Origin of the sequence: Leisingera daeponensis, assembly GCF_019801465.1 — a bacterium.
In the GTDB taxonomy this organism is placed as follows: Bacteria; Pseudomonadota; Alphaproteobacteria; order Rhodobacterales; family Rhodobacteraceae; genus Leisingera; species Leisingera daeponensis_A.
Map to the genome: position 1 here is coordinate 161912 of NZ_JAHVJA010000002.1, position 56282 is coordinate 218193.

Here is a 56282-nt window from a genome sequence, read left to right on the forward strand (position 1 = left end):
GCTGGCGGATCGAGCCGCCGGTGTCGGTGCCGGTGGCCGCAAGGCAGAGATCGGCTGCCACAGCGGAAGCCGAGCCGCCGGAGGAGCCGCCCGGGGTCAGCTGGGCCTCGTCATTGCCGCGGCGCCAGGGGCTGACGGCATTGCCGTAGACGGAGGTTTCGTTGGAGGAGCCCATGGCGAACTCATCCATGTTCAGCTTGCCCAGCATGACGGAACCGGCATCGGCCAGCTTCTGGCTGACGGTGGATTCATACTCCGGCTTGAAGCCTTCGAGGATCTTCGAGGCCGCCTGCGACGGCACGCCTTTGGTGCAGAACAGGTCCTTGATGCCGATCGGCAGGCCGCACATCGAAGGCGCATCCCCCGCCTTGATGCGGTCGTCCGCGGCCTTGGCGCGTTCCATCGCAATGTCGGGCGTCTTGTGCACGAAGGCGTTCAGCGCATCAGCGGCGTCGATCGCCTTGAGGCAGGCCTCGGTCAGCTCGACGGAAGTGGTGTCACCCTTGCGCAGCGCGTCGCGGGCCTCTGCCAGGCCCAGTTTGTTCAGATCGCTCATGTCTCTTACTCCACGACTTTGGGCACTGCAAAGAAACCTTCGCGGGCGTCCGGCGCGTTGGCCAGCACCTTGTCCTGCTGGTTGCCGTCAGTGACTTCATCCACGCGGCGCTTCAGGCGCTGCGGGGTGACGGAGGTCATCGGCTCGACGCCCTCGACATCCACCTCGTTCAGCTGCTCGATGAAGCCCAGGATATTGTTGAACTCGTCTGCCAGCGCCGGCAGCGCGTCGTCCTCGACCTTGATCCGGGCCAGTTTGGCCACCTTGGCGGCGGTGCTTTGGTCAATCGACATGGAAACCCTCATCTGGTGTTGGGTAGGCATTTACCGCCGTGCCGCCTGCGCTGCAAGCCTGCAACGGGCGGGCGGCCTGCAATCGGGCCGGCAGGCATTTTTTCCGGCACCTCCGCATTCCTTTTCGCCCGCAGCCTGTTAGGCTGCCGCCTAGAACAACAGCAAGGCCAACGGGAGGAAAAACCGATGAAGGTCATTTGGCTGGGCCATGGCTCATTCCGCATCGAAACAAGCGGCCAGGTGCTGCTGTTGGACCCCTGGCTGAGCGGCAATCCGGTGCTGCCGGAAGAAAGCCACGAGGCCGCCATCGCCGGTGCCACCCACATCCTGCTGACCCATGTGCATTTCGACCATGTGGTGGACGTGCTGCCGCTGGCAAAGCGGCTTGAGGTGCCGGTGGTGGGGCAATACGACCTGATGGGGCTTTGGGGTGAAACCGAGGGCGTGCAGACCCTTGGCTTCAACAAGGGCGGCACCGTCGATCTGGGCGGGGTGAAGGTTGCGATGGTGCCCGCCTCGCACAGCTCCACCTTCAACACCCAGGACGGGCTGCGCACCGGTGGGTCAGAGGTCGGTTACATGCTGATGGCGGAAGGCAAGACGGTCTACCTGTCCGGCGACACCGCGATCATGGCGGACATGGAGTGGATGGGCGATTACTACAAACCGGACGTCGGCATCCTGTCGGCAGGCGGGCATTTCACCATGGACATGAAGCAGACGGCCTATGCGGCGAAGCGGTACTTCAATTTCAAAAAGGTGATTCCCTGCCATTACAAGAGCTTCCCGGTGCTGGAACAGGACGCCAAGGACCTGATCGAAGGACTGCCCGGGGTGGAGGTGATCGAGCCGGAAGTGATGATGGCGATCGAGATCTGATGCATCCAGGCCGGGCGGGGCCCCTCCCGCCCGTCGCCGGACCTGCCGGGCAGATCCGCTCCCGTTGGGCAGGGCGCCGGGCCTCCGGCCCGGCGCGGATTGCCATTAGGCCGCCGGATTCATCTGCGGCACGGTAAAAGCCTGCCGGGCGGCGGCCGCCTTCTCCCGGCAGATGCAGCCGCGGGCATGGTCATTGATCAGCCCCATCGCCTGCATGAAGGCAAAAACCGTGGTCGGGCCGACAAATTTCCAGCCGCGTTTCTTGAGCGCCTTGGACAGCGCCACGGATTCGGGACTGGTGGAGGCGGTCTGCGGCTCCGGCAAATCCTCCGGCTTTGGCTCATAGCTCCAGAAGAACGCCGCCAGCGACCCCGCCTCTGCCACCAGTTCCTGCGCGCGGGCAGCATTGTTGATCACCGCCTCGATCTTGCCGCGGTGGCGGATGATGCCCTTGTCCTGCAGCAAGCGCTCCACATCCGCCGCGCCGAATTTCGCCATTTCGTTGAAATCAAACCCGGCAAAGGCAGCGCGGAAGTTCTCGCGCTTGTCCAGAATGGTCCGCCAGCTGAGGCCGGACTGGAAGCTTTCCAGGCAGACCTTCTCGAACAGGCGGATCTCGTCGCCGACCGGGTAGCCCCATTCCTCGTCGTGGTAGCGCAGGAAATCGGGCGCCGAGGCGCTCCAGGCGCAGCGGGGGTAGCCATCAGCGGCTATTATAGCACCGCTCATTCGCCGCCCCTGAGGAAATCAAGGCGGGGGTCCATCATAGTGGGCGCCACGCCGATGATTTCCGGCTCCACCACACCGCCGGTCACAAAGGGGTCCTGCGCGACGCGGGCGGCCAGATCCTCTTCGCTTTCGCCTACCGCAAGGATCGCGCCGCCTTCGCCATCGGTCATCGTTCCTGCAGCAAGAAACACCCCGTCCTCAAATCCTTGCTGCAGCCAGACCTTGTGCCCCTCCAGAAACTCGGCCAGGCGGTCTTTCTGCGCCGCAAATGAAAGCAAAATAAAATACATGAGTGTCTCCTGTGATGTGTGTCAGGCTGGGCGGTCCATCGGCGGCTGATCGCGAAGCCAGTCCAGCATCAGCTCTACTTCCCGGTTGATGAAGTCGGCATCGCCGAACGCCTGCGCCAGCGTTGCCGCCCCCTGGCTGCGCGCCAGCAGGTGCATGGCCAGGGCGTCCGGTTCCGTGCCGCAGCCCAGCTCTTCGAACTGGCGGCGGAGCCAGGTCCGGAACAGGGTGAAGATGGCATTGGCCTGATCCTGCGCCGCATGGTCCAGTTTGCCCAGTTCCGCCACCAGCGTGCCGACCGGGCAGCCGTAGAGAGTGATCTTGGCCTGGTTGGCGATCAGGATCCGGATGAAGCAGATGATCCGCTGTTGCGGACTGCCGCCCTCTGCCTGCCAGCCGTTCAGCATGGCGCGTGTATTGGCCATGCGGCGCGCGATCACCGCTTCAAGGATCTCGTCTTTGGTCTTGAAATGATAGTAGAAATTGCCGCGTGAGATGCCGACAGCGCCAGCAATATCCGCAAAGGACGTGGCCTCGAACCCGCGCTCATAGAATAGCTGGTCGGCGGCTTCTGCGATCCGGTCTTTGGCAGTTTGCTGCGCCATCCGGCCCCTTTAGGACAATTGACCTACTGACACCTGTAGGACAATTGACCTAAACCTGCAACAGCAAAGTCTACCGCGGTGCATCACCTCAGCGCTCAGCGCTTCTGCGCGAAGAACTCCTTAAGCAGTGCGCTGGCCTCGCCTTCCGCAATCCCGTCATAGACTTCCGGCGCGTGATGCGCCTGCGGGTGGGAGAACACGCAGGCGCCATGCGCCACACCGCCGGACTTGGGGTCGGAAGCGCCGTAGTACACCCGGCGGATGCGGGCAGCGGCGATGGCGGCGGCACACATGGCGCAGGGCTCCAGCGTCACGTATAGATCAAAGCCGGTGAGCCGTTCGCTGCCCTGCCGCGCGCAAGCCTCCCGGATGGCCAGAATCTCGGCGTGGGCGGTGGGGTCGTTCAGCTCGCGGGTGCGGTTGCCCGCCAATGCCGCCACCTGCCCGTCCGGCGCGATCAGCGCGGCGCCCACGGGAACCTCGCCGCGCTCTGCGGCCGCCCGCGCCTGGTCCAGCGCCTTGTCCATATGCGATTTGAATGCCATGCCCCTTCCTGCCCGCGATTGCCCGCTTTCGCAAGGCAGCGGAATGCTCTATGGCACAGGCATGAGCAAAACACCCGCATCCCCCAAGGGCAAACCAGGCCCGAAATCCCAGCCCCGCAAGGCTGCCGCCAAACCAGAGGCTGGCGCCTCGCCTGAGGGCGACCGCATCGCCAAGGTCCTGTCGCGCGCGGGTGTTGCCTCGCGCCGTGAGGCTGAGCGCATGATCGCCGAGGGCCGCGTGTCGGTGAACGGCAAGAAGATCGACAGCCCGGCGCTGAACGTGACCGCCACGGACCGGATCAGCGTCGACGGCCAGCCGCTGCCGGAGGCCGAGGCGCCGCGGATGTGGCTGTATTACAAGCCCACCGGTCTGGTGACATCGAACAGCGACGAAAAGGGCCGCAAGACCATCTTCGACGAGCTGCCGGAGGACATGCCGCGGGTGATGACGGTGGGACGGCTCGACCTCAACTCCGAGGGTCTTTTGCTGCTGACCAATGACGGCGGCATAAAGCGCAAGCTGGAGCTGCCTTCGACCGGCTGGCTGCGCCGCTACCGGGTGCGCATCAACGGCCGCCCGAAGGACGAGGATTTTGCCCCGCTGCGCAAGGGCCTGGTGATCGAGGGCGAGAAGTTCCAGCCGATGACCGTGTCGCTGGACCGCCAGCAGGGTGCCAACGCCTGGCTGACCGTCGGCCTGCGCGAAGGCAAGAACCGAGAGATCCGCCGCGCGATGGAGGATATCGGCTTCACCGTGAACCGCCTGCTGCGGGTGTCCTACGGGCCGTTCCAGCTGGGCGACCTGAAACCGGGCGAGGTCGAGGAACTGCGTCCGCGTGTGGTGCGCGACCAGTTGGGGCTGGAGCCGGAAGAGGAAACACCGGCGGCCAGGCCCACCCGCTCCCGCGGCCGCAAGCCTGCTGGCAGGCCGATGGGCAAGCCGGCCGGAAAACCGTCAGGGAAGGCACCGGGAAGACCCGGCAAACCCGCCGGAAAACCTGCCGATCCGCGCGGCGGACGCCCCGCCCAGCGCGGCGGCGGCAAAGGCCCGGGCGGCAAGAATCCCCGCCGCTGAGCCGAATCCTGCAGACTTCCCCCTAGCAACGCAGCCAGCTATCCCCTAGATTTCCAATCAGTTAATCTTTGCTGGCGGTTTTGGGGGACCTAGCGTGCAGAAACTTGCCTTTGCCGCCCTATTGATCCTGATGCTGGGCCTCAGCACCGGCTGGATTGCGGGAGGCTGATTAATGGCGCAGCGGTATGGCGGCAAGTACAGCCCGGACGGCAACGGCGAGCGGCAGGACACGCCACCGCAGCAGTCTTTCCGGAATGCGCAGGTAGACCCAGTCGGCATCCGCGCCAACCTGATGTTCCTGCCGCCCGCCATTCTGACATTGCTGTCACTGAACGACGGCGCCACCGGGCTGGCGCTGGGGCTGATTGCGGCGGGCCTGTGGACCGGCGGCGCCTTTCTGCTGCGCGAGGGGCTGAAGGCCGAGGCCGCCTATGCGGCCCGCAAGGTGGCGCGCAAACCCGCCCTGCCCCGCAAGATCCTGGCCGCCCTGCTGGCGGGCGGCGGCGCGGCGCTGGCGGCGTGGAAGGCCGAACCCGGCATTCTGATTGCTGCCATCTATGGCGCCGCGGCAGCAGGGCTGCACATTACCGCCTTCGGCATCGACCCGCTGCGCGACAAGGGCGTGGAAGGGGTCGACGATTTCCAGCAGTCCCGGGTGGCCCGCGCCGTGGACGAGGCGGAACAGAGCCTTGCCGTCATGAAGGACGCCGCCCTGCGCGCCCGCGACCGCAGGGTCGAGGCGCGGGTGGAGCAATTCCAGGAGGTCGCGCGCGAGCTGTTCCGCACGGTGGAGGAAGACCCGCGCGACCTGACCGCCGCCCGCAAGTACCTGACCGTCTATCTGCAAGGCGCCCGCGATGCGACGGTCAAGTTCGCCGATATCTATGCCCGCAGCCAGGATACCCGGGCCCGCGCCGACTACCTGGCGCTGCTGGACGATCTGGAACAGAATTTTGCCGCGCGCACCCGCAAGATGCTGGTGGAGGACCGCACGGACCTGACCATTGAAATCGACGTGCTGCGCGACCGTTTGCAGCGTGAAGGGGTCCATCTGGACCGGAACTGATTAGCGAGGAAGCCGTTCATGTCTGAAGCGATCCAACAGAAAGCCGCCGAGACCCAAGCCCTGGTCACTGAGGTCACTGCCATCGAACTGCCTGAACCGGTGGCCGAAGTGCAGCCGCTGGAGCAGGCCGACGCGCCGACCAGCCAGGCAATCCGGCAGCGGATGGACCAGATCGACATAGCGGACACCAATTCGATCATCCACTTCGGGTCTGCCGCGCAGGCGGAGCTGCAAACCATCAGCCAGGCGATGCTCTCCGACGTGCGCAACAAGGATGTCGGGCCTGCGGGCGACAGCTTGCGTAATATCGTGGCCACGATCCGCGGCTTTTCCGTGTCCGAACTCGACACCCGCCGCAAACCGACCTTCTGGGAACGGCTTCTGGGCAAGGCAACGCCGTTCGTGAAATTCACCGCGCGGTATGAAAGCGTGCAAGATCAGATCGACCGGATCACCGACGACCTGCTGGGCCATGAACATACGCTCTTGAAGGACATCAAGTCGCTAGACCTGCTCTACGAAAAGACACTGCAGTTTTACGATGAACTCGCACTCTACATCGCGGCGGGCGAGGCCAAACTTGCGGAGCTGGACGGCACCGCCATCCCGGCAAAGGAAGCCGAGGTTCAGGCTGCCCCCGAGGGCGACCAGGTGATGAAGGCGCAGGAATTGCGCGACCTGCGCGCCGCCCGCGACGATCTGGAGCGCCGGGTGCATGATCTGAAACTGACCCGCCAGGTCACCATGCAGTCGCTGCCCTCGATCCGGCTTGTGCAGGAGAACGACAAATCGCTGGTGACCAAGATCAACTCGACCCTGGTCAACACCGTGCCCCTGTGGGAGACCCAGCTGGCGCAGGCGCTGACCATCCAGCGCTCCGCTCAAGCAGCGGCAGCGGTGCGCGACGCCAATGACCTCACCAACGAACTGCTGACCTCGAACGCCGCAAACCTGCGCCAGTCGAACGAGATGATCCGCCAGGAGATGGAGCGCGGGGTGTTTGACATTGAAGCGGTGAAACAGGCCAATGCGGATCTGATCGGCACCATTCAGGACAGCCTCAAGATTGCCGATGAGGGCAAGGCCAAACGCGCCGCAGCCGAGGAAGAGCTGCAGAAGATGGAAGCAGAGCTGCGCGACACGCTGGCCGCCGCCAAGGCGCGGCGCGACGGGGTTGGCGACACCGCCGGCACCGCAGTGCCGGGTTAAGAAAGGCAGCGGGAGTGCAGGCAGTCCGGATACTTTGGAAAAGCGCGGCGGCCCTTACCGGGCTGGCCGCTCTCACGGCCTGCCTGCCCTTTGACCAGGCGGAATCGCTGGTACCGCAAGCCCGCCCCGCGGCGCCGCAGCCGGCGGTCTACAAGCCCTCAGCCGACAGCGCCCAGCTGGCCTATTACTACAACGCCCTGCAGCGCGACCTGCTGACCCGCGGGCTGCTGCGCACCGATGGCGGCGGGCCGGACACGCCCTACGATGCCGAAGATCTGGCCCGCAGCTTTGAAGCGCTGGCGTTCTATGACGAGTACGGCGGCGCAGGCATTGCCGGCGGGCTTGGCCGCTGGGCCGGCCCGGTCAGGATCGCAGCCGAATTCGGCCCCTCGGTGCAGACGGAGCAGCGGGCGCAGGACCGGGAGACGGTTACCGAATATGCCGCGCGGCTGGCGCGGATCACCGGCCATTCCATCAGCACTGTCAGCGGACGGGCCAATTTTCACGTGATTTTTGCCGGCCTCGACGACAGCGCCTTCGTGGCGGAGCGCGTGCGCGAGCTGCTGCCCGCGATAAGCGCCCGAGACCTTTCTCTGCTGGCCGCGCCGCCGCGCAGCTATTACTGCCTGGTGGTGGCGGGCGGGCCGCAAGGCGATCCGCTGTCTTACACCCGCGGCGTGGCGCTGATCCGCGCCGAACACCCGGCCCTGGTGCGCAGGAGCTGCGTGCATGAGGAAGTGGCTCAGGGCCTGGGCCTGAGGAACGACAGCCCGCGGGCGCGACCCTCGATCTTCAACGACGACGACGAATTCGCACTGCTCACCAGCTTTGACGAAAAACTGCTGCAGATGCTGTATGATCCAAGACTGACAATAGGGATGAGCGCCGAGGAGGCCCGCCCCATCATCCGCATTCTCGCCCGCGAGGCGATGGGCCAGGAACTGTAGGCCGCCAATAGAAGAGGACCGGCACATGGGTATTTTTGATTTTCTCAAAGGCGAATTCATTGATGTCATTCACTGGGTCGACGACACCCATGACACCATGGTCTGGCGGTTCGAGCGCGAGGGCCATGAGATCAAATACGGCGCCAAGCTGACGGTGCGCGAGGGCCAGGCGGCGGTGTTCGTGCACGAGGGCCAACTGGCGGATGTGTTCACCCCCGGTCTCTACATGCTGGAGACCAACAACATGCCGGTCATGACCACCCTGCAGCACTGGGATCACGGGTTTCAGTCACCATTCAAGTCCGAGATCTATTTCGTCGACACCACCCGCTTCAGCGATCTGAAGTGGGGCACCAAGAACCCGATCATCTGCCGCGACCCGGAATTCGGCCCGGTGCGGCTCCGCGCCTATGGCACCTACACGATCAAAGTGGCGGACCCCGCCCGCTTCCTGACCGAAATCGTCGGCACCGACGGCGCGTTCACCATGGACGAAATCTCCTTCCAGATCCGCAACATCATCGTGCAGGAATTCTCCCGCGTCATTGCAGGCTCCGGCATTCCGGTGCTGGACATGGCCGCCAATACCGCTGACTTGGGCAAACTGGTCGCGGCGGAGATTTCCGGCACACTGGCGGAATACGGCCTGATGATGCCGGAACTTTACATCGAGAACATATCGCTGCCGCCCGCGGTGGAGGAGGCGATGGACAAGCGCACCCAGATGGGCGTGCTGGGCGATCTGGGCCGCTACACCCAATTCGCCGCCGCCGAGGCGATGACCGCAGCCGCCCGGACGCCGAACAGCGGCATGGGCGCCGGCATGGGAATGGGTATGGGGCTCGCGATGGCGCAGCAGATGGGCCAGGCCCTGCAGGGAGGCGCGGCCTCGCAGGCAGCGGGTCAGCCGTCCGGGCCATGGGGCGCGCGGCCCGAACCCGCTGCACCGCAGCCGGCAGCGCCCGTGGCGCCGCCACCGCCGCCTGTCGAGCATGTCTGGCACATCGCCGTGGACGGGCAGACCTCCGGCCCGTTCTCCAAGGCGCGGATGGGCCGGATGGCGCAGGACGGCACACTGACCCGCGACACCCATGTCTGGACACCGGGCCAGGACGGCTGGAAACGTGCGGGCGAGGTCACAGAACTGGCGCAGTTGTTCACCATCCTTCCGCCGCCCCCGCCTCCCCCGCCGCCGGCCGGGTGACACCGCCCCGGGGCAGCCGGCCGCTGCCCGCACCGCCCCCCAGACCGACACTGCCCGACAGGTTCCCTTTCCCGTGACGTCTCCTCCGCCGCCGCCCGCTGAAGCTGTGCCCTCCGCAGCAGAAGAAACCCACCGCTTCCCCTGCCCCAATTGCGGTGCCGATTACCGGTTTGACCCGGCGGCCGGGGCGCTGATCTGCGGTCATTGCGGCCACCGCGAAGAGGTGCGCAGCGGACCCTGGAGAGGCACTGCCCTGCAGGAGCTGGATTTCCGCGCCGCAGCGGCCGAACAGCTGCCGAAGGCGGAGATCGAGATCACCCGCGTCTCCACCTGCCCCAACTGCGCCGCGCAGGTGGAATTCGACCCGGACACCCACGCCAAGGAATGCCCGTTCTGCGCCACCCCGGTTGTGACGGGCACCGGCGAAAACCGGCACATCAAACCCAAAGGGGTGCTGCCATTTGCTGTGGAGGAACGCGCCGCACACAAGGCGATGACCGACTGGCTGGGAGCTTTGTGGTTCGCGCCGGGCGGGCTCAAACAATATGCCCGCAAGGGGCGGCGGATGCAGGGCATCTACGTGCCCTACTGGACCTATGACGCCCAGACCCGCAGCAGCTACACCGGCCAGCGCGGCACCGTCTATTACGTGACCGAAACCTTCCAGCAGGACGGCAAGACCCGGACCCGGCAAGTGGCCAAAGTGCGCTGGACGCCGGTTTCAGGCCGGGTGCAGCGGTTCTTCGATGACGTGCTGGTGCTGGGGTCGAAAAGCCTGCCGCAACGTTATACCGAAGCTTTGGAGCCCTGGGATCTGTCGCAGCTGGAGCCCTATCAGCCGCAGTACCTGGCGGGCTTCCGGGCCGAAGCCTACACCGTTGATCTGGAAGAGGGCTTTGCCGAGGCCGGACAGAAAATGGACCGGGTCATCGAGCGCGACGTGAGGTTCGACATCGGCGGCGACCGCCAGCAGATCGCCCGTATTGACACCAGAGCCTCAGAGGTGACCTTCAAGCACATCCTGCTGCCGGTGTGGCTGGCCGCCTATAAATACCGCGGCAAGACTTACCGTTTCGTGGTCAACGGCCAGTCCGGCCGGGTGCAGGGCGAGCGGCCCTACTCAGTCTGGAAGATTGCCTTTGCCCTGCTGCTGGCCCTCGCGGTGGGGGCTGGCATTGCCCTGGCGGCCAGCCAGCAGTAGCAGCGTGCCCCGGGCGACAGCGGCGGTTGCGCCCGGGAAGGACGGCCGGCACGAAAACGGCCGGCCGGTACGGATCAAATACGGGAGCAGACATGCGCGCACTTATTCAACGGGTCAGCGAGGCCTCTGTCACGGTTGATGGCGAGGTCACCGGCGAAATCGGCCACGGGCTGCTGGTCCTGGTCTGTGCCATGGCAGGCGACAGCGAGGCGCAGGCAGACCAGCTGGCCGCCAAGATTTCCAAGCTCCGCATCTTTAAGGACGGCGCCGGCAAGATGAACCGTTCGGTGCTCGATACCGGCGGCAGCGTGCTGGTGGTCAGCCAGTTCACCCTGGCCGCTGACACCCGGCGCGGCAACCGCCCCGGCTTTTCCGGTGCCGCAGCCCCGGCCGAGGGCGAGCGGCTTTACGGGTATTTTGCAGACCAGCTGACTGCGCTGGGTTTGAAAATCGCAAAAGGACGGTTTGGCGCCGACATGAAAGTCAGGCTACTGAATGACGGGCCCGTGACCATCTGGATGGACACTGAACAAGCCTGAATTCCCTGGCCCGGACGGCAGGGGAAGCCTGCCGCAAATGGACCGGGTGACGGTGCCTGGCAGCGGCGGTGCTCAATCCCGATTACGCCGCAAAGGCCGTTTTTGTGCCGGAAAGCACCGATTCTGCCGCTTTGCCGGGCAGCGGCCCGGACCCGCGCGGCGGATTCATAAAAAAACCGTCATTCCTCCGCATCAATATTTCCTGTCGCATTCCCGCGTTTTTTTGGTTTTACATGGCCTGCAAATCGCAAAAACGGCACCTCGTTCAAGAAAGGCGACACCCGCAAATTGAGGCGCACCTGCCTGTGCGGGAGGCTTCCTCCGCGTTACACTAATAACTCTTGCGAGTTAGCGGTAAATACGCAAATCTTAAATCGCCAATCAAAAAAACAGGTGCCGTCAGCACCGCAACCAATCGGGAGAACTCAATGAACCGACATATGCAGTATCTGGCCAGCCAGGCCGCGGCAGGCAAACTGTCGCGCCGTGACTTCCTGGGCAAGGCCGCCGCACTGGGCTTTACCGCAGTCTCCGCAAACCTGCTGCTGTCCAGCGCCGCCAAGGCCGCCGGCCCGCAGAAGGGCGGCACCATCCGCCTGGGCCTGCAGGGCGGCTCCACCACCGACAGCCTGGACCCGGCACTGGTCACCAACACCGTCGGCCTGATGGTCACCCGCCTGTGGGGCGAAACGCTGGTTGAACTGGCTGACGACGGCGGCATCGAGGGCAAACTGGCCGAAAGCTACGAAGCTTCGGCCGACGCCAAGACCTGGACCTTCAAGCTGCGCTCCGGTGTAACCTATTCGAACGGCCAGAACGTCACCGCTGATGACGTGGTCAAAACCATGGAGCGCCACAGCGGCGAGGACACCAAATCGGGCGCCCTGGGCATCATGCGCGGCATCAAGGACGTGCGCGCGGATGGCGACAGCGTTGTCTTCGAACTCGACAGCCCGAACGCCGACCTGCCCTATCTGCTGGCGGACTACCACTTGATCATCCAGCCCAACGGCGGCAATGACGATCCGGCGGCAGCCATCGGCACCGGCCCCTACATCATGAAATCCTCCGACATGGGCGTGCGCTTCGTGGCCGAGAAGAACCCCAACTACTGGGGCGACCTGGGCAACGCGGATACCGTCGAGATCATCGTCATCAACGACGACACCGCCCGTGTTGCCGCGCTGCAGTCCGGCCAGGTGGACGTGATCGACCGGGTGCCGCCGCGGACCGCAAAACTGGTGGACCGCGCGCCGAACATCACCGTGCACTCGACCTCGGCGGCCGGCCATTACGTGTTCATCATGCACTGCGACACCGCGCCGTTCGACAACAACGACCTGCGCATGGCGCTAAAATACGGCATCAACCGCCAGGAGATGGTCGACAAGATCCTGAACGGCTACGGCACTGTCGGCAACGACACCCCGATCAACGCCTCCTACCCGATGTACACCGAGTTGGAGCAGCGTGAATTTGATCCCGACAAAGCGATGTTCCACCTGAAGAAGTCCGGCCACGACGGCGCCATCCTGCTGCGCACTTCGGACAATTCCTTCCCGGGCGCGCCGGATGCATCGGCCCTGTTCCAGCAGTCGCTGAACAGCGCCGGCATCAAGCTGGACGTCAAGCGCGAGCCGAACGACGGCTACTGGTCGGAAGTCTGGAACGCCAAGCCCTTCTGCACCAGCTACTGGGGCGGCCGCCCGACCCAGGACCAGATGTTCACCACCGCCTACCTGTCGACCGCGGACTGGAATGACACCCGCTTCAAGAACGATCAGTTCGACCAGATGCTGGTGGCCGCGCGCGGCGAACTGGACGTTGCCAAGCGGACGCAGATGTATGCCGACATGTCGACCATCCTGCGTGACGAAGGCGGCCTGATCTGTCCGATGTTCAATGACTTCGTCGAGGCGACCACCGACAAAGTCGACGGCTTTGTCGAAGGCATCCCGGGCCAGGTTCTGATGAACGGCTACGCGGCCAGCAAGCTGTGGGTCAAAGCCTAATATGTCTCCGATCGTAAAACTTCTGGCTCAGCGCATTGCGCTGAGCCTCCTTCTTTTGTTGCTCATCTCAATCGTGATTTTCGCCGGCACCATCGTGCTGCCGGGTGACGTCGCCCAATCGATTCTGGGGCAGTCAGCAACGCCGGAGGCTCTGGCCAACCTGAGGGCTGAACTGGGCGTCAACGATCCTCCCGTCGAACGCTATTTTGCTTGGCTCTTCGGCGCCATGCAGGGCGATCTTGGCACCGCGCTGACCAGCGGCCAGGACATTGCCCAGGCTCTCAGCAGCCGGTTCTGGAACACCCTGTTCCTCGCCTTCTGGGCTGCCGTGGTCGCGGTTCCGCTGGCGATCTTCCTGGGCCTCCTCGCCGTCCGCTTCAAGGACCGCTGGCCCGACAAGATGATCTCGGCCGTCACCCTGGCCTCGATCTCGATCCCCGAATTCCTGATCGGCTACGTGCTGATGTATTTCATCGCGGTGCAACTGCGCTGGTTCCCGTCGGTGGCAATGATCAACGACAGCATGAGCCTGTTTGAAAAGCTGAACGCCATCGCCCTGCCGATTGCGGTGCTGACCCTGGTGGTGCTGGCGCATATGATGCGGATGACCCGCGCTGCGATCCTGAACGTGATGCAATCGGCCTATATCGAAACCGCCGAACTGAAGGGCCTCAACGCCTTCCAGGTGATTTACCGCCATGCGTTCCCGAACGCGATTGCGCCGATCGTCAATGTGGTGATGCTGAACCTCGCCTATCTGGTGGTCGGCGTCGTGGTGATCGAGGTGGTCTTTGTCTACCCCGGCATGGGTCAGTATCTGGTCGACCATGTGTCCAAGCGTGACGTGCCTGTGGTGCAGGCCTGCGGCCTTATCTTTGCCGCTGTCTATATCGGCCTCAACATGATTGCCGATATTGTCGCCATCCTGTCGAACCCGCGCCTGAGGCATCCGAAATGAAGAATATCCCCATTTCCGCAGCCATCGGGCTGTTCTTCACCGCGCTCTATTTCCTCGGCGCCATCTTTGCACCGCTGCTGGCGCCCTACGGCGTTGGCGAAATCGTCGGCGACGTGTGGGAGCCCTCCAGCGCAGACTACCTGCTGGGCACCGACAACATCGGCCGCGACCTCCTCAGCCGGATGATCTACGGCGGCCGCACCACTATCTTCATTGCCACGGCGGCGACCGTGTTGTCCTTCACCCTCGGGTCCGTCCTCGGCTTCTTTGCCGCGGTGATGGGCGGCTGGATCGACCAGGCCCTGTCGCGTTTTGTTGATCTGGTGATGTCGATCCCGACGCTGATCTTCGCCCTGGTGGTGCTGTCGGTTGCGCCGGTCACCATTCCGATGCTGATCCTGGTGATGGGCTTGCTGGACGCCACCCGCGTCTACCGCCTGGCGCGTGCCGTCGCCGTCGACATTGAGGTCATGGATTACGTCGAGGCGGCCCGCCTGCGCGGCGAGAAGACCGCCTGGATCATCTTCCGTGAGATCCTGCCCAACGCGCTGTCGCCGCTGATCGCGGAGATGGGCCTGCGCTTCATCTTTGCGGTTCTGTTTGTCTCCACCCTGTCCTTCCTGGGCCTGGGCGTGCAGCCGCCTGAGGCCGACTGGGGCGGCATCGTGAAGGAGAACAAGGAAGGCATCGTCTACGGCATTCCTGCAGCGCTGATCCCGGCCTTTGCCATCGCCACCCTGGCGATCTCGGTGAACCTGGTGGCCGACTGGGTGCTGAACCGGACCACATCGCTGAAAGGAGGCCGCGGATGAGCGATACCCTGTTGAAAGTCCGCGACCTGAAAATCGGCGCGACCATCTACCCGCCGGGGGAAAAGCCCCGCGACATCGAAATCGTGCACGGAGTCAGCTTTGACCTCGCGCCCGGCAAGGTGCTGGGGCTGATCGGTGAATCCGGGGCCGGCAAATCCACCATTGGGCTCGCGTCCATGGCCTATGGCCGCGGCGGCGTGAAGATCACCGGCGGCGAGGTATGGGTCAACGGCCGCGACATCCTGAAGGGCGGCCACAAGGACATCCGCCGCCTGCGCGGCGCCGAGGTGACCTATGTGTCGCAATCCGCCGCCGCCTCCTTCAACCCCGCCAAGAAGATCATGGACCAGGTGGTCGAGGCCGCGGTGGAACAGAAGAAGTTCTCCCGCAAGGAAGCCGAGGCCCGCGCCCGTGCCCTATTTGCCAAGCTGGGCCTGCCGGACCCGGACAACATCGGCGAGCGTTACCCGCACCAGGTGTCGGGCGGCCAGCTGCAGCGCTGCATGACCGCGCTGGCGCTGTGCCCGGAGCCGGATCTGGTGGTGTTCGACGAGCCGACAACCGCGCTCGACGTGACCACCCAGATCGACGTGCTGATGGCGATCAAGGAAGCCATCCGCGACACCGGCGTAGCCGCGCTCTACATCACCCACGACCTCGCGGTGGTGGCGCAGGTAAGCGACGACATCATGGTTCTGAAGATGGGCAATACGGTCGAATACGGCCATGTCGATCAGATCATCAACAACCCGCAGGAGGAGTACACCAAGGCGCTGGTCTCGGTCCGCTCCATCGAGCATGAGGAAAAGGCCCCCACCGCGGAGCCGGTGCTGAGCGTGCGCAACATCACCGCGCGCTACAAGGGCACCCAGTTCGACGTGCTGCACAATGTGAACGTCGATCTGTACCCCGGCCAGACTCTGGCCGTGGTGGGTGAATCCGGCTCCGGCAAGTCCACCCTCGCCCGCGTGATCACCGGCCTGTTGCCGCCGCGCGAGGGCGAGATCGAATTTGCCGGCCGAAAGCTGTCGCCCGACCTCAAGGGCCGCAGCCGCGAGGACCTGCGCGAGCTGCAGATGATCTACCAGATGGCAGACGTGGCGATGAACCCGCGCCAGACCGTCGGCACCATCATCGGCCGCCCTCTGGAGTTCTACTTCGGCATGCGCGGCGCCGAGAAGAAGAAGCGGATCATCGAACTGCTGGACGAAATCGAGCTCGGCGAAAAGTTCATCGACCGCTACCCGGCGGAGCTGTCCGGCGGCCAGAAGCAGCGCGTCTGCATTGCCCGCTCGCTGGCGGCCAAGCCCAAGATGATCATCTGCGACGAGGTCACCTCGGCGCTGGACCCGCTGGTGGCGGACGGCATTCTGAAGCTGCTGCTGGATCTGCAGAAGATCGAGGATGTGGCCTATCTGTTCATCACCCACGATCTGGCGACCGTGCGCGCCATCTCCGACAACATCGCGGTGATGTACCAGGGAAAGGTGCAGCGGTACGGCGGCAAGTCCAAGGTGCTGAGCCCGCCGTTCGACGATTACACCGACCTGCTGCTGAGTTCGGTGCCGGAAATGAAGCTTGGCTGGCTGGAAGAAGTGATCGCTCACCGCAAGATGGAAAGCGCCGGAAACTGATTCCATCAAAGGCTGCAAAGCCCCCGCTGCTGGTCAGCGGGGGCTTTTTCTTTTTTAATTCGGCTTGGTTTTGTGATATTTTACCGGGATCAGGGAGAATGCAGCGGCACCAGCTGCAAATAACAGAAAAGACACTGAGCGCGGCTGATCTTTGAGGCAAGCCAACCCGATTCACCGGGCAGTTTCGTATTGACTGCAGCTGAGGGGAGGATCTGCCATGACAGACTGGGCAATTCACGGATTTGAGATAGCCAATTGCAACTGCGTTCCCGGCTGCCCTTGCCAGTTCTCGCAGCTTCCCAATGACGGCACCTGCGAAGCTATGCTGACATTCCGCATTGATTCCGGACATTACGGGGACACGAAACTGGACGGCCTGCTTGCCGCGGCAATCTACAAATGGCCCGGCCCCATCCATGAAGGCAACGGCGAGATGCAGATTATCATCGACGAACGTGCCACGGCAGAGCAGAAATCCGCCCTCGAAGCGATCATGACCGGTCAGGACACCGATGAGTTTGCCACGATGTTCTTTGTCTTCAACGCCATGTGCAGCACCAGGCACGACACACTCAGCGCGCCGGTGTCACTGAATTTTGATGAGGAAACCGGAATTGGCCACGGCAAGGCAGACGGTATCGGCGAAACCAGGGTGGAACCCATTGCGCATATCGTCTCCGGAGCGCCCCATTCGGTTCAGATAAAACTGCCTAATGGATTTGAATACTCCGAGGCCTCCGTATGCCGGGGCACGACCCGGACTCCCGGCTCAGCCATCAGCCTGGACAAGAACAGCGGAACCCACGCCCATGTTGCCGAACTGCATCTGACCGGCAAAGGCATCGAGCGGGCGGCCTGACCCGACATGGCGCAGCCGCAGCATATTCCCGGACCGGCTGAACGCCTGGCCCGCAATGACCAGGCGGTGGTGCTGGGCGCTGTGGCCTTCATCGTGCTGTTGAGCGCGCTCTACACCGTTATGGGCGCAGGCATGAACATGACCGCGGTCGAGATGACCCGGATGACCCGCCCGATCGGCGAACCTATGGAGATGGGGGCAGGCACGCCCTGGACCGCAGGCAATGCCGGTCTGATCTTCCTGATGTGGTGGGTGATGATGATTGCGATGATGACCCCCAGCGCCGCGCCTGTTCTGCTCCTGTTCAGCGCTATCAAAAAGGCGGGATCCCAACCGGCCAAAGCGCCGCTGCTCAGCCTGCTGTTCCTCAGCGGCTACCTGCTGGCCTGGGCTTTCTTTTCTGCAACCGCCACCGCCCTGCAGTGGTGGCTGGAAACCATGGGCCTGTCAAACGGCCCCATGATGTCGCTCAGCAGCCGTGCCTTAGGTGGTGCGTTGCTGCTGGCGGCGGGCGCCTATCAGTTTACCCCCTACAAGCACGCCTGCCTCTCCCATTGCCGTATGCCGGTTCATTTTTTGACCGCGCATAACCGCACAGGCTTGGCTGGTGCTGTACTGATGGGCGCCCACCACGGCACCTTTTGCCTCGGCTGCTGCTGGGCTCTCATGCTGCTGCTGTTTGCCGGCGGGATCATGAACCTCTACTGGATTGCCGGGCTGGCGCTGTTCATTCTTGCCGAAAAGACCTTTCCCCATCCAAAGCTCTTCACCGCTGCCGCAGGGGTTCTGCTCTGCCTGGCTGGCAGCTATGTGCTGGCAACCGCGTTCTGATACCGCGGCCAGGTGCCGGTTGGCCTGCGCCCTCTTCCCGAAAATGCCGGTTTCCCGCCGATCCGCCGTTTTTTGAATGGCAATTCAAGAAACCGACATGAAGATGGGGCATCGAAGCCCCCGCAAGGCAAAAGGATTCGGCAAATGGACAACAAACTCCTGCTCATCATTCTGGACGGCGTGCCGTGGCGCAACTTCCGCCGCCTGTTCGGCAACCTGGAGGGCTGGGTCGACAGCGGCGATGCCCGCGTCTGGAAACTGCGCAGCGTGCTGCCGTCTATTTCCGCCAGCTGCTATGCCTCGATCCACACCGGCGTCGCGCCGGCCGTTCATGGCAGCACCGGCAATGCCAACGTGTTCCGGCTGAAGGAAAAGGATGTGTTCAGCCAGGTCCGGGAGGCGGGCGGCGTCACCGGTGCCGTCGCGCACAGCTACTGGTCCTCCTTCTTCAACCGCCACCCGTTCGATTACGTCCGCGACATCGAATATGACGAGCCGGAGAGTAAAACCATCAACCACGGCCGGTTCCACACCATGACCGGTTACGGCAAGGACAACCAGATGACCCCGTCGGATGTCGACCTGTTCGGCACCCTGACCAATCTCTGCCTGCGGTTCGGGCTGGACTACGGCATGCTGCACACCTGCACGCTGGACAGCATGGGCCACCGCTATTTCCACGACTGCCAGGAAATGGACCACGCGTGTTTCGTCATGGACGAGATGCTGGCCCCCTTCATCACCCGCTGGCGCGACCTGGGATACGAAGTGATCGTCACCGCCGACCACGGCCAGGATGAGCGCGGCCACCACGGCGGCCGCAGCCCGCTGCAGCAGGAAACCGCGCTTTATTACTTCGGCGAGGCCGATGGCCCGGATCATGACACCGTGATCGACCAAAGGCAGCTGGCCCCCACCATCCTCACGCGGCTGGGCGCGCCGGTTGCTGAAACCATGAAGGCCGACCCGTTCCTGCAATGACCTGCAGCGGCGGCAGTGTGCTAGGATGGCCTGCAGCCGCCGCTTTCAGATGTCAGGAATTCGCCATGAAATCCCTTGTTGCCGTGTTCTCCCTGCTGGCCGCCCCGGCGCTGGCCAGCGATGCCTGCCATGACCTGTGGTTCACCCGGAACGCTGTGATCGACCGCGCCGGATACTGCTTCGCCTCCCCCTTGGGGCAATCTGTATTCGACAACCGGGACTGCACCGGCAAATCCGTGTCGCTGCCGCCGCAAGCGGAACGTCTCGTAGCCGAGGTTAGGCAAATGGAGGGCCGCTTCGGCTGCCGGGTGAACAACAAGCAGACCCGTCTGGATCTCGACGACCTGTTCCTGCGCTATCAGCTGTGGGATCTGCCGGTGCGCGATGAATTCGAAAGCGCCTGCCTGGGCTGGCTGGGCCCCGTCATGGGGCTGCGGGCCGGCCACAGGCCCGAGGCGCCCCTGATCGGACAGATCGGTCCCGGCGATTATGTCAGCTATTCGCATGTCCCGGTGGGCAGCTGGACCTATGTCACCACTTCCGGCCCTGACTGGAGCGTCACCAGCGGCGGCTGGCTGGACACTTCGCGGTATCAGGAGCAGTGCCAGGATTATGCCGGTTAGCGGGGCCTACTCGTCGTAGGGCCAGATCCCCTGCCCCAGCGCTTCCACGGCAACTGAAATCCGCTCGAAACTGTCGCGTGCCCGGCCCACGGTGTGACGCGCGCGCAGGTAGCCGTGAATCAAGCCGGGCTCGTTGATCCAATGCGCCCTGCCGCCGGCCTCCACGATCCGGTCCCGGTAATCGCGCGAGTCGTCGCGGACCGGATCGCAATCCGCCGTCACCAGCACTGTCGGGGGCAAGCCGGAAAAATCGCTGTCCGCCAGCGGTGCGAACAGCGGGTCATCCTTTGGCGCCTCTCCTTCAGTGCGGATGTCCATGTAATACAGCAGGTCGGCGCGGGTCAGCATCGGCGCCTGCGCGTGCTCGACATAGGACCCCTGGTTCACATCGCCGCCAAAGGCGCCGTAGATCAGCACCTGGCCCAGAATCGACTCGCAGCGGCCGCGCGCATGATGGGCCACGGCAGCGCACAAGTTGGCACCGGCGCTGTCGCCCATCAGGACAATCCCCTTGCCGTAACCGGCCTCCACCCAGCCCAGAACCACCCAGGCATCCTCGAATGCGGCCGGGTGCTTGTGCTCCGGCGCCAGCCGGTAATCCGCCGCCACCACGCGGTAGCCGGTCTGGGCGCAGATCTCGGCGCAGACATCGTCGTGGCTGTCCAGCCCGCCGACTACAAAGCCGCCGCCGTGACAGAACAGCACCGTGCGGGTCGGGTCGCCGGCGGTATAGACCCGCACCGGCACACCGTTTGCCGAAAGGTCCTCGACCGACACCACATCCGGCCGCGGCACCCTGAATTCCCGTGCCATGGCGTTGTATATGCGGCGCTGTTCCTCGATGGTCATGTCAACGGCATCATCAGGATAAAGCTCCCCGGTCTTCTGGATGAAGTCCCAGGTCTCCTCGTCTATCAGCCGTTCGTAATCCATCCGCGGGCCTCCCTGCACGCCTCTGTCCCCGAGAGCCTAGGCACAGTTTCCCGCAAATGGAATGCCTGAAAGAAAAAGCGCCCCGAAGGGCGCCATTTATTTCACTCTTTCCGGCAGGTTCATGCCGCCGCCGCGGGCTCCCAGGGCCGGGTGAAATTGTTCAGAACCGCACCGATCTCCGCGTCCGAACTTCCGTTGGCCGCGACCTGCGCGACCAGGCCGCGCTTCTTGTCGTCAAGCACGCTGACAACGCGCGCGGCCACGCCTGCCTGTTCCAGCGCGCCGTTGTAGACACGGGTGATCGCCAGCTTGCGCAGGTCCGGCTTGAACACCTTGCCCACTGCGGTTTTCGGCAGCTGGTCCAGCACCGTCAGATGCTTGGGAATTGCGGCCCGCTCGTGCACGTGGGTCTTACAGTATTCCAGCAGCTCCGCCTCGCTGACAGTGGCGCCGTCGACCAGTTCCACAAAGGCGCAGGGCAGCTCGCCGGAATGAGCATCCGGCTGGCCGATGGCGCCGGCAAAGGCCACCGCATCATGCCCCAGCAGCGCCTCCTCGATCTCTGCCGGGTCGATGTTGTGGCCGCCGCGGATGATCAGGTCCTTGGCGCGGCCGGTGATCCACAGGTAGCCGTCCTCGTCGATCCGGCCCAGATCGCCGGTGCGCAGGTATTTCCCCTGATAGTAGAGGTCCACGTTTTTGTCGGCTTCGGTGTATGTATTGCCGGCGTAAACGCCGGGGTTCGACACGCAAATCTCCCCCACCTCATCACGCGCGCATTCCAGCGCTCCGTCGTTGGTCTGCTTGACGATCCGCACGTCCGTGTAGGGCAGCGGAATACCGACCGAGCCGACTTTCTTGTCGCCGCCCGGCGGGTTGCAGGAGACCAGGCAGGTGGCCTCGGTCAGGCCGTAGCCCTCGACGATGGTCACACCCGACGCGCTTTCGAACCGCTTGAACAGCTCCATCGGCATCGGCGCCGAACCGGAGAAGGCGGTCTTAACGGTTGAGATATCCGCATCCACCGGCCGCTGCATCAGCGCCGAAACCGCTGTCGGCACGGTGATGATGAAAGTAATTTTCCAGCGCTCGATCAGCTTCCAGAAATTGTCGAAAACCCCTTCCCCGCGATAGCCCTGCGGCGTCGGGAACACCACATGCGCGCCGGAGGCCACCGCCGCCATCACGATCACATGCACCGCAAATACATGGAACAGCGGCAGCGGGCAGATGATGTTGTCTTCTTCGGTGAACAGCAGCGTGCTGCCGAGCCAGCCGTTGTAGATCAGCCCGGAATACTTGTGCTGCGCCACCTTGGGCATGCCTGTGGTGCCGCCGGTGTGGAAAAAGCACGCCACCCGGTCGCCGGCGCTGTCGGCAAAGCTCAGCGTCTTGGGCTGTTTCGCCATTTCCTTGGTGAAGCTCAGGTAGTCCGCATGGCTCGGCCGGGCGTCCATCTTGGGCCGGACCAGCGGCACGATCCAGGATTTCGGCGGCGTCAGATAGCGGTTCAGGTCCACCTCCAGCACCGTGTTCACGCCGGGCGCATGGCGCACCGCTTCCGCCACCTTCTGCGCCACGTCGGTCTTCGGAAAAGGCCGCAGCGTCACCACAACTTTTGCCTGGGTCTCCCGCAGGATGGAGGCGATCTGCTCCGGCTCCAGCAGCGGGTTGATCGGGTTCACGATCCCCGCCACCGCGCCGCCCATCATGGTCACCAGCGCCTCGGTGCAATTGGGCAGCACATAGGCCACCACGTCTTTCTCGCCGATTCCCAGTTTGCGGAACATGTTGGCCGCCTGGCTCACCTGATCCTTCAGCGTGCTCCAAGTCAGCGTTTCCGCCTTGTCCTGGGGCCCGGAAAAGATCTGATAACTGACCGCGTTGCTGTTTGGAAACTTGTCCGCAGTGCGCGTCAGCAACCCGTATAATGTGGCCGGCAGATCCCGTGCCTCATACGGCATTTCATTCTGCAGCGCATCGCGGTCCGCGATTCCCGAAAAACCCATAAATCTCCTCCCCGTTCCTCCGGTGCACGGCCGCTGTGCGGCCGCTGCACGGAGTGTGTCTCCGTTTTTTTTGCCCAGAGTATTGCAATCGCATGATTGCGCAAGCGTCAGGACAGGGTCACGCCAAGGCAGCTTGGGACGTGACGTGGCGCCAATTTGCGGTTCATTGGCGATTTCGTCGCAAAAACGCCCCGGACAGGGTCCGGGGCGGCTGATGTTTCCTGATTGCGGCGCTTATTCCGCCGCCAGCCCTTCGGTGAACTGCAGCTTGGCCAGGCGCGCATACAGCCCGCCCTGCGCCACCAGCTCATCATGGGTGCCGGTGGCCACAATCCGCCCGTGGTCCATCACCACGATGCGGTCGGCCTTCTTCACGGTGGCCAAACGGTGCGCCACGATCAGCGTGGTCCGGCCCTGGCTCAGCTCATCCACCGCGGCCTGCACCAGGCGTTCGCTCTCAGCATCGAGCGCCGAGGTCGCCTCGTCCAGCAGCAGCACCGGAGCGTCGCGCAGGATGGCGCGGGCAATCGCGATCCGCTGTTTCTGACCGCCCGACAGCATCACGCCCCGTTCGCCGACAAAGCTGTCATAGCCGTCCGGCAGCTTCGAGATGAAATCATGCGCGGCAGCGGCCGCTGCTGCAGCCTCCACTTCAGCGTCCGAGGCCTCGGGGCGGCCGAAACGGATGTTCTCGCGTGCCGAGGCGGCAAAGATCACCGGATCCTGCGGCACCAGCGCGATATGGCGGCGGAACTCATCGCGCTGCAGCCGGGTCAGCGCCACGCCGTCCAGCTTCACCTCGCCTTGACTGGGGTCATAGAACCGCTGCAGCATCTGGATGATAGTGGTCTTGCCCGCGCCGGAGGGGCCGACAAAGGCCACGGTTTCCCCCGGTTTCACCGTCAGCGATACATCATCCAGCGCCGAGACATCCGGACGCGCGGGGTAGCGGAAGGAGACATTTTCAAACGCAATCTCGCCCTTGACCGGCGTCGGCAGAACCTGCGCGGCAACCGGATCCAGCACTGTATCCTTGGCGTTCAGCAGCTCCACCAGCCGCTCGGTGGCCCCGGCGGCCCGCTGCAGCTCGCTCCAGATTTCCGACAGCGCCGCGACCGATCCCGCCACCAGCACCGCATAGATCACGAACTGAATCAGCGTGCCTTCGGTCATGACGCCCGCGCGCACATCATTGGCACCCATCCACAACACGCCCACGATGCCCGAAAACACCAGGAAGATGACGATCACCGTCATGTAGGCCCTGGTCTGAATGCGGCGGCGGGACACGTCATAGGAGGTTTCCGTCAGCTCGGAAAACTTCAGCCGGCTGGCGGCTTCATGGGTGAAAGCCTGCACGGTCTGCACCGCCCCCAGCGCCTCGCCCGCGTTGCCGGAAGAAGCGGCGATCCAGTCCTGGTTCTCCTTGCTGATGGCGCGCAGGCGGCGGCCCAGCACCAGGATCGGCACAATGACCGCAGGCACGATCAGCAGCACCATCATCGTCAGCTTCGCCGAGGTCAGCAGCATCAGCACCATGCCGCCCAGGAAAATCAGCAGGTTGCGCAGCGCAATCGACACCGAAGAGCCCAGTACCGACTGGATCAGCGTGGTGTCGGTGGTGATCCGGCTCAGCACCTCGCCGGTCATGATGCGCTCGTAAAACTCCGGGCTCATGCCGATCACCCGGTCGAACACCGCCTTGCGGATATCGGCCACCACCCGCTCGCCCAGCCGCGTCACCAGCGCATAGCGCACGCCGGTGCCCACCGCCAGCAAAGCGGCAATCACCAGCGCACCGCTGAAATAGAGGTTCAAGAGTTCGGAATCAGAGACCCGGAAATTGTCCACCACCCGGCGCACTGCCAAGGGCAGCGTCAGCGACAGACCCGCCGTCAGCACCAGCGCACAGGTGGCAGCCAGCATGAGCAGGCGGTAAGGCTGCATGAACGGCCAAAGCGCTGACAGCACGCCAATCTTCCGGGATTTCTCCCGCTCTTGCTCCGCATTCGGGGCCGCTTGTCTCCGCGCCATTCCGGATCCTTCTGCACATTGGTCTGGCGGGACTTGAAACCCCGCGCATTTGCCAAGGTTCATGGCCCCGCAGGTCCGGCGCGTCAAGCGCTGAGCAGTTTCAAAAAGCGCCTGAAAACAGCCGCGCACTGCGTCACAGGGTATCACTCAAGCGTGCTGGGAAGGTCTGGAGCGGGTAGCGGGAATCGAACCCGCACCTTAAGCTTGGAAGGCTCTTATGATACCATTTCACCATACCCGCTCAGGACATTTGCTGATTTAGGTGAAGCGCCGGGGAAGGTCAACCACCTTGTTTTCGTTTGCCTTTGCAGCGGCGGAAAATTCAGCGCGCCCCTTGCGAAAGCCCCGCCAAGCCCCCCAAATAACAGCGCAATCCCTCCGCCCCGCCGCCTGCTCAGAACACCGGAAGAAACCGCCGTGACCCGAAACCCTCAAACCGTTGTCATCACCGCCCACGGCCAGCCCTCGGCCCCTGCCCCGGCAGAGGCGGATCTGGCTGCGACGGCGGCAGCCGTTGCTGCATTTCTTCCCGGCTGGGACGTCCGCTCCGCCACCCTCGCAGCCGCCGGCCGCCTGGAGGCGATGATGGAGGACGGCGCGGTGGTCTATCCGTTTTTCATGTCGCGCGGCTATTTCACCGGCACGGTGCTGCCCGCCCGCCTTCAAGGCCGGCACTGCCGGTTGGCCACCCCGTTCGGCCTGGCCAGCGGACTGCCGGAAGTTGCCGCAAACGCCGTGCGCCGGGCGGCGGCAGACCGGGGCTGGACGTTGGGCGCCCTCAATCTGATGCTGGCGGCCCACGGTTCCGCCCGCGGCCCGCGGGCCGCCGAGGCAGCGGAGGACTTCGCCGCCAGGCTCAGACCGCTTTTGCCGGGCTGCACTTTGTCGCTGGGCTACGTCGAACAAGACCCGCGGATCAAAACCGCCGCCGCCTCACTGCCCGCACAGTCGGTCTGCCTGCCCTTTTTCGCCCAGGCCGGCGACCATGTGAAACAGGACCTGCCGGAAGCATTGGAGGCCGCCTGCTTCAGCGGCATTGTGCTGCCGGTCGCCGGCGCCCTGCCCGGCGCCCCGGCACTCATCGCCGCGGCCATCCGCGCGGCAAGCCTTGATCAGGACGCCGCCGGGTAGCATTAATTTTGCCCAAGGCGAAAAACGAAAATTAACCCAGGCAAAAGCATTTGGCCTCTTGCGCCGGCACCGGGCATGTGATTAATCACGCCTTACACCACGGATGGCGAGTTGGCGGAGTGGTGACGCAGCGGATTGCAAATCCGTGTACACCGGTTCGATTCCGGTACTCGCCTCCATGTTTCCCAGCTGAAACACTGCCCGACACCAGATGCCTGGCGCTACCCCACAGGCCCATCCAGCGGGGCCTCCGGACTGCTCGTTCTGCCCGGAGAAAGCGCCGCCGGCTGATTGTTCCGGCCAGCTGCGGCCGGCTCCTTTACCCTTTCAGCCGGAACCGCTGGATCTTGCCTGTCTCTGTCTTCGGCAGCGCTTGTGCAAACACCACGGAACGCGGGTATTTGTAGGGGGCGATCACCCCTTTCACATGGTCCTGCAACAGCTTGACCAGCGCCGCCGACGGCTCGTAGCTTCCGGCCAGCACCACATGCGCCTGCACGATCTCGCCGCGGGCCTCGTCCGGGGCGCCCACCACGGCGCATTCCGCCACCGCCTCATGCGCCAGCAGCGCCGCCTCCACCTCCGGCCCGGCAATGTTGTAGCCGGCCGAGACGATCATGTCGTCGTTGCGGGCAGCAAAATGCAGATAGCCGTCCGCGTCCTGGATGAAGCTGTCGCCGGTGATGTTCCAGCCGTCCTTGACGTAATCCCCCTGCCGAGCGTCCGACAGGTAGCGGCAGCCGGTCGGACCCTTCACCGCCAGGCGCCCGACCTCACCGCGCGGCGCCTCGCCGCCTTCAGCGTCCAGAACCTTCACCTCGTAGCCCCCCACCGGCTTGCCGGTGCAGGCGGGCCGGTGGTCGCTGAAGCGGTTGGTGATGAAGATATGCAGCATCTCCGTCGCACCGATGCCGTCCAGCATCGGCTTGCCGGTCTTTTCGATCCACTCCTGGTACACCGGCGCGGGCAATGTCTCCCCGGCCGATACCGCCGCCCTGAGCGAGGACAGATCCGCCCCCTCCTCCATCGCGCGCAACATCACCCGGTAGGCGGTCGGCGCGGTGAAACAGACGGTTGCCTTGTATTTCTCGATGATCTCGATCAGGTTCGGCGGTGTGGCGCTTTCCAGCAGCGTGGCCGCCGCGCCGAACCGCAACGGAAAAACCGCTAGCCCGCCGAGGCCGAAGGTGAAGGCCAGGGGCGGCGAGCCGACAAACACGTCCTCCGGCTGCACGTCAAGCACCTCACGCGCATAACCGTCGGCGATGATAAGCAGGTCGCGGTGGAAATGCATCGTCGCCTTGGGGGAACCGGTGGTGCCGGAAGTGAACCCCAGCAGCGCCACATCGTCCCGGCCAGTCTTCACCGCCTCATAGGTCACCGGTTTTTCCAGCGCCAGCCTGTCCAGCTCCGCATCGTGGTTGGAGGTGCCGTCAAAGCCCACAACCGTGTTCAGGAACTTCGAGTCCTTGGCGCAGGCCACCAGTTCATCCTTCAGCCGGGTGTCGCACAGCGCGTGGGAGATTTCCGCCTTGTCGACGATCTTGGCCAGCTCGCCCCGGCGCAGCATCGGCATGGTGTTGACCACCACCGCACCCGCCTTGGTCGCGGCCAGCCAGCAGGCCACCATCGCCGGGTTGTTGGCCGAGCGGATCAGCACCCGGTTGCCGGGCTTCACGCCCAGATCCTCGGTCAGCACATGCGCCAGCCGGTTGGTCCAGTCGGCCAGTTCCTTGTAGGTGCGGTAGCGGCCATTGCCGATCAGCGCGGTGCGATCGCCAAAGCCTTTTTCCACCATCGCATCGGTCAGCTCGACCGCAGCATTCAGGTATTCGGGATAGTCGAACCCCTCGAGCAGGAACTCCGGCCATTGCTCCGCCGGCGGCAGGTTGTCGCGGGTGAACGTATCCGCATGCGCTGTCGGTCCCAGCATCTTAATTCCCTCCCTGAAAGGCGGCCAGCGCTTGGCGCGCGATCACCACCCGCTGCACGTCTGATGCACCCTCGTAAATGCGCAGCGCACGGATATCGCGGTAGAGCTCCTCCACCTTCTGGCCCGAGCGCACCCCGTCGCCGCCATGCAGCTGCACAGCCTTGTCGATGACCTGCTGCGCCTGATCGGTGGAAAACAGCTTGGCCATCGCCGCCTCGCGCGTCACCCGCGCAGCGCCGGTGTCCTTGGCCCAGGCGGCGCGGTAGACCAGCAGCGCCGAGGCGTCCACATCCAGCGCCATTTCCGCAATATGGCCCTGCACCATCTGCAAGTCGAACAGGGGCGCACCCTGCACCTGCCGGGTGGTGACCCGCTCCAGCGCTTCATCCAGCGCGCGGCGGGCAAAGCCCAGTGCCGCCGCCGCCACGGTGGAGCGGAACACATCAAGCACCGACATGGCGATCTTGAAGCCCGCGCCAGGCTGGCCCAGCAGGGCGGATTTCGGAATGCGGCAGTCGGTAAAGCGCAAGGTCGCCAAGGGATGCGGCGCGATCACCTGCTGACGCTCGACCACCTCGAACCCCGGCAGGCCCGCAGGCACCACAAAGGTGCTCAACCCCCTGGCGCCCGGCGCTTCACCCGTGCGGGCAAAGAGCGTGTAGACATCTGCAATTCCGCCGTTGGAAATCCAGGTCTTCTCGCCGTTCAGCACGTAAGACTCGCCGTCCAGCGTGGCGGTCATGGTCGAATTGGCCACATCCGACCCCGACTGCGGCTCCGTCAGCGCGAAGGCCGAGATTGCCTTGCCCGCCCTGGTCAGCGGCAACCATTCCGTCTGCTGCTCCGGCGTGCCGAACAGTGAAATTGCGCCGGTGCCCAGCCCCTGCATGGCAAAGGCAAAATCGGCCAGCCCGTCATGGCGCGCCAGCGTCTCGCGGATCAGGCACAGCGTGCGCACATCCAGCTGCTCGCCGGCTTCTGCCCCGCTGTGCCGGGTCCAACCCGCCGCGCCCAGCGCCGCCACCAGCGAGCGGCAGGCCGCATCCGTGTCGGAATGATCGATCCCCGCCAGATACGCCCCGGCCCAATCGTCCAGCTCCGCCGCCAAGGCACGGTGCCGGTCTTCAAAGAACGGCCAGGTTAGAAAGCTCTTGTCCGCCATCCGCGTCTCCTCCCGGTGAACAGGCTGCGCGCCCGTTTCATCTTTCCCCAAATACTCCCGCCGGAGGCACCCGCGCCCTCCTCCGGCGCGCGTTCCGGCGGTGCCGCGGCTCAGTCGCCTTCAAACAGCGGCTTTTCCTTGTTCACAAAGGCATGATAGGCGCGCTCGAAATCGGCTGTCTGCATGCAGATCGCCTGCGCCTGCGCCTCGGCCTCAATCGCCTGCTCGATCGACATCGACCATTCCTGCGCCAGCATCGTCTTGGTCATCATATGGCCAAAGTTGGGGCCGGCCGCGATCCGCTCGGCCCAGCTCTGTGCCTCGGCCTCCAGCTCATCCGCCGCCACCAGTTTGTTGTGGAACCCCCAGGCATGACCCTCCTCGGCGCTCATCGAGCGGCCGGTGTACAACAGCTCCGCCGCCCGGCCCTGGCCGATGATGCGCGGCAGGATTGCGCAGGCCCCCATGTCGCAGCCCGCCAGCCCCACTCGGGTGAACAGGAACGCCGTCTTGGCCTCGGGCGTGGCAATGCGGATATCCGACGCCATGGCGATGATCGCGCCTGCGCCCACGCAGATGCCGTCAATCGCCGCAATCACCGGCTTGCCGCAGTTCACGATCGCCTTGACCAGATCGCCGGTCATCCGGGTAAAGGCCAAGAGCTCCTTCATGCTCATCTTCGTCAGCGGTCCGATGATGTCATGCACATCGCCGCCCGAGCAGAAGTTGCCGCCGTTGGAGGCAAAGACCACCGCCTTCACCGTGTCGTCATAATGCAGATCGCGGAACCAGTCGCGCAGCTCTGCATAGCTGTCGAACGTCAGCGGGTTCTTGCGCTCCGGCCGGTTCAACGAGACGGTGGCGACGCCATCCTCGATCCGGCACAGGAAGTGCTTCGTTTCCTTGTTTTCCATCATGCCTTGCCTCTCTCTTCCAGCCGCCGCGCCACGGCGCCCAGGCTTTCAGCGATCCCCTGTGCCTCATCCGCCGTGAGCCCGTCAAAGGCCGCGTCGATCCAGGCTTCATGCGCCTCTGCCTGGCGGGCGAATTCAGTCCTGCCCGCCGCTGTCAGCTTCACCAGATTGGCGCGCCGGTCGCCCTCGACCTTCTCGCGCAGAACGTGGCCGTCCTCGACCAGCCGCTCTACAATGCCGGTCACATTGCCGTTGGAGACTTTCAGAACCCCCGACAACTCGCTCATCTTCAATCCTTTTTCGTGCCGCATGAGCGCTGCCATCACGTCAAACCGCGGCAGCGTGGTCGCGAAATCCCGCCGCAGGTTCTCGCGCACTTCGCTCTCCACCGCCTTGGTGGCCTTCAGCACCTTCAGCCACAGCCGCAGCCGGTCCTTCGATGTCGTGCTCAAATTTCCCCTCCCGACACGCTCATTGCGTGCCCATTGACCGAGGCCGCGCCCCCGGATGCCAGGAACACCGCCGTGGCCGCCACTTCCTCCGGGGCAATCAGCCGCTGCATCGGATTGCCGCCGACCACCATCTTCAGCGCTTTTTCCCGCGGTATGTCATGCCGCGCCATCAGCCCAGTGATCGCGCTTTCCGCCATCTCCGTGTCCACGAACCCGGGGCAGATCGCATTACAGGTGATGCCCCGCTTGGCGACGCCCTGCGCCACCGACCGCACCAGTCCCAGCACCCCGTGTTTGGAGGCCGCATAGGCCGGGATCTGCGCCCCGCCCTGCAAGGACGCGGTCGAGGCGATAGCGATCAGCCGCCCGCCCGTCCCCATGCCCGCCCGCAAGGCGGCCCGGAAAGTCAGAAACGTCCCCGTCATATTGACCGTCAGGGTCCGCTGCCAATCCGCCAGTTCAACGTCCTCTATACGGGCCGCGACACCGGTTCCGGCATTGGCAATCACCACATCATACGGCGCATCAAACAGCGCCTGCACCTGAACCTCGTCGGCGACATCCGCTTCCCTGATTTCCAGGTCCAGCCCCTCCGCCGCCGCTTCCAGCGGTGCCCGGCGCCGCCCGGCGATGGTGACGCGGCAGCCTTCCGCAGCAAAGGCATGCGCAATGGCCTTGCCGATGCCAGTGCCGCCGCCGGTAACAAGAACGCGCCGTGTCATGCCCGGATCACCTCCGCTTCTCGGTCCGCCAGCCGCCATAGCTGATCGCGGCCCGCATGATAGGGCAGCAGCCAGTCGCAGTGGCGGTCGCCGATGCGCGCGGCCTCATGCAGGGTCCAGTAAGGATCCGCCAGATGCGGCCGCCCGATGCAAACCAGGTCCGCGCGCCCGGCCATCAGGATCGAATTGGCATGGTCCGCCTCGTAGATGTTGCCCACCGCCATTGTGGCAATCCCCGCCTCGTTGCGGATGCGGTCGGAAAACGGCGTCTGGAACATGCGGCCGTAAACCGGCTGCGCGTCCGTCGAGGTCTGCCCGGCGGACACGTCTATGATATCCGCTCCGGCAGCGGTGAAGGCCTTGGCGATTTCCACCGCCTCCTCCGGTGTCACGCCTTCGCCGCCGACCCAGTCGTTGGCAGAGATCCGCACCGACATCGGTTTACCCTCGGGCCAGACCGCCCGCATGGCCCGGAACACCTCCAGCGGATAGCGCAGCCGGTTCTCCAGGCTGCCGCCGTACTCATCGGTGCGAATGTTCGATTTTGGTGATATAAAGGACGAAATCAGATAGCCATGCGCGGCATGAAGTTCGATCATGTCAAACCCGGCGCGCCCCGCCATCTGCGCCGACGCAACAAATTCGTCGCGAATTTGGTCCATTTCGCCCCGCGTGATCTCCCGCGGCGCCGGGTTGTTATCCGACCACGGGATGGCAGAGGCCGAGACCGTCTCCCAGTTCCCCTCCGCCAGTGGCGCGTCCATCACTTCCCAGCCCAGCTGGGTCGATCCCTTGCGGCCCGAATGGCCGATTTGGCAGCAGATCTTGGCACTGGTCTCAGTATGAACGAAATCCGTCAGCCGCGTCCAAGCCGCCTCATGCTCCGGCGCATAAAGGCCCGGACAGCCCAGCGAGATCCGCCCCTCAGCGCTGACACAGGTCATCTCGGTATAGACCAGCCCGGCCCCGCCCTTGGCCCGTTCACCGTAGTGGATCAGGTGCCAGTTGGTCGGGCAGCCCTCCACCGCCTTGTACTGCGCCATGGGCGAAACCACCACGCGGTTCTTCAGCTCCATCCCGCGCAGCTTAAACGGCGCGAACATCGGCGGCCGCACCGGCGCATCTGCAGGTGCGCCAGCCTTGCCCTGGAACCACTTCTCGGCGCTTTGCAGCCATTCCGCGTCCCGCAGGCGCAGGTTTTCGTGGGAAATCCGCTGCGAGCGGGTCAGCAGCGAATAATTGAACTGCACCGGATCCATATCCAGGTAGCGCTCGACCTCCTCGAACCACTCCAGTGAGTTGCGCGCCGCCGATTGCAGCCGCAGCACATCCAGCCGCCGCTCCTCCTGATAGCGTTCAAAGGCGCGCTCCAGCGTCGGCTCGGTGCTGACCAGCTCCGCCAGCGCGATGGCGCTGTCAAACGCCAATCGCGACCCCGACCCGATGGAAAAATGCGCCGTGGCCGAGGCATCGCCCAGCAGCACCACATTCTCATGGTGCCACTTCTCGCAGAGCACCCGCGGGAAATTGATCCACACCGCCGCCCCGCGCAGGTGCGCCGCGTTCGACATCAGCGCGTGCCCGTCCAGATGATCGGCGAAGATCTCCTCGCAGGTACGGATGATCGCCTCCTTGCTCATGCTCTCGAAGCCCCAGTTCTCCCAGGTCTCGGCCGAGCATTCGACGATCACCGTCGCGGTGTCGGCATCGAACTGGTAGGCGTGGATCCACATCCAGCCGTGCTGAGTCTTTTCAAAAATGAAGGTGAAGGCATCGTCGAATTTCTGATGGGTGCCCAGCCAGATGAACTTGCAGGGCCGAACGTCGATTTCCGGTTTAAAATGCTCCGCGAACTCATTGCGGACACTGGAATTCAGCCCATCGCAGCCGACCACCAGATCGTATTCTTTCTGATACTCCGACGCGGGCTTGGCAACGGTTTCGAACTGCAAGTCCACCCCCAGTTCCCTTGCCCGGTCCTGCAGCAGCAACAGCATCTTCTTGCGCCCGATCCCGGCAAACCCGTGCCCGCCCGACACCGTGCGCGTGCCGCCATGCACAACGGCAATATCATCCCAGTAGGCAAAGTTTTCCCGGATCGCCTCCGCGCTCTTCAGGTCGTTGGCGCTCAGGTTTTCCAGCGCGTCATCCGACAGCACCACGCCCCAGCCAAAGGTATCGTCAGCCTTGTTGCGCTCGATCACCGTGACCTCCGCCTCCGGCTGCCGCAGCTTCATCGAGATGGCAAAGTAGAGGCCGGCAGGCCCTCCTCCCAGACAGACGACTTTCATGATCATCCCTTCCCGCTCAGAGCATGTCCCTGAGGAGCAGGATAAGCAGGAGCAGGAAAACTTCAAGCCTAAAGTTTTAAGCTTGAAGTAATTACGTCAGCCAAACCTGCCAGCCCTGCCCCGGCACCGCCAGGGCAGAATATCTGTCTTTGACGGAACCCGGGCAACGCTCCGCGCCGGGCATCAGGCCTTGCCGCCCCGGCACACGGGGATTACAGGCCCCGCAGGTATTCCATCACCGCCGGCCGCACCGCTTGATCGCCGCGGTGGCGGGCATCCGAGATGATCTTGCGAAGTTCACCCAAGTCCACACGCATCAGCAGCGATTTCACCGGACCGATCGAGGCCGGGCGCATCGACAGCGTGCGGATGCCCATCGCCGCGAGGCACACAGCCTCGACCGGACGCCCGGCGTCCTCGCCGCAGAAGCTCAGCGGCGTGCCGGAGATCGCACAGCGCTCGACGATCCGCTCGATGAAGCTCAGGAAGCTGACGTTCAGCGTGTCATACCGGCGGCGCACCCGCTCGTTCTCGCGGTCAGCGGCAAAGAAGAACTGCTTCAGGTCATTGCCGCCGATGGAGATAAACGCCACCTCTTCAAAGAACTTCTGCGGCGCATAGGCCAGCGACGGCGTTTCCAGCATCGCGCCGACCTTCAGCTCGGCCGGCAGCACGTGACCCAGAATGCGCTCGCGCTCAATGGTCTTGTCCACCTCCGCCTTGGCGGAACGGTATTCCTCGAACTGGGCGACAAAGGGGAACATGATCGACAGCGGCCGCCCTTCGGCCGCGCGCAGCAGCGCCTGCAACTGCATCCGCATCACCCCCGGCTTGTCCAGCCCGACCCGGATCGCCCGCCAGCCCAGCGCCGGGTTCGGCTCATCGGTGGGCTTCATGTAGGGCAGAACCTTGTCAGACCCGATATCCAGCGTGCGGAACACCACTGGCTTGCCGTGGGCCGCATCCAGCACCCGCTTGTAGAGCGCCACCAGTTCCGACCGCTTCGGCATCTGGTTGCGCACCAGGAATTGCAGCTCGGTGCGGAACAGGCCCACCCCTTCGGCGCCGGAACCGTCCAGCGACGGCAGGTCCGCCATAAGGCCGGCATTCATCACCATGTTGACGCGCTGGCCATCCGTGGTGACGGCGGGTTTGTCCCGGATCGAGGCATAGCGCTCCTGCGCCTTGGTATGCATCGCGATCTTGTCGCGGAAGGCGCCGACAACCGTGTCATCCGGGCGCAGATGCACCACGCCCTGGTCGCCGTCCACCATGATGTGGTCGCCGTTCAGCGCCTCGGTGGTGATCCGCTTGGCATTGACCACCAGCGGGATCGCCAGCGCCCGCGCAACAATCGCGGCATGCGAACCCACCGACCCCTCTTCCAGCACGATCCCGCGCAAGCTGCGGCCGTATTCCAGCAGGTCGCCGGGGCCGATGTTGCGGGCAATCAGAATCGGGTTGTCCGGCAGCTCCGCCCCGGTATTGGCACCCTGCCCGGTCAGGATCCGCAGCAGCCGGTTCGACAGGTCGTCCAGATCGCTGAGCCGTTCGCGCAGATAGGCGTCCTGCACCTGGCTCATCCGGGTGCGGGCTTGGGATTGCTCCTTCTCCACCGCAGCCTCGGCGCTCAGACCGCGGGCGATGTCCTCCTCCATGCGCCGCATCCAGCCCTTGGAATTGGCAAACATCCGGTAAGCTTCCAGAACCTGCAGCTGCTCCTTGTCACCGTTGCGGGACACCTCGAGCATCTTGTCAACGCCCACCCGAAGTTCCTCGACTGCATCGTTCAGCCGCTCCAGCTCGCGCTGCGGATCATCAGCGATCGGGTTGGTGACGATCACCCGCGGCTCATGCAGCCAGACGTGGCCTTCCGCCGCGCCTTCCTGGGCCGAGATGCCATGGATCAGCACCGCCTGCTGGTGCAGCGGCGACAGCGCCGCGCCCTCGCCGACAAAGGCGCCCAGCTCCGTCATCTCGGCGATCACCATCGCCACCACTTCCAGAGCATAGACCGCGTCGGCGGAAAACTCGCGCGCCTCCTTCGACTGCACCACCAGCACGCCCAGCATCTCGCCCAGGCGCTGGATCGGCACCCCAAGGAAGGAGGAGAACCGCTCCTCCCCCGTTTCCGGCATATAGCGGAACCCCTTGGCATTGGGGGCATCCGGGGTGTTCACCACCTTGCCGTACTTGGCCACCCGGCCCACCAGGCCCTCGCCGATGCGCATCCGGGTCTGGTGCACCGATTCGGTATGCAGGCCCTGGGTCGCGCACAGCTCCAGGGTCTCATCATCGCGGAACAGATAGACCGAACACACCTCGGTCCCCATGCTGTCAGCGATCAGATGGGTGATCTTGTCGAGCCGCGCCTGGCCGGCATCATCGCCCGCCATTGCCTCGCGTAAGCGAACCAGAAGCTTCCTGCTTTCGGATTCCGTGGTATCGGCCATTCTCACCCTCTCCCGAGGTTTCTTCCCTGTACACCGCCGCCCTGATTGCCCTCCGGGAACGGACACCGCCCAGAGTAGTACGCCAGTGCTCTCTCCTCCACCCACTTGTCCCACCCCGGCGGAAAAAGTCCAAGTGTTTTTGCAGCATTGCCTGCAATCAGGGCATCCCGCCGCAGCCGCCGGCAGAACGATGCCAGGCGCCGGGCACACATGACAAAGGCGCCGGAACGGCGCCCTTGAAGGATTTGAAAAACTGTTCTCCGCCGGATGTTTAGCGGGCTTTTTCCAGCTCGAACGCATCATGCAGCGCCTGCACGGCCAGCTCCATGTACTTGCGGTCGATCAGCACCGAAATCTTGATCTCGGAGGTGGTGATCACCTTGATGTTGATGCCTTCGCCCGACAGCACCTTGAACATCTTGGCCGCCACGCCGGACTGCGAGCGCATGCCGATGCCCACCACCGACACTTTGGCCACATCCTTGTCGGCCAGCAGTTCGGCATAGTTCAGCTCGCCCTGCTCCTTGATCGCCAGCAGCGCTTTCTCGGCGCGGGCCACCTGATCGGTCGGGCAGGAGAAGGTCATGTCGGTGCGGCCGTCTTCCGAGACGTCCTGCACGATCATATCGACGTTCACGCCCGCGTCGCTGAGGGTGGTGAAGATCGTCGCCGCGATGCCCGGACGGTCGGCCACCGACTGCACAGTCAGCTTGGCCTCGTCGCGGGAGTAGGCAACGCCGTTTACAACATTGGATTCCATGATTTCCTCCTCGTCGCAGACCAGGGTTCCGGCCTCGTCGGACTGTTCCTCAAAACTCGACAGCACACGCAGTTTCACCTTATAGCGCATTGCCAGTTCAACCGAGCGGGTTTGCAGCACCTTGGCCCCCAGCGAGGCCAGCTCCAGCATTTCCTCGAACGCAATCTTGTCCAGCTTGCGCGCCTTGCCGCAGATCCGCGGGTCGGTGGTGTAGACGCCGTCCACATCGGTGTAGATATCACAGCGCTCGGCATCAAAGGCGGCGGCAAAAGCCACCGCGGTGGTGTCGGAACCGCCCCGGCCCAGGGTGGTGATACGGCCCTCGGGGCTGATCCCCTGGAAGCCGGCCACAACCGCCACCTTCATGCCCTCCGCGAACTTGGCGTTGATGTTCTCCGGCGGGATTTCCTCGATGCGGGCCTGGCTGTGCGCCGAGGTGGTCTTGAGCGGCACCTGCCAGCCCTGCCAGCTGCGGGCCGGAATATCCATCTCCTGCAGCGTCAGCGCCATCAGCCCGGCGGTCACGTTCTCCCCGGAGGACACGACGGCATCGTATTCGCGCGCGTCATACAGCGGCGAGGTCTCGCCGACCCAGCCCACCAGTTCGTTGGTCTTGCCGGACATGGCAGAGACGATGACGATCACGTCATAGCCCTTGGCCACCTCAACGCCGACGCGTTTGGCGGCACGGCGGATGCGGTCCAGGTTGGCGACAGACGTGCCGCCGAATTTCATCACAAGTACGGGCATATGGAACGGGTCTCCCTGCGCTTGCGGGTTGCGGTCCCGTGCCTCATATGCGAGCGGCCCCGCAAGGGCAAGAGCGCGCTGCCCCCGGCGGGCAAGGAAGCTGCGGCCCGGCCGGCGGTTTCAGCGCGGCAAAGCGCCACAAGCCGCCGCCTGCGCAACATCTGCCAATCCTGCGCCGCCGCGCGGCTGGGATTTTGCCCTCATCTGCGTCAGGCGCGCCAGAACCGCACCGTCAGGATCGCATAAACCGCCATCAGCTCCAGCCGCCCGATCAGCATGGCGGCGCTCAGGATCCATTTGGCCGGATCGTTGAGGGTCGAGAAATTGCCCGCCGGCCCGATGACCGGACCAAGTCCCGGCCCGATATTGGCCACCGCCGTCGCCGCACCGGACACCGAGGTCACGAAATCCAGCCCGGTCAGCGCCAGCATCCAGGCAACAATGCCGAGCGTCACCACGAAAAACATGAAGAAGGAGATCACCGAACTCAGCACGTCGGCATCCACCCGGCGGCCCTCGTAGCGCGTCAGGAACACCCCGTGCGGCGAGCGGATGCGCTGGATCTGCACCTTGATTGAGGCAAACAGCAGCTGGTAGCGGAAGATTTTCACCGAACAGGCGGTGGAGCCCGCGCAGCCGCCGATCAGCCCGATGAAGAAAAACACCATGATCAGGAAGCTGCCCCACTGCATGTAATCGACACTGGCATAGCCAGTGCCGGAAATGATCGAGGTGATGTTGAAAAGCGCCTCGCGGAAGGCCTGTTCGGGGTGGTGCGGGAACACGGTGGTCAGCACACCGGTGGTCACCGCTACCAGAACCGCGATCGTGATCATGAAGACCCGGATCTGGCTATCCCGCAGCAACGGGGTGCCATGGCCGTTCACAAGCTGAACATAGCGCACAAACGGCAGGGCCGCCGCGATCATGAAAATCGATGCGGCATATTCCGTGGGTCCCGAAAAGGTCGCGAAGGACGCATCGTAGTTGGAAAAGCCGCCGGTGGACATGGTGGTCAACGCATGCACCAGCGCGTCGAACGCCCCCATCCCCAGCACCATATAGACCAGTGCGCAGATCATCGTCAGAGACACGTAGATCAGAGCGATCTGCTTGGCGATCGCCTGCGCGCGGGGCAGAATTTTGCCCATTGTGTCAAAGGCTTCCGAGCGGAAGATCTGCATGCCGCCGACCCGCAGCTCCGGCAGGAACACCATCGCCACGACGATGATGCCGATGCCGCCCAGCCATTGCAGGATGCCGCGCCACAACAGCAGACCGCGCGGCAGGTTATCCAGGCCGGAAATCACCGTGGACCCGGTCGTGGTCAGCCCCGACATCGCCTCAAAGAACGCATCCACAAAGCGCAGCTCCGTGGCGCCCAGCATCAGCGGGATCGCCCCGAACAGCGGCAGGGCCACCCACACCAGCGTGGTCAAAAGGAAGGTCTGGCGGATGCTCAGCCCCTCCTTGACGCCATTGGCGCAACTCAGCGCCAGAAGCCCGCCCACCAGGATGGTGAACACCGCGCTTTCCAGGAAAACATGCCATTCCCCGCGGCCGTCCAGCAGGTCGACCAGCAGCGGGAACACCATCATGGCTCCCAGAATGACGACCAAAAGGCCGATGACATATCCAACCGGACGGAGATCCAACATGCGGCGCAGCGTTGGCCCCCTGCGCCGCAAGTGTCAAGACTGCGGATTTACTCGCTGCTGCTGCCGGTGCCGGCAGCGTTGCGCGCGGGCATCTGCGGCGGCGTAGACGGCTGGCGCGGGCGCCTGGAGGAAGCGGCCTGCGCTTCCTCGTCCCCGGCCGCAGCCACGGGTGCAGGCGCCGGGGTCCCGGCCGCGTCCGGCTTGACCGCCGCCGCAGGGGCCGTTGCCGCCGCGCCCGGTGCGGTTTCGCTGCGGCGGGCGGAGACGCTGCGGAATTCCGCAGGCTTGGTCTCCGCCTTCTCCCCGGCAGTTGTTGGGGTCCGGTCCGCCGGCTTGGCAGCCGCGGGCGCCTGCGCAGGCGCCGCCGCCTTTGCGGGCGCCTTCACGGGTTCGGTCCTCGCTGCGTCCTGTTTGGCCGTCCCGGCCTTGTCGACTGCCGGCCCGGCCGCCTCCGGCTTGGCTACCGCCGGCCCGGCCTTGGGCGGCACCCGTTTCCGTGCGGGCGCCTTGCGGGCGGCAGACTTGCGCGGGGCGGATTTGCGGGCCGCAGCCTTGCGCGGTGCGGATTTCCCGGGCTTGGCCTCTGTCGGGCTTTCATCCTGCGCGGCCGGTGCGGCCGACGCGGCATCCGCTTCAGGAGCAGCCTCCCCGGCCGCTGCCGGAGCGCCCGCCCGCAGCAGCCGCCGCTGGGCCTCCATCACCGACTGCGCCAGCCGCATCTGCTCCAGCGGCGCCCGCAGCGCAGCCTCTGCCGCCTGGCGCCACAGCTTCATCTGCAGCCCGGCTGCATACCCTGCCCACTCATGCGTCATGACCGTCAGTCCGGGAATCTTGTGAAAGCTCGTCATTTGTTACTCCTAAAGTCCTGCACTGCACTTGCCCCGGGCCGGCCCACCGGTATCCGGGCAAAGAAAACAGGAAGCGGGCGCCGGATGCGCTCCGGGCCGGATGCAGCGGAAAACGGGCCGTCAGTTGCAGGCACCTGCGCACAAGCTCCCCTCGCCCCCGGCAGGACGGCCAGGGGGATTCGGATTGACGCTAACATGAACTTCTGCGTTGCGGCGTAAAAAATGCGGCAATGCAGAAATTGCCGCGGGACTGTCCGTCCTCAGGCGGAAACCTGCCTTAAAAGCAGGCAGCCTGCCCGGCCTCAGCCCTGGTGGATCAGGGTCGAGAACAGTTTCGGATCCAGGCTCATCGCCTTGAACAGCGGCCCCTGGGTGAGCACACTGACCGCGTCATGGCTGTGCAGGCTTTCCTGATGGCTGGCAATGACGCGGAAATCACCGATCCGCGCGTCGCCCTGCAAGGCCTCGCAGAACAGCCGCGCCGCATCCTCGACAAAAATCGGGTTGGCGGCATTAAGCTCGGCAAAGGCCTGCTCGTCCTCGCGCTTGACCATCACCTGGGTCTCGGTCGGCACCGCCTTGCGGCACAGCTCGATCAGATCCTCGAACCACAAACACTGGCTGCCAGGCACCGACTGCACCGAGATCCGCGCGACAGAGCGCTGCGAATGCGGCGTCGCCAGCTGGCCGCGGGCCTGACGCGCATGTTCGGACAGCTCCAGCGAGCACGGGCAGGTCGAGGAATAGACATAATCCAGGTGCATGATCTTCTCGCGCACCCCGTCGTGGTCCACCAGCTCAAGCGCGAAGTCGTAATACTGATAGCCGCTCAGTCCCGAACGCAGGCTCTGCACCCGCGCCGGGAAGGAAAACCGCATCTGGATGCGCGCGTCCGGGCTGTCCAGATCGCTCAGGTAGTCGTCCAGAGCCGAGGCCATCACTTCAAAGCTGAAGGTCCGCTCCGCGTGTTTGTAGAAGGTGCGCATGATCCGGGACATGTTGATGCCCTTCTTTCCCGCATCCAGGCTGACGGTGCCGGTGACGCTGGTTTCCAGCGTCAGGTCGCCATCATCGCGGGTGTGGAAGCGGATCGGCAGGCGGAAGTTGGAGATCCCCACGTGCTGGATCTGCTCCTTGGCACCGCGGATCAGGCTGGTCGGCCCGTTCTGCAGGTCGGGCAGCGTCGCCCGGTAGGCCTCGTCCGATTTGAAATCCGCGGGGTACTGCCGCGACAGCTCCGGGTAGTTGCCGACCTCACGGCCCGGCAGCAGCCGCGCCACCGCCGGGTCCAGCTCGGCTATCTCGGTTTCGGTCACGGTGCCGGCCCAGGCCCGCAGCACATCCAGCGCAGCGGCCGCAGCCTCGCGGTCGGGCGCCTCGGCAGCGTCGCGGTTATGAATGTTCATCGGCGTTTCCCCCAGTGATACGGCCCATATAGGGTGCGGCAGGCCACCCTCATATACTGTTACGCGGCAATTTTCAAAACGGATCCGCCATTTGCGGCAGAACCGGCGCCTTAACGGACCCCAAGCACCTCCGCAAGGGTCCGCAAGCGGCGCGAGCGCGACTTGTAATGGGCGGTGACCAGCACATAGGGCCGCGGCATTTCCAGCGCCGGGCCGTCCAGCCGGTGCAGCCTGCCCGCGCGGATTTCCCTGCCCACGACCTGTTCGGGCAGCAGCGCAATGCCCAGCCCCGCCTGCACCAGCGCCACCACCGAGGGCACCGACTGGCCGATGGCCGCCGCCGCGTCCTCCCGCGCAATTCCATGCTGCGTAAAGTACCGCCGCCAGCCCGGCACCGAGGCGATGGTCTCGCCCCAGGCGACCTCCACCAGCGGCGCGCTGCTGACATCAGTTCGCGGATCGGCGCCAACCGGCACAAGGCGGTCGGTGAACAGCGCTTGGGTCCGGTGCTCGGGATGCTCGCCGCCATAGGTCAGGCGGGCGTCGATGCCCTCAGCCTCCAGATCGATGCGGTCGTCCTCGATCCGCAGCCGCAGCGGCACATCAGGCCGCAGCTCGGCAAAGGTCTTCAGCCGCTCCGGCAGCCAAAGCTGCGCCAGCGCGGGCGTGGCCGAGATCACCAGCGGACGCCGGGTGCCGCGGTCCGTCAGCGCCTCGGTGAAACCGGCGATCTCCGCCAGCGCCCCCGCCGCCTTCTGAAAATAGTCCCGCCCCGCGTCGGTCAGCCGCACCCGGTTGGCGCGGCGGGTGAACAGCTGCAGCCCCAGCCAGTCCTCCAGGTTCTTCACCTGCATCGACACCGCGGCAGAACTCACCCCCAGCTCCGCGCCCGCAGCCGAAAAGCTTCCGGTCCGGGCAGCGCATTCAAAGGCGCGCAGGGCGTTGAGCGGCGGCAGTTTCATGACGGCACAGTGCAAGAATTCCTGATGCTCGCCAAGATAATTTATAGTGGTAAGATCTCCGCCCGGCGCGCAGGCTTTTGAAAACGCCAAAACTCCAAGGACCACCCCATGCGCGATATTCTTGATCTGGACCGATACCCGCTCGACCGCCCCGGCAGCCCGGAATGGCAGGCGCTGGTGAACCGCTGCCGCGCCGAGCTGGCCCGTGACGGCATGTTCAGCCTGGAGGGGCTGATGAAGCCGGAGGTCGCCCAAGCTGCCGCCGATGCGCTGCAGGGCAAGTTCGAAACCGAAAGCTTCCACCACAAGCGCTGGCACAACATCTATTTCAAGGACGCGGTCGAGGAACTGGCGCCGGACCATCCCGCACTGCAGAAGGTCGAAACTTCGAACTTCACCCTCTGCGCCGACCAGTTCCCGGACTCTCCGGTCCTGCGGCTGTACGATTGGCCGCCCTTTGCGGAGTTTCTGGCCGCCACCATGGACAAGCCCGCGCTTTACACCATGGATGATCCGCTGGCCCGGCTGAACATCATGTCCTACGGCGCAAGCCAGGCGCTGAACTGGCATTTCGACCGTTCCGAGTTCACCACCACCATGCTGCTGCAAGCGCCCGAGGCGGGCGGCGAGTTCCTCTACAGTCCGGAGCTGCGCACGGATGGCGATCCGAACTACGAGGGCGTCGAACGGCTGCTGAAAGGGGAAGATCCGAACATGCGCTCCGTCACCCTCGCCCCCGGCACGCTGAACATCTTCCGCGGCAAGAACTCCCCCCACCGCGTCGGCGCAGTGAAAGGGGACAGGACACGGGTGATTGCTGTCTTCACCTTCTACGAACGCCCCGGCGTCCGGTTCACCGACGAGGAGAACATCGGTTTTTACGGCCGGGCCTCCTGACTGGATATCATTGGAAAAAGAGAGGGGGCTGTCTGCCCCCTCTTGAGCCTCCGGCTCAATTCACCCCCGAGGATATTTTCAGCCAGATGAATACAGGATCTTCCGGCTGAGGCGGCGTTACGCCTGCGAGGCTTCCAGCGCCGCCTTGAGGTCGGCGATCAGGTCATCAGCATCCTCCAGCCCGACCGAGAACCGCACCAGGCCGGGGGTGATGCCCAGCTCCGCCTTCAGCTCATCGCTGAGGCGCTGATGGGTGGTGGTGGCCGGATGGGTGGCGATGGATTTGGCGTCGCCCAGGTTGTTGGAGATCACCGGGATAGTCATAGCGTTCAGGAACTTGAACGCCGCTGCCTTGCCGCCCTTCAGATCCAGCGACAGCACGGTGCCGCCCTTGCCGCCCAGCTGGGTCTGCACCAGCGCGTTCTGCGCGTGGCCCTTGAGGCCCGGATAGATGGTGCGCTCCAGCGCCGGATGGCCCTCCAGCGCTTCGGCGATTTTCAAGGCGCTTTCGGCCTGCGCGTTCACCCGCAGCGACAGGGTTTCAAGCCCCTTCAGCATCACCCAGGCATTGAACGGGCTGAGCGAACCGCCGGTGTGCTTCATATAGGGTTCCAGCGTGCCGCGGATGTACTCCTTGGTGCCCAGAACCACGCCGCCCAGCGCCCGGCCCTGGCCGTCGATATGCTTGGTCGCGGAATAGATCACCACATCGGCACCCTGTGCGATGGCGTCGGAGAACACCGGGGTCGAGAACACGTTATCCACCACCACCGTGGCGCCAACCGAATGGGCGATCTCCGCAACCGCCTTGATGTCGATCACCTCCAGCGACGGGTTCGACATGCTTTCAAAGAATACCGCCTTGGTGTCCGGGCGCACAGCTGCCTTCCAAGCCTCCAGATCGGTGCCGTCGATGAACGTGACCTCGACCCCGAAACGGCCCAGAACATCCGCCAGGATATAGTTGCAGGACCCGAACAGCGCTTTGGCCGACACGATGTGGTCACCCGCCTTCACCAGCGAGGTCAGCGCGCCGTTGACGGCGGCCATGCCCGACGCGGTTGCAAAGGCATCCTCGGCCCCCTCCAGCGCCGCGATGCGCTTTTCGAACATGTCGACCGTCGGGTTGCCGTAGCGGGCATAGATGAACTCGTCCGGGCCGGTCTCGATGAACCGCGCCTCGGCCTGCTCGGCGCTGTCGTAGACGAACCCTTGCGTCAGGAAGATCGCCTCGCTCACCTCGTTGTACTGGCTGCGGCGGGTGCCGCCATGCACCAGCTTGGTGCGGCTGTTCCAGTTGTCGCTCATCTTCTGTCTCCTCGCGCCCCTAGCGCACAAAAAACCCCCATTCGGCCAAGCGAAAGGGGGTCCTTCACGTCCTGACCTCTTTAGCGGGATTGTTTAACGTGGCCCGCAATCCGGTAACAAATCGCCACGATGTGATGCACGGGCTTTACGCATCTTGCGGGATTCGGTCAAGCCGCCGCATCCCCCCGCGTCACACGGATGTGAGCACCGCTGCCCCTTGCCTGCCCGCGCCCCCCATGCTCCTGTGGCCGGGTTGATTGACGGAGGCGCAAGATGCAGGACCCCATCCAGCTGTTCTACTGGCCCACACCCAATGGCTGGAAAATCTCCATCGCCCTGGAGGAGATGGGGCTTCCGTACGAAGTCACCCTGATCGACATTGGCAAGGGCGATCAGTTCGCGCCGGAGTTCCTGAATATCTCTCCCGGCAACAAGATGCCCGCGATCATCGACCCGGACGGGCCGGGCGGCGCGCCGGTCTCGCTGTTCGAAAGCGGCGCCATTCTGCAGTATCTCGCCCGCAAGACGGGACAGTTTTATGGCAAGGATGAGCGCGCCCGGCTCAAGGCGGATCAATGGCTGATGTGGCAGATGGGCGGCGTCGGCCCGATGGCGGGACAGGCGCATCACTTCCTGAAATACGCGCCCGAGGATCTGCCATATGCCAAGGACCGATACCGAAACGAGGTCGCCCGCCTCTACGGCGTGCTGGACCGGCAGCTGGCGGAGAATGAGTATGCGGCGGGCGCGGACTATACGATTGCCGACATGGCGATCTGGCCCTGGGCCTCGCTGTGGGAGGGCCAGCAGCAGACACTGGACGACAAACCGCATCTGGCCCGCTGGCTGGAGAATATGTGGTCCCGCCCCGGCGTGGTGGCCGGCCGGGCGCTGCACGCGGACCTGCGCGCCGACCGGTCGGACAGCAAGGCGCAGCAGGTGATTTTCGGGCACCCCCGCTAAGCCTCGCAGTCGCAGCGCACCCCAGGTGCGCTGCCCGGCCCAAGGCTTTGCGCCTCATCTGTGATGCGGTGCAAAGGCGCGGGAGCCTGCCCTGCCAGCCTCCGGCTACTCCGCCGGGCCTGCCTCTTCTTCCTCTTCGCCGTACTTTTGGAACAGCTGGCCCTGGAACATAAAGAAGGCGAACATCGCCACCGGCAGGCCGAAGGTCTTGAAGTAAACCCAGGTCTCGGTGCTCTGGGTGCGCCAGATTAGCTCATTCGCCACCGCCAGACCGAAGAAGAACGCGCACAGCCGCCGGGTGAGAATCATCCAGCCCTCCTGCTTCAAGGGCATCAGCTCCTCCATCACCACCTTCAGCCAGCTCTGCCCGCGCAGCAGGCCGATTCCCAGCAATCCGCCGAACAGCAGATACAGCATCGTCGGCTTCATCTTGATGAAGCGGTCATCGTTGAACCACACCGACATGCCGCCGAACAGCACCACCAGCACCAGCGTGGCAAACTGCATCCGCGACAGATGGCCGGTCAGCTTCCACAGCGCCAGGGTCGAGGCCGCCATCAGCGGGATGAACGCCGCAGTGATGACGATGAAGCCCTTGTATTCGCTGCCGCCGATCAGAAACACCTCATCCTTCAGCTTCAGGTAGCCGACGAAGAACAGGACAATCGGGCCCAGTTCCAGCACCATCTTCAGGGTGGGGTTGATCTTCTTTCCGGCCATGGGGCCTCCTGTCAGTTCAGCACGCGGCCTCAGCCGCCCATTTCCACTATCACGGCGCCCAGCGCGATCAAAGCCATCAGCGCGATCCGCCGCGGCCCCACCGTTTCCTTCAGCACCAGCCAGCCGATCAGCGCCGCAAACACGGTCGAGGTCTCGCGCAGCACCGCCGCCTCGCCCACCTTGTCCAGCCGGGTCGCCAGCATGATCGCCCCGAATGACGCAAAGGCCACCAGCCCGCCGAAGAACCCCTTGACCATCAGCGGCCCCGGCGCCGGCGGCTCCGCCATGCCGCGCCAGCGGGCAAAGGCGATGACCGGGAACACCAGCCCGTCGATCATGAAGAACCACGCCAGGAAGGTGAAGGGATCGGCGGTGGAACGGATGCCGTAGGCGTCATAGGTGGTGTAAAGCGCCACGAACAGCCCGGTGATCACCGCCAGCACCAGCGCAATGCCCAGCGTCTCCCGCGCGGTGACCAGGAAGATGAAGTTATAGATGGCCAGGCCGAAGATCCCGGCCAGCAGCACGCCCACGCCCAGCCACTGCGTCACCGTGAAGACCTCGCCGAACAGCCAGTAGGCGCCGATCACCGTGAACAGCGGCCCGGTGCCGCGCACCACCGGGTAGACCACAGTATAAGCGCCCTTGGTATAGGCGAGCGCCTGAAACAGCTTGTAGAGCACATGGATCACCCAGGCCCCCAGGAAGATCAGCCACATGTGCGGCTCGGGCCAGGGCACCACGAAGAAAGCGAAGGGGGCGGCCATCACGCAGTAGGAAAAATCGATCGCCCCGCGCGACAGCCAGGGATCGTGCCGCCCCTTTTGCAGCGCGCCGAAGACCGCGTGCAGGAAGGCCGCCATCACCGCCAGGTACAGCGCCGCCTGGTGCCCGGCCGCGGTGCCCTCCAGGGAAATCAGCCATTCGCTCATGCCGGATTTCCTGTTGGCCGGCGGGGCGGAAATCCCTTAACGTCCGGGAGCATGGAAGGCATAATCGACAGTTTGAGACTGGATATCGCGAACGGGTTCGGCGGGGTGCAGCCCTCGGTCGCGGCGCTGCGGCTGGTCGCGGCGCTGCTGCTGGCCGGGATGATCGGGTTCGAACGGGAGGTGCGCGACAAGCCGGCAGGGCTGCGCACCCACATGCTGGTGTCCGTGGCCGCCTGCCTGTTCATGCTGATCAGCCAGCAGCTGGCGGCAACGCCCTTCATGAATTCCGGCGACGCGCTGCGGGTTGACCCCCTGCGCCTGATCGAGGCGGTCACCGCCGGCGTCGCCTTCCTGGCTGCCGGGCTGATCTTTGCCTCCGGCGGCGAAGTGCGCAACGTCACCACCGGGGCGTCGCTGTGGCTGACCGGCGCCACCGGTCTCAGCTGCGGCAGCGGCGAGATCGCCATGGCGGCACTGGCCACCGTGCTTGTGCTCTCGGTGCTGATCCTGCTGCGGCTGCTGGAGCGCTGGATGGGCACCCGGTAACCAGGCCTATCGCTCATCCGGCCTCGAGCCCGGTCAGCGCGGCGGCAAACTCTTCCGGGTCGAAAGGCGCCAGATCGTCGATCTGCTCGCCCACGCCGATGGCGTGGATCGGCAGGCCGAACTTGTCCGCCAGCGCAACCAGCACGCCGCCCTTGGCGGTGCCGTCCAGCTTGGTCATCACCAGCCCGGACACATCCGCCAGCTGCTGGAAGGTGCCGACCTGGCTCAGCGCGTTCTGGCCGGTGGTGGCGTCCAGCACCAGCAGCGTGTTGTGCGGCGCGGTCTCGTCCTTCTTGCGGATCACCCGGACGATCTTGGCCAGCTCCTCCATCAGGTCGGCGCGGTTCTGCAGCCGGCCCGCGGTGTCGATCATCAGCAGGTCGGCGCCTTCTTCCTGGGCCTTGGTCATGGCGTCGAACGCCAGCGAGGCCGGATCGGAGCCTTCAGGTGCCGTCAGAACCGGCACGCCGGCGCGGTCGCCCCAGACCTGCAATTGCTCCACCGCGGCGGCGCGGAAGGTATCGCCCGCGGCAATCACCACCTTCTTGCCGGCACCTTTGAACTGGCTCGCCAGCTTGCCGATGGTGGTGGTCTTGCCGGAGCCGTTGACGCCGACAACCAGCACCACCTGCGGCCGTTTCGCATAGATCGGCAACGGCTTCGCCACCGGCTCCATGATGCGCGCGACTTCCTGCGCCAGCAGCTCCTTGATCTCGCGGCTGGAGACCTTCTTGCCCATCCGCCCCTCGGCCAGGTTGGCAGTCACCCGCAGCGCGGTGTCCACCCCCATGTCGGCGGCGATCAGCAGTTCTTCCAGCTGCTCCAGCATGTCGTCATCCAGCGCCCGGCGCGGCTCAGCCGCCGCGGTGCGGCCCATCAGGCGGCCCAAAAGGCCCGGCGATTTCTTCTCCGGCTCCGGCGCAGGCTGCGGTGCGGGGGCCGGCCCGGGCGCTGGCTCAAGTTCGGGCTCAGGTTCGGGCGCGGGCTCCGGCTCTGCAACAGGGTCCGGCTGCGGCACAGGCTGCGGAACCGGCGCCGGGGCGGGCTGCTCCGCAGTCACCGCAGGGGACTCTGCCAAAGCCTCAGCATGGGTCTCTGCGGTCTCCGCCGCACCGCTCTCAGCCCCCTCCTCGACAATCGCATCGAGCCCCTGCTCGAGCTTGGAGGAGGATTTGAACAGCCGCTCCTTGAGCTTTGAGAAAAACGCCATCTTGGTCTCCGCAAAAGGGTCTGCACACCACCTAATGCGGATTGAGCCGGAGTGCAAAGCGCAACGCGCCTCTGAAATCAGGAAAATGCCGCCAGAAAGCCCGCTTGCGCCCCCCAGTAAAGCGGCCAGACCGCATAAGGCGCGACCCGGCGCAACGGGTGATCCGCAGGCAGGACGAAGGTTTCCGCCGCCAGCACCGCGTCCGACAGCATGAAGGCGCAGGCCGCGGCAAAGGCCCAGCTGCCGGCCGGCAGCGTCAGCGCCGCCGCCCCCATGCCGAGAATAATCGGGATATACCCCAGCACTGGCCCTTTGAGCGCGCCCGCCCGCGGCGCCAGGATGCGGGCCATCACCAGCCCCAGCAGCAGCAGCACCGCCGCAACAGCCACCCCCGGCATCTGCAGCAGACGCGCCGCGTCGCTGGCGTCCCGCGTCAGGAACAGCACCGCATAGGCCAGATGCCCGGCGGCAAAGGCGCCGACGCCAGCCATGAAGGCACCCTCGCCGTCGCGCGACAAGAACAGATCGCCCAGCGCGCACAGGGCCAGCGCCAGGGCCAGCAGCAGGGGCGCGCCCGCCAGCAGCGCCGCCAGTGCCAGCAAGGCCACAGATGCAGTCTTAAGCACGCTGCGCAGCAGCCCGGGCGGCTGCGCCGCCATGAACAGATAGAGCAGTCCGCAGGCGGCCGCGCCTGCCCAAAGTGCCGGTTCCGCCGTCATCGCCTGTCTCCCCTTCGTTTTCCGGCACTCTGCCGCCTGCTGGCGTGTCCGGTCAAAGATGACCCCGCGGGAGCCTGCGCAGAAACCGGCGCAGCCGCCGCCGCCTGGCGACGCAGCGCTTGGAGCCGGACCCGGTCCTGAGGCACAATGGCACCATGCGCACATTGATGATTCTCCTGCTGGCAGCCCTGCCCGCCCCGCTGGCGGCCGGCGAGCCGCTGAGTGCCCGCGAGTTCGACCGCTACACCCAGGGCCGCACGCTGTTCTACGGCTTCGGCGGCGCCATGTACGGGGTCGAACGCTACCTGCCGGACCGCCGGGTGATCTGGTCCTTCCTGGACGGCAAATGCCAGGAAGGCAGCTGGTACGAGGAGGCAGGCCGGATCTGCTTCATCTATGAAAACCGCGACGATCCGCAGTGCTGGACCTTCGAGCTGACGCCCCGCGGCCTGACCGCCCGGTTCGAGGACGACCCGGCCTCAACCGAGCTGTACGAGGCCGAGGACATCGGCGAGGAGATGCTGTGCTACGGCCCCGACGTCGGGACCTGAGGCAGGCCGCAGCACATCGGGTATTTGGAACCAGAAAGAAGCCGGAAACCGGCCCCTAAAACAGCGAGCCCTGGCCGCCGCCGCCCTCCGCCGGCGGGTTTGGCGCAGCCTTCTGTGGCGCCTGTGCAGCGCCCCCCTCCAGATCCAGCGTGCCGTCGGCAAATTCGATCTGCAGCGCCCCAGCCTTGGCGGCAGCGGCCCTGGTGGTCAGTATCTCCTCCCCCGAGCGCACCACCGCATAGCCGCGCTCCAGCGTCGCCTTGTAGCTGAGGATCTCCAGCTGCCGCCCGGCGGCGGTCAAAGCCTGGCGCTGGCGGTCAATCCGGGCAGCCTGCGCCGCACCCAGCCGCTGCGCCAGCCGCGCCAGCGCGTCCTTCTGCGCCGCCACTTCCCGCTGGATCGGACGCAGACTCAGGCGCGACGACAGGTTCTGCAGCCGGTTCCGCCGCCCTTCTACCAGCTGGCGCAGGGTGGCAGGCCGCAAGCTGGCCGCGGTTTCACTCAGATGCACCCGCCGCCGCTGCACGCCGCTGATGAGCGCGCCGGGCAACCGGTCGGAAATCCGGTCCAGCCGCTGCCGCGGGGTCTCCAGCAAGGTGTCGGGCTTGGGCAGTGCGCGCGCCAGATCGTTCAGCCGCTGGCGGCGCAGCTGCACCGCCTGCCCCGCCGCCCGCGTCAGCCGCGCGCCCTGGTTCTCGGACCAGGCCATCAGCTCCAGCCGCACCGGCACCGCCAGCTCAGCCGCCGCGGTCGGGGTCGGTGCCCGGCGGTCGGAAACAAAGTCGATCAGCGTGGTATCTGTCTCATGCCCCACGGCTGAGATCAGCGGGATCTGCGAGGCAGCGGCCGCACGCGCCACGATTTCCTCGTTGAAGCCCCACAAATCCTCGATCGAGCCGCCGCCGCGGGCAACGATGATCAGATCGGGCCGCGGCAGCGCGCCGCCCGGCGTCAGCCGGTTGAAGCCCTCGATGGCGCGGGCGACCTCGGGCGCGCAGTTCTGCCCCTGCACCGCCACCGGCCAGACCAGCACCTTGCGCGGGAAACGGTCGCGCAAGCGATGCAGAATATCGCGGATCACCGCACCCGACGGCGACGTGACAACCCCGATGATCTGCGGCAGATAGGGCAGCGGTTTCTTCCGCTCCGGCGCAAACAGCCCCTCAGCCTCCAGCTGCTTCTTGCGCTTCTCCAACAGCGCCATCAGCGCGCCCTGCCCGGCAACCGCCACCTCATCGACGTTCATGTTGTATTTCGACTGCGCCCCGAAGGCCGTCAGCCGGCCGGTGACAACCACCTCCAGCCCTTCCTCCGGCACCACCGACAAGCCGCTGATCTGCCCCTTCCAGGTGGTGCAGGCCAGCACAGATCGGTCGTCCTTGATGTCATAGTAAAGATGCCCGGAGCGCGCCTTGAACACCCGCCCGACTTCGCCCCGCACCCGGATACGGCCGAAACTGCCTTCCAGTGTGCGCTTCACCTCGCCGGAAATTTCGGAAACGGTGAATTCGGGGGCGTTCTGCCCGGGCTGCGGGTCGTCAAACAGGTCGGACATCGGGGGCTGCTCTCCTGCGGCCTTTGGCCGGTCTTGTTTTGAAGTCGCGCGCAGCATAGAACGCGCGGCAAGCAAGGCAAGCCCCGGGTCGCGGCCCGCGGGGCCATAGGGCTCAGGCAGATCGGAGAATGCGCCAATGAACATCCTTATCCTCGGCAGCGGCGGGCGTGAACATGCACTGGCCTGGGCAGTGATGCAGAACCCCAAATGCGACAAGCTGATCGTGGCGCCTGGCAATGCCGGCATCGCCCAGATCGCCGATTGCGCGTCGTTTGACATCGAGGACGGCGGCACAGTGGCGGCGTTCGCCGAGGAAAACGCCATCGATTTCGTGATCGTCGGCCCCGAGGCGCCGCTGGCCGCGGGCGTGGCCGACCGTCTGCGCGAGGCCGGCCTCCTGGTGTTCGGCCCGTCCGAGGCAGCGGCGAAACTGGAAGCCTCCAAAAGCTTCACCAAGGAAATCTGCGACGCGGCCAACGCACCCACCGCAGGCTACGGCCATTTCACCGACGCAGAGGCCGCCAAGGCGCATGTGCGCAAACACGGCACACCCACCGTGGTCAAGGCCGACGGTCTGGCGGCCGGCAAGGGCGTGATCATCGCCATGACTGAAGACGAGGCCATGGCGGCCATCGACGACATGTTCGGCGGCGCCTTCGGTGGCGCCGGCGCCGAGGTGGTGATCGAGGAATTCATGGAAGGCGAAGAGGCCTCCCTCTTTGTGCTGGTGGATGGCGAGGACGTGCTGGCGATCGGCTCCGCCCAGGACCACAAGCGCGTCGGCGAAGGCGACACCGGCCTCAACACCGGCGGCATGGGCGCCTATTCCCCCGCCCCGGTTCTGTCGCCTGAGGTCGAGGCGAAGGCGATGGAAGAGATCGTGAAGCCCACCATGCGGGTGATGGCCGAGCGCGGCATGCCCTACCAGGGCGTTCTGTACGCGGGCCTGATGATCAAGGACGGCCAGCCGCGCCTGGTGGAATACAACGTCCGTTTCGGCGACCCGGAATGCCAGGTGCTGATGATGCGGCTGGGCGCGCAGGCGCTGGACCTGATGCACGCCGCGGCTGAAGGCCGCCTCGCCGGCGCGCAGGTGAACTGGGCCGACGACCACGCGATCACCGTGGTGATGGCGGCTGAAGGCTATCCGGGATCCTATGAAAAAGGCACCGAGATCAACGGGCTGGACGCCCTGCCCGAGGACAGCAGCAACATGGTGTTCCACGCGGGCACCAAGGCCGAGGACGGCAAGGTGCTGGCCGCCGGCGGGCGGGTGCTGAACGTGACCGCCCGGGGAGAGACCCTGCAGGAAGCCCGCGACCGCGCCTATGCGATGGTGGACGGGGTCCAGTGGCCGCAGGGCTTCTTCCGCCGCGACATCGGCTGGCGCGCGCTGAAGTAAAACGGTGCGGGCGGGAGCTCCCGCCTGCTCCAGCCCTTCCATGGACGGGCCTCACAGTTGGGCATAGCCGGGCGCTGCCGCGCCCGGCGGCCGGCGCCTTTTCCCGGCCCGGCAGCGGCTTGCCGCGCCGGCGGCGGCAGTTTGCCCGCACAGCGGCGGCGGTATATCCTGCCGCGCGGGGAGGACCATCGCATCACCGGCTTGAACGCAATCCGCCGCCCGCCGCTGCCCTGGACGCCTGCCAGCAGGCCCGCGCAATGACCATGCCACGCCGGCTCGCCCCCGATGACCCCAGCCTCGCGGATGTGCTCAGCCTGATCCGGCGCAGCTTTGCCTATATGGAGGGGCGCATCGACCCGCCCTCCTCCGTGCGCCATTTGACGCTGGCCGCGCTGCGGGAGCAATGCCGCCGCGGCGAAGTCTGGGCCGCCGGCACGCCGCCCGCGGCCTGCGTGTTCCTGACGCCCCGGCCCGATTGCCTCTATCTGGGCAAGCTCGCGGTGGACGCCCCCCATCGCGGCACCGGACTGGCCCGGCAGCTGGTGGAAGCTGCCGCCGTCCGCGCCCGGTCGCTTGGCCTGCCAATGCTGCGTCTGCAGACCCGGGTCGAGCTGACGGAAAACCATGCCGCCTTTGCCCGGATGGGATTCCGCAGGACCGGGGAAACCGCGCATCCGGGTTTCGGCAGGCCAACCTCGGTGATCATGGAGCGGCCGGTGCCATTCACACCGGCCGGTTAGGAGCTGCCGGCGCGGTTCGGGAACAGCTCCCGCCCGGCCGCAAGCCTAGGCAGACCACACTGCAACCTGCCCGGCACCGCCCGGCTGAGCGCGCCGGAAAGCCTCTTGAAAAAGCTGCGGCATAGGACAGCCGCCGCCCCCGCGGAACGGGGGCTCAGGGCGTCCGGCCGGCTCGGTAGGGCTTCAGATCCAGCCCTCCGGGGGCAGCCCCTAGAAGCCGCCCAGATCCGTCATCAGCAGGAACCGCCGGCGGAACTGGTCAAGCATGTCCGGCTCCAGAAAATCCGCCGGATGGGTGGTGCCGAAGGCGGAGAAGGCCCGCTCCTTCATCTCCACCAGCTGGCGCTCGATGTCCAGCTGGCCGAACCCCGAAGGCAGCGCCAGCGCAGTTTCGAACACGGTGCGCAAGGGCGGTGATCCCATGATGTTGTACCAATGGGCGTTTTCGCTGCCGCCGGCATCCGCCACCGACTGCAGCTCGCGCTCAAACGCCAGCGCCAGCCGCATGTTGGGATCGGATTCGCCGATGGCGACCTCGAACTGCCGGGTGGTGTAGAGTTCGGCAATCTCCTCGGCAAAACCGTCCGGATAGTCCTGCGCCACCTCGCCCTTGTTGAAGGAGAAGGCGTAAGCCATTGCTTTCATGTTCTTGTCATGGTGCAGATTGGCATAGGAGATTTCCGAGGACAGGTCGGAATCCAGCGTCTTGATCATGACCTGGAAATCGCCGTCCCGGTGGCTCAGCCCGAAAATGTCCAGGGACGCTTCGAACAGGCTCAGGTCGAACACCAGCTCCGTGGCAGAAGACAGGCTGTCCAGCTTGTCCGTGATCTCGTTAGAGAACACCTGCATCTTGCTGACGTAATCCGGCCAGGTGTTCTGGAACGCATCGGCAAAATCGTAATAGGCAATGTTCTCCGGCTGGTTCACGAAGGAATTGGGATCGTTCAGATCGGATTCCAGAACCTGCCGCAGGTAGTCCTCGCCCCGGTTGCTGACATTGAAGGTGTCGAGCGCATATTCCAGCAGCTTGCCGTTCTGCAGCAGCTCGTCCGGATCGGTCATCTCGTTGATGTCCGGCCAGCCGAAGCCGAAGGCCTCGGCGACATTCAGATACCGGGTGTCCTCCAGCTGGTTCACAAAGGAATCAGGATCGGTGGTGTCCGAGTTCAGCACCCGCCGCAGGAAGTCCTTGTTGGTGCGCTCCAGATCGAAGGTCTCGATCACCGCCTGCAGCAGCTCTTCATCCTCCAGCAGGTCGTCTGCGCTGGCCAGGCCCTCGGTATGCTGGTTGAACTCGGTCACCAGCGCCTGGATGCTGTTGTCATATTCCGGCGGCTTGCCGAATTCGAACTGCCGCGCGAAATCGGCAAACCGGGTATCGGTCAGCTTGTTGGCAAAGGAGGCCGGGTCGCTGAGGTCGGATTCCAGCACTTTCTGGAGAAAGAACTGGTTGTTCTCCATCCCCTTCAGGCCGACATTGCTCAGCGCCTTGCTCAGCAGCGTCTTGTTGGACAGGAGATCATCCGCGGTTGTGATGCCGGCAAACTCGCTGCCGCCCTTGGCACTGGGCAGCTGCGGCCCGTCCGGGCTGTTGAAGCCGAAGGTTTTCGCCAGCGCCAGATAGCGGCTGTCATTGAGGCGGTTCACGAAGGACTTGGAATCACTCAGGTCGGAGTCCAGCACCTTCTGGATGAAGGCCCGGTTGCCGATGTCCTCGTCCAGGCCGAAGGCACCCAGCGTCACCTGCAGCAGGTTGTAGTCGTCCAGCAGCTGGTCCGAGTTCTGCACACTGGTGATGCGCTGCGTGAAATCCTGCACCCGGCGGTCCAGAATGGGAGATTTTTCAAATACTTCCTGCTGCTGAACCTGGGTACGCTGCAGGAAGGCCCAACCGGCGATACCGGTGCCGAACACATAGGGAGTAAAGCTCACGCGCGTGTCTCCTGTGAAACCATGCCCCGGCCGGCGCCGCCGGGCATTCCCGTTTGCCGCAGGCTAGCGGAAGGGAGTGAATAATTCGGAAACGCGCGGAACGGGCCGCGGTGCCGGGCAGAGACCGCCTGCGGCGCTCAGCGGCAGGCCAGCGCCGCCGCCAATCCGGTGCTTGGGCTGAAGCGGCCGATATCCCGGGTGCGTATGCCGCCCTCCCGCAGCCGCGCGGCCATGATCCGGCGCCAGTCGCCGCTGACCATCACCAGCTCCGGCCCCTGGCCGCAGTCGCGTATGCCGGAGGTGATGAAATCCTCGCCGATGCGGTGGTTGGTCAGGCCGGCCCTGCTGGCCACCTCTGCCAGCGCGCCGTCCCGGAACCGCCAGATGCGCAGGGTCTTGGCCAGATGCGGCCGGTCGACATAGGCAATCTCGGCATGCCCGTCGCCATCCAGATCCGCAGCACCGACGGGCGCCAGCCAGCGGTTGCGGGTGCCGATATGGGGGGTGGCGGCGATTTTCCGGCCGCGGGCGTCATAGATT

Annotated in this window: 53 protein-coding genes, 2 tRNA genes and 1 riboswitch (2 of these 56 running past the window's edge); of the genes, 25 read left to right on the forward strand and 30 right to left on the reverse strand. The window is 64.9% G+C overall.

Translation table 11 applies throughout. From position 1 onward, the window contains the following. Positions 1-556, reverse strand: the 5' portion of a protein-coding gene (gene gatA, locus KUV26_RS05535) for an Asp-tRNA(Asn)/Glu-tRNA(Gln) amidotransferase subunit GatA (RefSeq protein ID WP_222507630.1). The gene continues 932 nt to the left of window position 1, outside the view; 556 of the gene's 1488 nt are visible here — the first part of the coding sequence; the start codon lies at positions 554-556; the stop codon falls past the left edge of the window. Between the two features lie 5 nt (positions 557-561). Further along, on the reverse strand, positions 562-849 hold the full coding sequence (gene gatC, locus KUV26_RS05540; protein WP_222502758.1) for an Asp-tRNA(Asn)/Glu-tRNA(Gln) amidotransferase subunit GatC: 288 nt from the start codon (positions 847-849) through the stop codon (positions 562-564). A gap of 186 nt (positions 850-1035) precedes the next feature. Here gatC and KUV26_RS05545 point away from each other — a divergent pair, with 186 nt between their 5' ends. After that, positions 1036-1728 carry a metal-dependent hydrolase gene (locus tag KUV26_RS05545; protein WP_222507631.1) on the forward strand — a complete coding sequence of 231 codons (693 nt, stop codon included), beginning with the start codon at positions 1036-1038 and terminating at the stop codon, positions 1726-1728. 105 nt (positions 1729-1833) lie between these two features. On the opposite strand, the gene KUV26_RS05550 is transcribed toward KUV26_RS05545, so the two are convergent. From KUV26_RS05550 to KUV26_RS05565, 4 genes are all read right to left on the reverse strand, one after another. Beyond that, a complete protein-coding gene (locus KUV26_RS05550) occupies positions 1834-2457 on the reverse strand; it encodes a DNA-3-methyladenine glycosylase I (protein WP_222507632.1) in 624 nt (207 codons plus the stop codon). Beyond that, a complete protein-coding gene (locus KUV26_RS05555; RefSeq protein ID WP_222507633.1) occupies positions 2454-2747 on the reverse strand; it encodes a YciI family protein in 294 nt (97 codons plus the stop codon). Before KUV26_RS05555 ends, KUV26_RS05550 begins: the two co-directional genes overlap by 4 nt. A gap of 21 nt (positions 2748-2768) precedes the next feature. After that, positions 2769-3350 (reverse strand): TetR/AcrR family transcriptional regulator, encoded by a 582-nt coding sequence (locus KUV26_RS05560; protein ID WP_222507634.1) that lies wholly within the window; start codon positions 3348-3350, stop codon positions 2769-2771. Between the two features lie 95 nt (positions 3351-3445). Continuing rightward, positions 3446-3895 (reverse strand): nucleoside deaminase, encoded by a 450-nt coding sequence (locus KUV26_RS05565; protein ID WP_222507635.1) that lies wholly within the window; start codon positions 3893-3895, stop codon positions 3446-3448. A gap of 61 nt (positions 3896-3956) precedes the next feature. Here KUV26_RS05565 and KUV26_RS05570 point away from each other — a divergent pair, with 61 nt between their 5' ends. The 16 genes from KUV26_RS05570 to KUV26_RS05645 all read left to right on the forward strand — a co-directional run bounded on the left by KUV26_RS05570 (position 3957) and on the right by KUV26_RS05645 (position 19846). Next, entirely contained in the window at positions 3957-4970 is a 1014-nt protein-coding gene (locus KUV26_RS05570; protein WP_222507636.1) for a pseudouridine synthase, read from the forward strand. 172 nt (positions 4971-5142) lie between these two features. After that, the gene (locus tag KUV26_RS05575; RefSeq protein ID WP_222507637.1) at positions 5143-6036 is read left to right on the forward strand and encodes a 5-bromo-4-chloroindolyl phosphate hydrolysis family protein; all 894 of its coding nucleotides are present in this window, start codon (positions 5143-5145) and stop codon (positions 6034-6036) included. A gap of 18 nt (positions 6037-6054) precedes the next feature. Further along, complete coding sequence (locus KUV26_RS05580) at positions 6055-7245, forward strand: toxic anion resistance protein (RefSeq protein WP_222507638.1); 1191 nt, start codon at positions 6055-6057, stop codon at positions 7243-7245. A gap of 14 nt (positions 7246-7259) precedes the next feature. After that, a complete protein-coding gene (locus KUV26_RS05585) occupies positions 7260-8192 on the forward strand; it encodes a DUF2927 domain-containing protein (protein ID WP_409996939.1) in 933 nt (310 codons plus the stop codon). A gap of 25 nt (positions 8193-8217) precedes the next feature. Then, a complete protein-coding gene (locus KUV26_RS05590) occupies positions 8218-9396 on the forward strand; it encodes an SPFH domain-containing protein (protein ID WP_222507639.1) in 1179 nt (392 codons plus the stop codon). 73 nt (positions 9397-9469) lie between these two features. Beyond that, positions 9470-10597, forward strand: coding sequence for a TFIIB-type zinc finger domain-containing protein (locus tag KUV26_RS05595; RefSeq protein WP_222507640.1), 1128 nt, complete (start codon positions 9470-9472; stop codon positions 10595-10597). A 92-nt stretch (positions 10598-10689) separates the two neighbouring features. After that, positions 10690-11136, forward strand: coding sequence for a D-aminoacyl-tRNA deacylase (gene dtd, locus KUV26_RS05600; RefSeq protein ID WP_222502747.1), 447 nt, complete (start codon positions 10690-10692; stop codon positions 11134-11136). 37 nt (positions 11137-11173) lie between these two features. Continuing rightward, positions 11174-11428: a hypothetical protein gene (locus KUV26_RS05605; protein WP_222507641.1), complete on the forward strand. Its 255-nt coding sequence runs from the start codon at positions 11174-11176 to the stop codon at positions 11426-11428. Positions 11429-11564: 136 nt separating this feature from the next. Next, positions 11565-13148 carry an ABC transporter substrate-binding protein gene (locus tag KUV26_RS05610; protein ID WP_222502746.1) on the forward strand — a complete coding sequence of 528 codons (1584 nt, stop codon included), beginning with the start codon at positions 11565-11567 and terminating at the stop codon, positions 13146-13148. A gap of 1 nt (position 13149) precedes the next feature. Next, positions 13150-14106 carry an ABC transporter permease gene (locus tag KUV26_RS05615; protein ID WP_222502745.1) on the forward strand — a complete coding sequence of 319 codons (957 nt, stop codon included), beginning with the start codon at positions 13150-13152 and terminating at the stop codon, positions 14104-14106. Beyond that, the gene (locus KUV26_RS05620) at positions 14103-14918 is read left to right on the forward strand and encodes an ABC transporter permease (protein ID WP_222502744.1); all 816 of its coding nucleotides are present in this window, start codon (positions 14103-14105) and stop codon (positions 14916-14918) included. Before KUV26_RS05615 ends, KUV26_RS05620 begins: the two co-directional genes overlap by 4 nt. Beyond that, positions 14915-16552 (forward strand): ABC transporter ATP-binding protein, encoded by a 1638-nt coding sequence (locus KUV26_RS05625; protein ID WP_222507642.1) that lies wholly within the window; start codon positions 14915-14917, stop codon positions 16550-16552. Before KUV26_RS05620 ends, KUV26_RS05625 begins: the two co-directional genes overlap by 4 nt. Positions 16553-16769: 217 nt before the next feature. Further along, the gene (locus KUV26_RS05630; RefSeq protein WP_222507643.1) at positions 16770-17411 is read left to right on the forward strand and encodes a DUF1326 domain-containing protein; all 642 of its coding nucleotides are present in this window, start codon (positions 16770-16772) and stop codon (positions 17409-17411) included. A 6-nt stretch (positions 17412-17417) separates the two neighbouring features. Then, positions 17418-18242 carry a DUF2182 domain-containing protein gene (locus tag KUV26_RS05635; protein WP_222507644.1) on the forward strand — a complete coding sequence of 275 codons (825 nt, stop codon included), beginning with the start codon at positions 17418-17420 and terminating at the stop codon, positions 18240-18242. Positions 18243-18386: 144 nt separating this feature from the next. Continuing rightward, the gene (locus tag KUV26_RS05640) at positions 18387-19223 is read left to right on the forward strand and encodes an alkaline phosphatase family protein (protein ID WP_222502740.1); all 837 of its coding nucleotides are present in this window, start codon (positions 18387-18389) and stop codon (positions 19221-19223) included. Between the two features lie 65 nt (positions 19224-19288). Continuing rightward, positions 19289-19846, forward strand: coding sequence for a DUF4453 domain-containing protein (locus KUV26_RS05645; protein WP_222507645.1), 558 nt, complete (start codon positions 19289-19291; stop codon positions 19844-19846). Between the two features lie 6 nt (positions 19847-19852). On the opposite strand, the gene KUV26_RS05650 is transcribed toward KUV26_RS05645, so the two are convergent. The 4 genes from KUV26_RS05650 to KUV26_RS05665 all read right to left on the reverse strand — a co-directional run bounded on the left by KUV26_RS05650 (position 19853) and on the right by KUV26_RS05665 (position 25063). Beyond that, positions 19853-20779: an alpha/beta hydrolase gene (locus tag KUV26_RS05650; RefSeq protein ID WP_222507646.1), complete on the reverse strand. Its 927-nt coding sequence runs from the start codon at positions 20777-20779 to the stop codon at positions 19853-19855. A 119-nt stretch (positions 20780-20898) separates the two neighbouring features. Then, positions 20899-22788: an acyl-CoA synthetase gene (locus KUV26_RS05655; RefSeq protein WP_222507647.1), complete on the reverse strand. Its 1890-nt coding sequence runs from the start codon at positions 22786-22788 to the stop codon at positions 20899-20901. A gap of 234 nt (positions 22789-23022) precedes the next feature. Continuing rightward, complete coding sequence (locus tag KUV26_RS05660) at positions 23023-24822, reverse strand: ABC transporter transmembrane domain-containing protein (RefSeq protein WP_222507648.1); 1800 nt, start codon at positions 24820-24822, stop codon at positions 23023-23025. A gap of 167 nt (positions 24823-24989) precedes the next feature. After that, positions 24990-25063: transfer RNA gene (locus KUV26_RS05665), tRNA-Gly, on the reverse strand. 176 nt (positions 25064-25239) lie between these two features. Here KUV26_RS05665 and KUV26_RS05670 point away from each other — a divergent pair. Together KUV26_RS05670 and KUV26_RS05675 are read left to right on the forward strand one after the other, a co-directional pair. Continuing rightward, a complete protein-coding gene (locus KUV26_RS05670) occupies positions 25240-25953 on the forward strand; it encodes a CbiX/SirB N-terminal domain-containing protein (RefSeq protein ID WP_222507649.1) in 714 nt (237 codons plus the stop codon). A 105-nt stretch (positions 25954-26058) separates the two neighbouring features. Continuing rightward, positions 26059-26132: transfer RNA gene (locus tag KUV26_RS05675), tRNA-Cys, on the forward strand. Between the two features lie 140 nt (positions 26133-26272). Here the strand turns inward: KUV26_RS05675 and KUV26_RS05680 are convergent. From KUV26_RS05680 to KUV26_RS05735, 12 genes are all read right to left on the reverse strand, one after another. After that, on the reverse strand, positions 26273-27886 hold the full coding sequence (locus tag KUV26_RS05680; protein ID WP_222507650.1) for an AMP-binding protein: 1614 nt from the start codon (positions 27884-27886) through the stop codon (positions 26273-26275). 1 nt (position 27887) lies between these two features. Beyond that, the gene (locus tag KUV26_RS05685) at positions 27888-29048 is read right to left on the reverse strand and encodes an acyl-CoA dehydrogenase family protein (RefSeq protein ID WP_222507651.1); all 1161 of its coding nucleotides are present in this window, start codon (positions 29046-29048) and stop codon (positions 27888-27890) included. Between the two features lie 110 nt (positions 29049-29158). After that, positions 29159-29962: an enoyl-CoA hydratase family protein gene (locus KUV26_RS05690; RefSeq protein WP_222507997.1), complete on the reverse strand. Its 804-nt coding sequence runs from the start codon at positions 29960-29962 to the stop codon at positions 29159-29161. Then, positions 29962-30414: a MarR family winged helix-turn-helix transcriptional regulator gene (locus tag KUV26_RS05695; RefSeq protein WP_222507652.1), complete on the reverse strand. Its 453-nt coding sequence runs from the start codon at positions 30412-30414 to the stop codon at positions 29962-29964. The genes KUV26_RS05690 and KUV26_RS05695 overlap by 1 nt, the downstream gene beginning before the upstream one ends. Beyond that, entirely contained in the window at positions 30411-31136 is a 726-nt protein-coding gene (locus tag KUV26_RS05700) for an SDR family NAD(P)-dependent oxidoreductase (RefSeq protein WP_222507653.1), read from the reverse strand. Before KUV26_RS05700 ends, KUV26_RS05695 begins: the two co-directional genes overlap by 4 nt. Further along, positions 31133-33427: a bifunctional salicylyl-CoA 5-hydroxylase/oxidoreductase gene (locus KUV26_RS05705; RefSeq protein WP_222507654.1), complete on the reverse strand. Its 2295-nt coding sequence runs from the start codon at positions 33425-33427 to the stop codon at positions 31133-31135. Before KUV26_RS05705 ends, KUV26_RS05700 begins: the two co-directional genes overlap by 4 nt. Positions 33428-33639: 212 nt before the next feature. Further along, the gene (gene ptsP, locus KUV26_RS05710; RefSeq protein ID WP_222507655.1) at positions 33640-35880 is read right to left on the reverse strand and encodes a phosphoenolpyruvate--protein phosphotransferase; all 2241 of its coding nucleotides are present in this window, start codon (positions 35878-35880) and stop codon (positions 33640-33642) included. A 271-nt stretch (positions 35881-36151) separates the two neighbouring features. Continuing rightward, positions 36152-37390 carry an aspartate kinase gene (locus KUV26_RS05715; protein WP_222507656.1) on the reverse strand — a complete coding sequence of 413 codons (1239 nt, stop codon included), beginning with the start codon at positions 37388-37390 and terminating at the stop codon, positions 36152-36154. Positions 37391-37599: 209 nt separating this feature from the next. Then, positions 37600-39048 (reverse strand): TrkH family potassium uptake protein, encoded by a 1449-nt coding sequence (locus KUV26_RS05720; RefSeq protein WP_222504467.1) that lies wholly within the window; start codon positions 39046-39048, stop codon positions 37600-37602. 47 nt (positions 39049-39095) lie between these two features. Continuing rightward, positions 39096-39896, reverse strand: a complete 801-nt coding sequence (locus KUV26_RS05725) for a hypothetical protein (RefSeq protein WP_222507657.1) — start codon at positions 39894-39896, stop codon at positions 39096-39098. A 302-nt stretch (positions 39897-40198) separates the two neighbouring features. Continuing rightward, positions 40199-41302, reverse strand: a complete 1104-nt coding sequence (folE2, locus tag KUV26_RS05730; protein ID WP_222504469.1) for a GTP cyclohydrolase FolE2 — start codon at positions 41300-41302, stop codon at positions 40199-40201. Between the two features lie 110 nt (positions 41303-41412). Beyond that, complete coding sequence (locus tag KUV26_RS05735; RefSeq protein ID WP_222507658.1) at positions 41413-42264, reverse strand: LysR substrate-binding domain-containing protein; 852 nt, start codon at positions 42262-42264, stop codon at positions 41413-41415. A 108-nt stretch (positions 42265-42372) separates the two neighbouring features. Here KUV26_RS05735 and KUV26_RS05740 point away from each other — a divergent pair, with 108 nt between their 5' ends. Then, entirely contained in the window at positions 42373-43161 is a 789-nt protein-coding gene (locus KUV26_RS05740; RefSeq protein WP_222507659.1) for a 2OG-Fe(II) oxygenase, read from the forward strand. Positions 43162-43278: 117 nt separating this feature from the next. Here KUV26_RS05740 and metZ read toward each other — a convergent pair whose 3' ends face one another. Beyond that, positions 43279-44469: an O-succinylhomoserine sulfhydrylase gene (metZ, locus tag KUV26_RS05745; protein ID WP_222507660.1), complete on the reverse strand. Its 1191-nt coding sequence runs from the start codon at positions 44467-44469 to the stop codon at positions 43279-43281. A 59-nt stretch (positions 44470-44528) separates the two neighbouring features. Next, positions 44529-44607, reverse strand: a riboswitch (SAM riboswitch). 135 nt (positions 44608-44742) lie between these two features. Between metZ and KUV26_RS05750 the strand changes: the two genes are divergently transcribed. Continuing rightward, positions 44743-45432, forward strand: a complete 690-nt coding sequence (locus KUV26_RS05750; protein WP_222507661.1) for a glutathione S-transferase N-terminal domain-containing protein — start codon at positions 44743-44745, stop codon at positions 45430-45432. A 105-nt stretch (positions 45433-45537) separates the two neighbouring features. On the opposite strand, the gene KUV26_RS05755 is transcribed toward KUV26_RS05750, so the two are convergent. Further along, on the reverse strand, positions 45538-46152 hold the full coding sequence (locus KUV26_RS05755; RefSeq protein WP_222504474.1) for an inner membrane-spanning protein YciB: 615 nt from the start codon (positions 46150-46152) through the stop codon (positions 45538-45540). Positions 46153-46181: 29 nt separating this feature from the next. Continuing rightward, positions 46182-47084, reverse strand: coding sequence for a DMT family transporter (locus KUV26_RS05760; protein WP_222504475.1), 903 nt, complete (start codon positions 47082-47084; stop codon positions 46182-46184). A gap of 60 nt (positions 47085-47144) precedes the next feature. Here KUV26_RS05760 and KUV26_RS05765 point away from each other — a divergent pair, with 60 nt between their 5' ends. Then, a complete protein-coding gene (locus KUV26_RS05765; RefSeq protein WP_409996941.1) occupies positions 47145-47630 on the forward strand; it encodes an MgtC/SapB family protein in 486 nt (161 codons plus the stop codon). Between the two features lie 13 nt (positions 47631-47643). On the opposite strand, the gene ftsY is transcribed toward KUV26_RS05765, so the two are convergent. Both ftsY and KUV26_RS05775 read right to left on the reverse strand, forming a co-directional pair. Beyond that, on the reverse strand, positions 47644-48840 hold the full coding sequence (gene ftsY, locus KUV26_RS05770; RefSeq protein ID WP_222504477.1) for a signal recognition particle-docking protein FtsY: 1197 nt from the start codon (positions 48838-48840) through the stop codon (positions 47644-47646). Positions 48841-48917: 77 nt separating this feature from the next. Beyond that, positions 48918-49559: a lysoplasmalogenase family protein gene (locus KUV26_RS05775; protein ID WP_222504478.1), complete on the reverse strand. Its 642-nt coding sequence runs from the start codon at positions 49557-49559 to the stop codon at positions 48918-48920. 155 nt (positions 49560-49714) lie between these two features. On the opposite strand from KUV26_RS05775, the gene KUV26_RS05780 reads away from it, so the two are divergent. Further along, on the forward strand, positions 49715-50110 hold the full coding sequence (locus KUV26_RS05780) for a hypothetical protein (protein WP_222507663.1): 396 nt from the start codon (positions 49715-49717) through the stop codon (positions 50108-50110). A gap of 55 nt (positions 50111-50165) precedes the next feature. On the opposite strand, the gene xseA is transcribed toward KUV26_RS05780, so the two are convergent. Continuing rightward, positions 50166-51665 carry an exodeoxyribonuclease VII large subunit gene (xseA, locus tag KUV26_RS05785; protein ID WP_222507664.1) on the reverse strand — a complete coding sequence of 500 codons (1500 nt, stop codon included), beginning with the start codon at positions 51663-51665 and terminating at the stop codon, positions 50166-50168. Positions 51666-51801: 136 nt separating this feature from the next. On the opposite strand from xseA, the gene purD reads away from it, so the two are divergent. Then, on the forward strand, positions 51802-53067 hold the full coding sequence (gene purD, locus KUV26_RS05790; protein ID WP_222507665.1) for a phosphoribosylamine--glycine ligase: 1266 nt from the start codon (positions 51802-51804) through the stop codon (positions 53065-53067). A 257-nt stretch (positions 53068-53324) separates the two neighbouring features. After that, positions 53325-53807 carry a GNAT family N-acetyltransferase gene (locus KUV26_RS05795; RefSeq protein WP_222507666.1) on the forward strand — a complete coding sequence of 161 codons (483 nt, stop codon included), beginning with the start codon at positions 53325-53327 and terminating at the stop codon, positions 53805-53807. A 210-nt stretch (positions 53808-54017) separates the two neighbouring features. On the opposite strand, the gene KUV26_RS05800 is transcribed toward KUV26_RS05795, so the two are convergent. Both KUV26_RS05800 and KUV26_RS05805 read right to left on the reverse strand, forming a co-directional pair. Then, a complete protein-coding gene (locus KUV26_RS05800; protein WP_222507667.1) occupies positions 54018-55742 on the reverse strand; it encodes a DUF1217 domain-containing protein in 1725 nt (574 codons plus the stop codon). A gap of 137 nt (positions 55743-55879) precedes the next feature. Then, positions 55880-56282: the 3' portion of an FG-GAP repeat domain-containing protein gene (locus KUV26_RS05805; RefSeq protein WP_261399753.1), read on the reverse strand. 371 nt of this gene lie beyond the right edge of the window; 403 of the gene's 774 nt are visible here — the last part of the coding sequence; its start codon lies off the right edge, out of view; its stop codon occupies positions 55880-55882.

Excerpts from the sequence above, each read along its gene's own strand:
- KUV26_RS05690 (WP_222507997.1), bottom strand. The coding sequence starts at position 29,962 with ATGGAAAACAAGGAAACGAAGCACTTCCTGTGCCGGATCGAGGATGGC.
- KUV26_RS05715 (WP_222507656.1), bottom strand. The coding sequence starts at position 37,390 with ATGCCCGTACTTGTGATGAAATTCGGCGGCACGTCTGTCGCCAACCTG.
- metZ (WP_222507660.1), bottom strand. The coding sequence starts at position 44,469 with ATGAGCGACAACTGGAACAGCCGCACCAAGCTGGTGCATGGCGGCACC.
- KUV26_RS05615 (WP_222502745.1), top strand. The coding sequence starts at position 13,150 with ATGTCTCCGATCGTAAAACTTCTGGCTCAGCGCATTGCGCTGAGCCTC.
- KUV26_RS05630 (WP_222507643.1), top strand. The coding sequence starts at position 16,770 with ATGACAGACTGGGCAATTCACGGATTTGAGATAGCCAATTGCAACTGC.
- KUV26_RS05650 (WP_222507646.1), bottom strand. The coding sequence starts at position 20,779 with ATGGATTACGAACGGCTGATAGACGAGGAGACCTGGGACTTCATCCAG.
- ptsP (WP_222507655.1), bottom strand. The coding sequence starts at position 35,880 with ATGGCCGATACCACGGAATCCGAAAGCAGGAAGCTTCTGGTTCGCTTA.
- gatC (WP_222502758.1), bottom strand. The coding sequence starts at position 849 with ATGTCGATTGACCAAAGCACCGCCGCCAAGGTGGCCAAACTGGCCCGG.
- KUV26_RS05565 (WP_222507635.1), bottom strand. The coding sequence starts at position 3,895 with ATGGCATTCAAATCGCATATGGACAAGGCGCTGGACCAGGCGCGGGCG.
- KUV26_RS05555 (WP_222507633.1), bottom strand. The coding sequence starts at position 2,747 with ATGTATTTTATTTTGCTTTCATTTGCGGCGCAGAAAGACCGCCTGGCC.
- KUV26_RS05645 (WP_222507645.1), top strand. The coding sequence starts at position 19,289 with ATGAAATCCCTTGTTGCCGTGTTCTCCCTGCTGGCCGCCCCGGCGCTG.
- KUV26_RS05575 (WP_222507637.1), top strand. The coding sequence starts at position 5,143 with ATGGCGCAGCGGTATGGCGGCAAGTACAGCCCGGACGGCAACGGCGAG.
- KUV26_RS05720 (WP_222504467.1), bottom strand. The coding sequence starts at position 39,048 with ATGTTGGATCTCCGTCCGGTTGGATATGTCATCGGCCTTTTGGTCGTC.
- folE2 (WP_222504469.1), bottom strand. The coding sequence starts at position 41,302 with ATGAACATTCATAACCGCGACGCTGCCGAGGCGCCCGACCGCGAGGCT.
- KUV26_RS05605 (WP_222507641.1), top strand. The coding sequence starts at position 11,174 with ATGGACCGGGTGACGGTGCCTGGCAGCGGCGGTGCTCAATCCCGATTA.
- KUV26_RS05560 (WP_222507634.1), bottom strand. The coding sequence starts at position 3,350 with ATGGCGCAGCAAACTGCCAAAGACCGGATCGCAGAAGCCGCCGACCAG.
- KUV26_RS05740 (WP_222507659.1), top strand. The coding sequence starts at position 42,373 with ATGCGCGATATTCTTGATCTGGACCGATACCCGCTCGACCGCCCCGGC.
- purD (WP_222507665.1), top strand. The coding sequence starts at position 51,802 with ATGAACATCCTTATCCTCGGCAGCGGCGGGCGTGAACATGCACTGGCC.
- KUV26_RS05685 (WP_222507651.1), bottom strand. The coding sequence starts at position 29,048 with ATGGCGGACAAGAGCTTTCTAACCTGGCCGTTCTTTGAAGACCGGCAC.
- KUV26_RS05550 (WP_222507632.1), bottom strand. The coding sequence starts at position 2,457 with ATGAGCGGTGCTATAATAGCCGCTGATGGCTACCCCCGCTGCGCCTGG.
- KUV26_RS05760 (WP_222504475.1), bottom strand. The coding sequence starts at position 47,084 with ATGAGCGAATGGCTGATTTCCCTGGAGGGCACCGCGGCCGGGCACCAG.
- ftsY (WP_222504477.1), bottom strand. The coding sequence starts at position 48,840 with ATGGCGTTTTTCTCAAAGCTCAAGGAGCGGCTGTTCAAATCCTCCTCC.
- KUV26_RS05580 (WP_222507638.1), top strand. The coding sequence starts at position 6,055 with ATGTCTGAAGCGATCCAACAGAAAGCCGCCGAGACCCAAGCCCTGGTC.
- KUV26_RS05735 (WP_222507658.1), bottom strand. The coding sequence starts at position 42,264 with ATGAAACTGCCGCCGCTCAACGCCCTGCGCGCCTTTGAATGCGCTGCC.
- KUV26_RS05775 (WP_222504478.1), bottom strand. The coding sequence starts at position 49,559 with ATGACGGCGGAACCGGCACTTTGGGCAGGCGCGGCCGCCTGCGGACTG.
- KUV26_RS05725 (WP_222507657.1), bottom strand. The coding sequence starts at position 39,896 with ATGACGAGCTTTCACAAGATTCCCGGACTGACGGTCATGACGCATGAG.
- KUV26_RS05635 (WP_222507644.1), top strand. The coding sequence starts at position 17,418 with ATGGCGCAGCCGCAGCATATTCCCGGACCGGCTGAACGCCTGGCCCGC.
- KUV26_RS05620 (WP_222502744.1), top strand. The coding sequence starts at position 14,103 with ATGAAGAATATCCCCATTTCCGCAGCCATCGGGCTGTTCTTCACCGCG.
- KUV26_RS05570 (WP_222507636.1), top strand. The coding sequence starts at position 3,957 with ATGAGCAAAACACCCGCATCCCCCAAGGGCAAACCAGGCCCGAAATCC.
- KUV26_RS05625 (WP_222507642.1), top strand. The coding sequence starts at position 14,915 with ATGAGCGATACCCTGTTGAAAGTCCGCGACCTGAAAATCGGCGCGACC.
- xseA (WP_222507664.1), bottom strand. The coding sequence starts at position 51,665 with ATGTCCGACCTGTTTGACGACCCGCAGCCCGGGCAGAACGCCCCCGAA.
- KUV26_RS05545 (WP_222507631.1), top strand. The coding sequence starts at position 1,036 with ATGAAGGTCATTTGGCTGGGCCATGGCTCATTCCGCATCGAAACAAGC.
- KUV26_RS05655 (WP_222507647.1), bottom strand. The coding sequence starts at position 22,788 with ATGGGTTTTTCGGGAATCGCGGACCGCGATGCGCTGCAGAATGAAATG.
- KUV26_RS05610 (WP_222502746.1), top strand. The coding sequence starts at position 11,565 with ATGAACCGACATATGCAGTATCTGGCCAGCCAGGCCGCGGCAGGCAAA.
- KUV26_RS05590 (WP_222507639.1), top strand. The coding sequence starts at position 8,218 with ATGGGTATTTTTGATTTTCTCAAAGGCGAATTCATTGATGTCATTCAC.
- KUV26_RS05795 (WP_222507666.1), top strand. The coding sequence starts at position 53,325 with ATGACCATGCCACGCCGGCTCGCCCCCGATGACCCCAGCCTCGCGGAT.
- KUV26_RS05705 (WP_222507654.1), bottom strand. The coding sequence starts at position 33,427 with ATGAAAGTCGTCTGTCTGGGAGGAGGGCCTGCCGGCCTCTACTTTGCC.
- KUV26_RS05700 (WP_222507653.1), bottom strand. The coding sequence starts at position 31,136 with ATGACACGGCGCGTTCTTGTTACCGGCGGCGGCACTGGCATCGGCAAG.
- KUV26_RS05780 (WP_222507663.1), top strand. The coding sequence starts at position 49,715 with ATGCGCACATTGATGATTCTCCTGCTGGCAGCCCTGCCCGCCCCGCTG.
- dtd (WP_222502747.1), top strand. The coding sequence starts at position 10,690 with ATGCGCGCACTTATTCAACGGGTCAGCGAGGCCTCTGTCACGGTTGAT.
- KUV26_RS05755 (WP_222504474.1), bottom strand. The coding sequence starts at position 46,152 with ATGGCCGGAAAGAAGATCAACCCCACCCTGAAGATGGTGCTGGAACTG.
- KUV26_RS05680 (WP_222507650.1), bottom strand. The coding sequence starts at position 27,886 with ATGCTGGGACCGACAGCGCATGCGGATACGTTCACCCGCGACAACCTG.
- KUV26_RS05660 (WP_222507648.1), bottom strand. The coding sequence starts at position 24,822 with ATGGCGCGGAGACAAGCGGCCCCGAATGCGGAGCAAGAGCGGGAGAAA.
- KUV26_RS05750 (WP_222507661.1), top strand. The coding sequence starts at position 44,743 with ATGCAGGACCCCATCCAGCTGTTCTACTGGCCCACACCCAATGGCTGG.
- KUV26_RS05640 (WP_222502740.1), top strand. The coding sequence starts at position 18,387 with ATGGACAACAAACTCCTGCTCATCATTCTGGACGGCGTGCCGTGGCGC.